Raw genomic sequence first — 57,671 nt, forward strand, 5'->3', positions numbered from 1 at the left:
CTCCATCCTCCGCGAACTGCAGTACCTACTCGCGACCTGGCTCGGATTCTGCCCTCTCTGCCACCAACTCGTCCCAACCTAACAAAGCACTACTAGTACTACAACAGCGCTTCGTTGTGTTGCCTCTGTCTTCGTTGGTAGTGGGCTTGTTTGGCGCGGGCTTGGTAGCGGCGGCGCAGCTGTGACCAGGCGGCGATGCGGTCGAAGGACCGGGTGACGCCGATGATCAGGTGTGCCAGGAGACGGCGGATCTCGCCTGGGCTGAGGGGGACCAGGTCGCGGCTGCTTTTGGGTCGCCTGCCGCGGTCACGGCGAGGTAGGCGTGGGCGAGCATGGCCAGGGTGATGTGCCGGTACCAGGGCGGGTAACGGCGGACCTGGTAGTGGTCGAGGCCGGTTTCGGTCTTGGCCTGTTGAAAGCACTCTTCGATCGCCCAGCGGGTGCCTGCGATGCGGACGAGGGTGGTGATGCTGGTGCCGGTGGGGCCAGCGCACAGGTAGAACGCCAGTTCTGTGGGGTCGGTGATGCCGCGTCGGATCAGGACCCATCGACTGCTGCCGGTGTCGTTGAAGTCGGGCAGGCCGGCCATGGCCCAGTCGTACAGCCGTGGCCCTTTGGCTCCGGCCCCGGCCGAGAGCCGTTTCCACGCTTCGTCGGGGGCTTATCCGGCCAGGGTGTCGACGCGGGCGGTGCCGACACCCAGCCCGACCTGCTGATTGCGGGGAACGGCCACCACGTAGCCGACGCGGCGCTGCTCGCAGAACGTGCGGAACTTCGAGTCCTGGCCGTAGGCCTCGTCCGCCGTGATCCACCGGGCCGGGAGTCCGGCGTCCAAGGCCCTGGCCAGCATGGCCTGCGCCAACTGCGGCTTCGTCGCGAACCCCACTGCCGTCGGGACGCCGGCCTGATCGCAGCGCTGACGATCGGTGGTCCAGGACTTCGGCAGATACAACTCCCGATCGACCAATGCCCGCCCGATCGGGCTCGCGTAGGCCAGGAACACGCCGAGCTGACAGTTCTCCACCCGCCCGGCCGTGCCGGAGTACTGCCGCTGCACCCCTGCCGAGCGCACCCCCTTCTTGACGAAGCCCGTCTCGTCCACGATCAGCACTCCATCGGTGTGTCCGAGATGCTCGGCAACGTAGGCGCGCAGGTCATCACGCACCTCGTCCGGGTCCCAGCATGCCTTGTTCAGCAGTCGCTGCATCCGGTCCGGTGTTACATCACCTGCAGCTTCGGCCAACTGCCAGCCGTTCTTGCGCTCCACCGGCGCCAGCAACCCCGTCAAGTACGCTCGCGCCTGCCGCCGAGGCTCTGCCCGACCGAACCGGCCAGCCACCCGCGCGAACAAGGCATCCAGACCAGCAACCCACACATCAAGATCAGCACGAGTGACCACATCAGACACCGCAACAACCTACACAACGAAGCGCTGTTGTAGTACTAGCAGTCATCCCCGGCCTGTTCCTGCTCGGCATGGCCGTCACCCGTTACGGAGTTCCGGACACGTTGGAGCGGCGGGGCCGGCAGCTCGCGGTCGCGTTCGCGGTGACGGTGCCGGTCGCGGTGCTGGCGGCGGTGGTGCAGTACCGGGCCGGGGTCGGGCCGACCGCCCACTACCGGTCGCTGCCGGCGGGCCTCGTCTTCGCCTTCCTGTTCGTGACCGGGTTCCTGCTGCTGCGTACGCCGCTGCGGGCCCCGCTCGACCGGGTCTTCGCGCCGATGGGCCGGATGGCCCTGACCAACTACGTCCTCGCGTCGGTGCTGATCGTCGCCGGTGACGCACTGCTCGACGTGGGAGCCCACACCCGGTACGGCACGGTGGTGCTGCTCGGCGTGGCGATCGCGGTGGCGCAGGCGGCGCTCAGTCCACTGTGGCTGAACCGCTTCCGGTACGGTCCGCTGGAATGGGTGTGGCGCTGCCTGACCTGGTGGAGCCGGGTGCCGATCCGCCGGGTGCCGGACCGGCACCCGCGCGGTGCGGAGCCGGCACCCGCGCGCCCCGAGCCGGCCGGAACGCCGTGACGGTCAGGCCGGTGCGAGCCGCCGCAGCGCGCGGCGGGAGACGGTCAGGAAGAGCACCGCGACGACCAGCATCGCGGCCGCCTCGACGGCGTGCACGGTCACCAGCGTGGGCCGGTCCGGGGTGACGGCCGCGAAGGTCATCTGGTCCACCAGGGTCACCACGCGCAGTCCGAGCACGGCCACGGCGAGCACCGCGAGGGCGAGAGCCCGGTGCGGCGCGGCCGGCCGGCGGACAACATGGACGACGGCCGCGACGAACACGCCGGCGCACCACAGCCCGGGCCAGTCGACCAGCGCCTCGCGGCCGCCGGTCGGCCAGCCCAGCAGCACGGCGAGGGCCGCGACCGCGCCGACGGGCAGCGCGACGAGCCACGGCCGGGACCGGACCGGGGCCGCGCCGCCGTGGAACGCGGCCAGTGCCAGCACCGGGAGCGCGTCGAAGAGCAGCCAGTACGACCGGGACAGGGCGAAGGCGCCGCCGTCGGCGGACACGTCCACCACCGTGCCGATCAGCACCGGGGCGAGCGCGACCAGCGCCAGCACCCGGGCGGCGCGGTGTTGCCCGTGCACCAGTGCCAGGTAGGCCGGGATCCACAGCAGGCCGGTGAGTCCCCGCAGGGCCTGCCAGCGGCCGGCGTACGCGTCCGGCACGGCGTCGGCGGGGAGCCCGGGCAGCCGGTAGGCGGTCCACACGACGAGGGCGGCACCGACCAGCGCGCCGACGGCGTGCGCGAGCAGGCCGACGAGCGCGACCCGACGGACGGCCTCGCCGAGGGTGAAGGAGCGGGGCGCGGCATCCGCCCCGCCGAGTCGCAGCCGCAGCGCGAGCGCCGCGACGCTGGCGATCTCGGCGCCGCCGGGCCGGCCCAGCTCAACGCCCTCGGGATCGCCGGGGTCGCTCGCGTACGCGCCTTCCATGAAGGTCGCGACCATGTCCTCCTCCCATTTCCGCCGGTAGGAGGCGGGCAGCAGGCACAGCAGCCGCCGGTAGCGCTCTTCGAGCAGGCTGGTCATGCCGCACCGCCCGCGCCCGCCGGCCGGTGTGCCCGGAGCCGGCGGGTGGCGGTACGCGCGTTCGCCGCCTGCCGGGCGGCTTCGGCGGCCAGCGCGTCGCGCCCCTGCTCGGTGATCCGGTAGTAGCGCCGCAGCCGCCCCTGGTGGGGCTCTTCGCGGTCCAGCTCGACGAGCCCGTCGTCGACGAGCCGCCCGAGTACGCCGTAGAGGGTGCCGACCCGCAGGTCGACCCGCCGGTCGGAGAGGTCAGCGACCTCGCTCACGATGCCGTAACCGTGTCGTGGTTCGCCGACCAGCGCCGTGAGGATGAAGAACGCCTGCTCCGTCATCGCCTTGTCTGCCACGAGCCACAATATAATGGCAGACAGGATATCTTGGGAAGCCGGATCAGGGCCCGCGTCCGTCCGCCGTGCCCGCCCGGCCGGGCGCGCGGCGGATGCGGGAAGCCGGCCTCACCCCGGGAGCGACCGAATCGGGCGGCAATATCTCGTGTGGCGCGATACCTGAACCGGCACCCTCAGGCGTTGACAGTTACGAATGTAATCCGCACGCTGCAATTCCTATGTGATTCAACCAAGGAAGGCAGCCGAAGCCGACATCACCGCCACCGGCAGCAGCGGCGGCGGCGGTGCCACCGACGGCATCCCCGGCTGCGGCTGGTGCACCGGCTCGATCCGCAACGGCTTCCAGGTCCACTGCCGCTGACCACCGCACCGCGCGGCCCGCGCTCCCGACAGGACCACACGATCCGCACCCACCGCAGTTCCCATCCGATCCGACCGAAGGGAGTCGACCAATGTCGACCCTGGCGCCAGAACGCGCAGACGAGATCATCAAAAGCTGGCTGACCGGAACCGAACTGGTCGACGGCTGGGACAACCCCGCCGGACCACTGTTCCTCGGCGGGATCTACGCCGAAGCCGACATCACCGCCACCGGCGGCGGCGGGACCGGTAGCATCTCCGTCACCGGCTGCGCCTGGTGCAGCGGATCGATCTGCAACGGCAGGCGGATCCTCTGCGCCTGACCGGCGATCGAAGTCTCGCCGCGGGCCCGTCCCGGGCCCGTGGCGGGGAAGAACCGCGCCGCGCCCGAACCGACGAACAGGCCGGCAATATCTCGTGTGGCGCGATACCGAAGCTGACAGTCGGCCATGTTGACAGCGGCGAATGTAATCCACACGCTGCAATTGCAGCAATTCACCTCGTCACCCCGACTGAAGGGAGTCGACCAATGTCGACCTTGGCGCCGGAGCGCGCAGACGAGATCATCAAAAGCTGGCTGACCGGAACCGATCCCGTCGACGGCTGGGACAACCCGGCCGGACCACTGTTTCTCGGTGGGAAGTACGCCGAAGCCGACATCACCGCCACCGGCAGCGGCGGCGGCGCCACCGACGGCATCACCGGCTGCGGCTGGTGCACCGGCTCGATCTGCAACGGCTTCCAGGTCCACTGCCGCTGACCACCGCACCGCGCAGCCTGTCGCTCCCGACAGGACCACACGATCCGCACCCACTGCAATTCCCATCTGATCCGACCGGAGGGAGTCGACCAATGTCGACCTTGGCGCCGGAACGCGCGGACGAGATCATCAAAAGCTGGCTGACCGGAACCGAACTGGTCGACGGCTGGCACAGCCCCGCCGGACCCTTGTTCCTCGGCGGCAGGTACGTCGAGTCCGACATCACCGCCACCACCACCGCCGGCACCGTCAGCGGCGTCATCGACGGCATCACCTGGTGACCTGCTCGCTCCGCAACGGCATCCAGATCCACTGCCACTGACGGCCAGTCCCGACGTCGGGCCCCGGTGGACCTGTGCCCTATCACCCGGGACCGACCGGACAGGTCTGCAATATCTCGTGTGGCGCAATGCCGAAACCGGCACCCCAAGATGTTGACATTGACGAATGCGATCTCCACGCTACAGCCGTAACAATTCCTCCATGACCCACCCGAAGGGAGTCGGCCAATGTCGACCTTGGCTCCAGAGCGCGCCGACGAGATCATCGAAAGCTGGCTGACGGGAACCGAACCGGTGGACGGGTGGGAAAACCCCGCCGGACCGCTGTTCCTCGGCGGAAAGTACGCCGAAGCCGACATCACCGCCACCGGCAGCGGCGGCAGCAACTCGGTCACCGGTTGCGGCTGGTGCAGTGGATCGATCTGCAACGGCATGCCGATCCACTGCTACTGATCCCGAAGATCCGACCAACACCGCGACCGGATCATTCGCCGCCCCGAAGCGACCCGCACCGCACCGGCGTCCGCCCCCGGCCGGCGACGGACGCCGCGTAACGGCACGTCGCCCGGCCGGGTCGACCGGATAGGCCGACAGTATGCCGTATGGCGCGATACCGAAACCAACACCCCAAGTCATTGACATTTGCAAATGTCACCAAGAGGCTACATTTGCAACATTCATTTCCCGATCAATGCGAAGGGAGTCGCCGGATGTCCACCTTGGCACCCGAACGGGCAGACGAGATCATCGAAAGCTGGCTGACCGGAACCGCACCGGTCGACGGCTGGGAGAACCCGGCCGGACCACTGTTCAACAGCGGCAAATACGCCGAATACGACATCACCGCCACCGGCGGTGGCGGCGGGATCACCACGCACACCGGATGCGGCCCGTGCACCGGGTCGTACCCGATCGAATGCTACTGACCCCGTGAAGGCAGCCCCGGCCCCCGGCCTCGACCGGGTCGTCGCCCGCCTCGTCGGTCCCGCACTGACCGGGCTCGCCGACGACCTGGCCGGCATCCGTGCGCTCGGAGCGCACGAGCGCGACATCCTGCACCAGGTCGTCGCCGGCGTGCTCCACGAGCGGGTGCTGGGCCGGGTCGGCCGGGCGCTGCTGCTCGAACTGCACGCCGCCCGGCTCACCGGACGGCTCACCGCCCCGGACCCGGCCGGCCGGTGGGACGAGTGGATCGAACTGGCCTGCGAACCGTCCTTCCGCGACGTCCTGGCCGGCCGCTACCCCACGCTCCTGCCCCGGCTGGGCACCCTGGTCGACGACCAGTGCCGGGCCGGGTTGACGCTCGCCCGGCGGTTCGTCGCCGACCGGGCTGCCATCGGGCGACTCACCGGCTCCGAGCCGGAACTGACCGACGCCGCCCTCGGCGCCGGCGACAGCCACAACGGCGGCCAGACGGTCGCCCTGATCGGGCTCCCGACCGCCCGGGTGGTCTACAAGCCCCGGTCGCTGGCGGTCGACGCGGTGCTGGCCGGCTTCCTGCGTGCGGTGCTGCCCGACGAACCCGACGGGACCCGGATCCGGGTGCCCGAGATCGTGCTCCGCGACGGTTACGGCTGGGCCGCCCACGTCGAACACCGGTACTGCGCCGACGACGGCGAGTTCCGAGCCTTCTACCGGGGCCTGGGCCACTGGCTGGCGGTGACCCGGCTGTTCGGCGCGAGCGACCTGCACGCGGAGAACCTGATCGCCGCCGGACCCGTGCCGGTCGTGGTGGACTGCGAGACCCTGTTCACGCCCCGGTCGCCGGCCCGGCCCTCCGGACACGGGCAGGCGATGGACCAGGCCATAGAACTGTTGCGCACCTCCGTCCTGCGTACCGGGCTGCTGCCCGGCCGGGGCGTCGCGCTGGGCTTCCGGGGCGCCGACATGTCGGCGGCCGGCGCCCTGCCCGACGAACAGCCCGAGGTCGAGGTGCCGGTCATCGTGGACGCCGGCACGGACCGGGCCCGGATCGGCACCGCCCGGATCAACCGGCCGCAGGCGTTGAACCACCCCGGCCCGGAGCCGAGACTGCGCGAGCACTGGCGCGCCGTCGTCGACGGGTTCGACGAACTGAACCACCGCCTCACCGACCTGGACCGCCATGGCCGGCTGGCCCCGCTGCTCAGCGGTTTCGCCGACTGTCCGATCAGGATCGTGGTACGGGACACCATCGTCTACGGCGAGTTGGGTGCCATGCTCTGGCACCCGTCGGCGCTGCACGACGAGCCGGCGGCCCGCCGTCGGGCCGCCGACCTGCTGGCCGGCCACGCCGCCAACAGTCCCGGCGCACCGGCCGCACCGGAGACGATCCAGGCGGAGATCGGCGACCTGCTCGTCGGCGACGTGCCGTTCTTCGGCGTGGTCGCCGGGGCGGGGCAGGTGACCGGACCGGGCGGGACCGCCACCGACGAGGTCGGCGACCTCGTCGGATCGGCCCTGGTCCGATGGCGCGACCTGGACGCCGCCCTGGACCGGGAGGTGATCGAGTGCGCGGTCGTCAGCGCCTACCGCGACGAGGTCGACGCCCCGGACGTCGCCCACCTGCGCCCGTCCGCGCCGGTGGGCAACGCGCTCGACCGGCGCCGCCGTACCCTGGCCGCGACGATCGTCCGGACGGTGATCGACCGGGCCATATCGGCACCGGACGGCACCGTGGCCTGGATATCGCCGACGCTCGGCCCGACCGGGATCGCGATCCAGCCGCTCGCCCTGGACATCTACGGCGGCCTGCCCGGAGTGGCCGTGTTGCTCGCCGCCCACCAGAGCGAGGTGGCCGGCGGCCGGGCCGAGCCGGTGGCCGGGAGCGCCGACCTGCTCGACCGGACCCTGCACACGCTGCGCACGATGGACGACCGGGTCGTCGCCGAGCGGCGGGAACACCCGACCGCCCGCCCCGACCCGGCCGGTGGCTACGTCGGCCACGGGTCGCGGATCTGGAGCTGGCTGCTGCTGGCCCGGTCCGGTGCCGTCGAGCCGGACGAGGCCCTGCGCCGGGCCGTCGACATCGCCGGTTACCTGCCCGAGTCGGTGGCCGCGGACGAGTTCGCCGACCTGCTGATCGGGATGGCCGGAGCCGTGGTGCCGCTGCTCCGGCTGGCCGAGGCGACCGGCGACGAGCGGTGGCGCGGCGAGGCGATCGGGATCGGCGACCGGCTGGTGACGTCGGCCCGGACCGGGGAGAACGGGGCCCGCTGGGCCGGGCCGCGCTCCCCCGACGGCATCGGCGGCTTCGCGCACGGCTCGGCCGGCATCGGCTGGGCACTCGCCCGGCTCGGCACCGCCACCGACGACGCCCGGTTCGGCAAGCTGGCCGAGGCCGCGTTCGCGTACCAGGAAGCGCTCTTCCTGCCCGGCGAGGGTGGCTGGCGCGACCCGCGCAAGCCGGCCGGTGTCGCCGCGAACTGGTGCTACGGCTGCGACGGCATGGGCGTGGTCGCCGCCGACCTCGGCACCGGCGACCCGTACTGGCACGGGATGCTCGAACGGGCGGCGGCGTCGGCCTGGTCCGCCGGCATGGGCGTCACGCACACCCTGTGCCACGGCGACCTCGGCAGCTGGGAGGTGCTGGATCACGCCATCGCCGCCGGGGTGGCGCCGGCCGGGGTGACCCGTCAGGTCGTGGACGGCTACGTGCTGAGCAGCCTGGAGCAGCACGGCCCACGCTGGGCGATGAACAACGGCATGTTCCGGCCCGGATTGCTGGCCGGTGCCGGCGGGATCGCCTACCAGTTGCTGCGGATGCACCCCGAGACCACCCTGCCGTCGCTGCTGCTGCCCGACCCCCCGCTCCCCCGGCCGGTGCGTTGAGCCGGCCGATCGCCCTGGACCGGCTGGCCGCCGGCCTGGACGGCACGCTCCTGCTCCCCGGTACGCCCGGGCACGACGCCGCCCGCCGGCCGGCGATCCGTGGCCTGGTCGAGAAGGTGCCCCGGGCGGTGCTGCGCTGCGCGTCGCGCCGGGACGTCGTACGGGCCGTCGCCTTCGCCCGCGACCACGGCATGCCGTTCGCGCTGCGCGGCGGCGGGCACAGTTTCGCCGACCGCAGCAGCACCGACGGCCTACTCGTCGACCTCGGCGGGATGGACACGGTCGAGGTGTCCGGCGACACCGTGACGGTCGGGCCGGGCACCCGGATCGGCGACCTCGCCGGCCAGCTCGCCGCCACCGGGCGGCTGGTGCCGGCCGGCTGGTGCCCGACCGTCGGGATCGTCGGCGCCGCCCTCGGCGGCGGCTTCGGCCCGTTCTCCCGCCGGTACGGCCTGACCTGCGACCACGTCGTCGCCGCCGACGTCGTCCTCGCCGACGGGCGTACGGTGCGCGCCGACGCCGACCGGCACCCGGACCTGTTCTGGGCGCTGCGCGGCGCCGGCGGCGGCCAGTTCGGTGCGGTGACCTCGCTGGTGCTGCGGACCCGCTCCGCCCCGGCCGCCACGATGTTCGCGCTGACCTGGACCTTCGAGCACGCGGCGACGCTGGTCGAGAACTGGCAGCGGTGGGCGCCGGTCGCCGACGACACGGTCAACGCCGAACTGGTCGTGGCCGCCGGCGGGCTGCCGGGGTTGGCGCCGCTCACGGTGCTGTTCGGCGTGGTGCTCGGCGGTCCGGAGCGGGCCGAAGCCGTACTGCGCCCGTTCGAGGACCGGATCGGGGCGGCCCCGCTCCGCCGTACGGTGACCGCCCTGACCGGCCGGGAGGCGACGGTCCACGACTGGTACGCCGGCATGCCGTACGCGGGGCCGCCACCGCTCGCGCCCGGCCAGCGGCCCGGCCGGCGGGTGGTGCGGTCGGAGTTCTTCGACACCCCGCTGCCCCGGACGGCGATCGAGCGCCTGCTCGACCGGCTCGCCGCCGACCGGGTGGCCGGCCAGTACCGGGAACTGGAGTTCGTGCCCTGGCGGGGCGCCTACCGGCGGGTGCCGGCGGACGCGACCGCGTTCCCGCACCGGGAGGCGCTGTTCCTGCTCGAACACAACGCCGACGTGGGTCCGGACGCCGACGACCCGGCCCGGCGGGCGGTGCACGACTGGGTCACCGGCTCGTGGTCCACGGTACGGCCGTGGGGTTCCGGCGGGGTCTACCCCAACTACCCCGACCCCGACCTGGCCGGCTGGGCGACGGCCTACCACGGCGGCAACCTCGGCCGTCTCGCCGAGGTGAAGGCGAGATACGACCCGACGGACCTGTTCCGGTCCGCCCAGTCCGTACCGCCGGCCGGCGGGCCACCGCCGGTCGAGACACCCCGGGAGGCCACGTGGCCGCGGTGATCCACAAGACGGGCCGCGACGACGACCACGCGAAACCCGCGGCCGGGTCGTCGCCGGACGGTCCGGCCGACGGCACGCCGCTGCCCGAACTGGCGGACCTGGCCTGGCTGCGGCAGACGACCAAGCTCGCCCACACCAGCTTCTGGGCGGTGGCCCGGCGGCTGCCGCACCTGCTGCGCGAAGCGCTCGCCCTGGCCTGGGCGACCAGCCGGCGGGACACGGTGGCGTCGATCGGCCTGAACGTCACCGCCGGCGTGATGACCACGTTCGGGCTGCTGGCCACCAGCAACGTGCTGCGGGAACTCTTCGCGTCCGGCCCCACCCCGGACCGGGTACGGGCGGCGGCACCCGCGCTGGTCTTGGCGGCGCTGGCGGTGATGGCCCGCGGCGGCATGACGATCGCCGCCGGCTGGGCCCAGGGCCGGCTGCGGCCGCAGATCAACTACGAGGTGGAGTCGCGGCTGTTCGCGGCCACCACCGCGGTCGAACTCGCGGCCTTCGACGACGCCGGATTCGCCGAGGAGATGGACCGGGCCCGCGACCGGGGAATGGCCGAGGCCGCCGCCGTCGTCGACGACTCGGTCAACCTGGTCACCGGTGTCGTCGGGGTGCTGGCCACCGCCGCCGCGGTGACGGTCATCCACCCGGTGCTGCTGCCGTGCCTGCTGCTCGCCGCCGTCCCCGGGGCGGTCACCGCGGTCCGGATCGCCCGCCGGACCTACCTGAACATGCTGGCCCGGATCACCCACCGCCGTCGCATGTGGATGCTCGCCACCCTGATGGCCAACCGGAACACCGCCGCCGAGGTCCGCGTCTACCAGATGCGCGACTTCCTGCTCGGCGAGTACCGGCGGATCATGGCGATCGAGAGCGCGGCGGAGATGCGCCTCGTACGGTCGCAGACCACCACCCGGCTGGGCGGCGCCGTCGTCTCCGGCGTCGCGCTGTTCGCCGTGTACGCCGTACTCGCCGGGCTCCTCCTCGGCGACGTGATCGCCCTCGCCGCCGCCGCGACCGCGCTGATCGCCCTGCAATCCGCGCTCGCCAGCCTGCGTACCGCCGTGGCCTCGACCAACTCGCTGTACGAGGACGCGCTCTACTACCAGGACTTCCGCGACTTCCTGGACCGGGCGCGGCGGCACACCCGCGCGACCGGCAGCCGGCCGGTCCCGCCCTTCGAGACCATCGAACTCGACGAGGTGAGCCTGAACTACCCGGCGACCGACACCCCCGCCGTCGACCGGGTCAGCCTGACCCTGCGCCGCGGCGAGGTGGTCGCGCTGGTCGGCGAGAACGGCTCCGGCAAGACCACCCTGGCGAAACTCGTCGCCGGGCTGTACCGGCCGAGCGGCGGTGTCATCCGCTGGGACGGCACCGACACCGCCCTGCTCGACCGGCACGGCCTCGGCTCGCAGGTCGCCGTCCTGAGCCAGGACTGGTGGAAGTTCCCGTTCACCGTCACCCAGAACATCACCGTCGGCCGGCACGACCGCCGCCCGGACCAGCCCGGGCCGACGGTCGAGGCGGCCGCCCGGGCGACGGCGGCACACGACATGATCGTCGACCTGCCGTACGGCTACGACACCCTGCTCGACCGCGAGTTCAAGAACGGTCAGGACCTGTCCGGCGGGCAGTGGCAGCGGCTGGTCGCCGCCCGCGGCCTCTACCGCGACGCCCGGCTGCTGATCTGCGACGAGCCGTCGGCCGCCCTCGACGCGCGCGCCGAGCACGCGCTCTTCCAGCACCTGCGCCGGCATCCGGAGCGGACGATCGTGTTGATCACCCACCGGCTGGCCAACGTCCGGCACGCCGACCGCATCTACGTGATGCGCCGCGGCCGGATCGTGCAGCAGGGCAGCCACGACGAACTGGTCGGACGCGACGGGCTCTACCGCGAACTGTTCGAGCTGCAGGCCAGCGGATACCTGCCGCAGGACGGTCCGGCGGCACCCGCCGAGCACCGGCCCTGACCGGGCCGGGTCGGGCCGGTCAGACCGTCTCCCCCGCCGGCAGGCCCTTCCCGGTCTCCGGTGCGGCCCGGCCGGTCTCCGGGGCGGTGTCGTCCGGGTCGGGCGGGGTGCTCTCCGGCGCGGTGTCGGCCGCCTCCGGCGACGGGTCGGCGAGCTGCTCCCGCACGTAGTTCCACAGCACCGCGATCAGCGCGGCGACCGGCACGGCGAGCAGGCTTCCGACGATGCCCGCCAGGCTGCCCCCGAGGGTCACCGCCAGCAGGACCACCGCCGCGTGCAGGCCGAGCCCACGGCTCTGCAGGATCGGCTGGAACACGTTCCCCTCGAGCTGCTGGACCACGATGATGATGGCCAGCACGATCAGCGCGTCCGTCGGACCGTTCGACACCAGCGTGACGAGCACCGCGACGAACCCGGCGAACAGGGCGCCGACGATCGGCACGAACGCCGAGACGAAGGTCAGCACCGCCAGCGGAAGCACCAGCGGCACGCCGAGGATCCACAGGCCGAGGCCGATGAACACGGCGTCCAGCAGCCCGACGATCGCCTGGGAACGTACGAACGCGCCCAGGGTGTCCCAGCTCCGGGCGGCCACCACCGGAACGTCGAGGGCGAGCCGGCCGGGCAGCTGCCGGGTCAGCCACGGCAGGAACCGTGGGCCGTCCTTGAGGAAGAAGAACATGAGGAAGATCGCCAGCACGGTGGTGACCACGCCGTTGACGACGGTGCCGACGCCGGTGAGGGTGACGGTGATGATGCTGCCGACGCTGTCCTGGACACTGGCGATGGCGGTGTCGAAAGCCTGGGTGACCTGGTCGTCGCCGATGTTAAGCGGCGGGCCGGCGGCCCACTCACGCACCTGCTGGATGCCGGCGACCACCCCGTCGACCAGTTCGGCGGACTGCGACGCCACCGGCACCACGATCAGCACCACGGTCCCGGCCGCGACCAGGAGGAAGAGCACCGTCACGGCCGACGCCGCCAGGGCGGGCCGCCAGCCGTGCCGGCGCAGGAAGCGGGCCAGGGGCCAGGTCAGCGTCGTGAGGAGCAGGGCGACGACGACCGGCCAGATCACCGACCACGCCCGGGCCATGATCCACAGGGTCACCCCCGTCATCAGGAGGACCAGCAACATCTGCAGCGAGATCCGTGCGGACGCGCGCAGCGCGGCCTGGGTCTTCGCGGAACTCAGCGGGGCGGACATGGGAACACCCTAAACAGGTGCGGGTAGCGGTCCCACCAGCCGGCGCCCCTCAGCCGGGCGTCGCGTCGGCCGCCACCCGGCGGATCAGCTCGGCACGCGAGCCGATGTCGAGTTTGCGGAACACCCGGCCGAGGTGGAACTCGATCGTCTTCGGGCTGAGGAACAGCGCGGCGGCGACCCCCTTGTTGGTGCGCCCCTCGGCCACCTGCTGGGCGATCTGGAGTTCCTGGGGGGTGAGCTGGTCGCCGGCCCCGGCCGTCGCCCGCCGGATCTTCTCGCCGGTGGCGCGCAGCTCGCGCCGGGCCCGTTCGGCCCACGGCCCGGCCTCCAGCCGGTCGAAGATCTCGTGGGCCCGCCGGAGCTGCTCCCGGGCCGCCAGCTTGCGGCCGCCGCGACGCAGCCGCTCGCCGAAGCTGAGTCGGGTCCGGGCCAGCGCGTACGCGTCCGGCAGCGTCTCGTGCAGCGCCAGCGCCCGCCGGAACTCCGCCTCGTAGCCGTCGTCGTCGGCGAGCAGACCGGCGCAGCGGGCCGACAGGGCGGCACCCCAGTGCGGGCTGGGCCGGGCGCTCGGCCTCGGCCTCGATGCCGGCGGCCGAGACGACGGTCATGCCGTCGGCGCGGGTGGCGGCGTATCTCAGCAGTTCGGTCTTGCCGATGCCCGCCTCGCCGCGCAGCACCAGGGCCCGGCTCCGCCCGCCACGGGCCTGGTCCAGCAGCGCGGTGATCCGTTCCCGCTCGTCCCGCCGTCCGATCAGCACCCGGCCAGTATCCGCGGCGGGCCGGTGCCGGGGACTTCCCCGAAGAGTCGGTGATGTGACCGTGGCCGCCGTCGCCGACCCGGACGAATGCGTCGGGACCGGCTTCGTCCGGGCACCGTGCCCACACCGTTATTGATCCACAACGGACGTTTACTGGCTCCACAGTGGATCTGGGCTATGCTCCTCGCGGCCGTCCCCCGGGCAGCACGACATGCCCGCACCCCCGCCGACGAAGGACCGATACGGATGTACGACGCGATAGTGATCGGTGCCCGCTGCTCGGGCGCCTCCACGGCGATGCTGCTCGCCCGGCAGGGACACCGCGTGCTGGTGGTCGACCGGTCGACGTTCCCCAGCGACGTCATCTCGACGCACTTCCTCTGGCCGCACGGGATGTCGTACCTGAACCGGTGGGGGGTCCTCGACCAGGTGCTCGCGGTCACCCCGGCGCAGACCACGATCAAGGTGGTCAACGACGGTATCCCGCTGACCGGCTCGGTGCCGGTGGAGCTGCTGCGGGAATACTTCCGGGACCTGCACGGCGACGACACGGGCGTGGTGCAGAGCTACGCCTCGATCCGGCGCCGGGTGCTCGACCAGATCCTCGTCGAGGCGGCCGCCAAGGCCGGCGCCGAGGTACGCACCGGCTTCGCCGTACGCGAGCTGATCCGCGACGGCGACCGGGTCGTCGGCATCCGGGGCCGTACGGCCGACGGCGAGACGGTCGAGGAACGGGCCCGGATCGTGATCGGCGCCGACGGGCGGAACTCGTTCGTGGCCCGCACCCTCGACCTGCCCAAGTACGACGAGCGTCCGAAGTGCACGTTCGCGTACTGGAGCTACTTCTCCGGCTTCGATCTCGGCCCGGCCCAGCTGCACCGGCGCGGCCGGCTCGCGAGCGCGGTGGTGCCGACGAACTTCGAGCAGAACATGGTCCTGGTGTGGGGGCCGAGCGAGTGGTCGCGGGAGTTCCGGCGCGACGTGGCCGGCAACTTCCAGCGGGCGCTGGACTTCGTCGCCCCCGAGGTCGGCGAGGTGGTCCGCACCGAGGGGACCCGGGAGGAGCGGATCTACGGCACGCTGGACCAGGCCGGCTTCCTGCGGCCGCTGCACGGGCCCGGCTGGGTGCTCGTCGGCGACGCCGAGTGCTTCAAGGACCAGTGCACCGCGATCGGGATGACGCACGCGTTCCGGGACGCGGAGCTGGTCGCCGCCGCCCTGGGCAGGTGGCTGCGGGGCGAGGTGCCGGTCGACGAGGCGATGGCGGGCTACGAGAGCCGCCGGCGCAGCCAGAACGCGGCCGCCTACTACGACTACGTGTGCACGCTGGCGGAGATGCGGCCGTACCGGCACGACGAGTTGCAACTGTTCGTCGCGCTGCGCGGCAACCAGCAGGAGACCGACCGGTTCATCGCCACGCACGGCGACGTCGCGCCGGTCTCGGAGTTCTTCCAGGCGTCGAACCTGTTCCTGCTCAACGACGCCGCCAAGGAGTCCTCGGCCGGCCACGCGATCTTCGACGACTTCGCCGCGACGTCGCGGTCGTACCAGCAGAACCTCTTCGCCTGACCCCGGGAGACGTACCGTGACCACGCAACTGCACCAACGAGAAGACGGCGAGCTGATCGAGATCATCCTCGGGGCGGCCCGGCGCGGCGACGTCTCGGCCATGGCCGACACCGCCGCCGAGGTGTCCGAGATGACCCGCAACTGGGCGGGTCACATCCCCTGGGACGAGTTCCCGCTCCTCGACGGCGCCGACGACGAACTGGCCCGGGTCATCGCCGACCTGGAGGAGATGTGGGAGCCGGCGCACCTGCGCAACCCCGTCGACCCCGACGAGGAGTACGCGCTGGACAAGAACGCGTACGACTTCTACCGGCCGGCCGGGCGGAACCTGCTGACCCGTACCGAGGACTTCTACGGCTGGGTGGAGGCCCGCCGGCGGACCGAGACGTGGCAGTACTCGCGGGTGCTGGAGGCGGCGCCGAACAGCACCGCCCAGATCACCAACGACCTCGGCCGGCGCACCCGGGGGATCAACTTCAACTCGCAGGACTACCTGTCGTTCAACACCCACCCGGCGATCCGCGCCGCGGCGGAACAGGCGCTGCACGACTACGGGCCGCACAGTGCCGGCTCGCCGATGGTGCTCGGCAACACGCACATCTCCAACGAACTGGAGGCCGCCCTCGGTGACCTCGTCGGGCTGGAGCACGTGACGCTGTTCCCGACCGGCTGGGCGGCGGGCTTCGGCGCGGTCGTCGGCCTGGTGCGCCAGGAGGACCACATCCTGATCGACCGGCTGGCCCACTCCTGCCTGCAGCAGGGGGCCCGCGCCGCGACCCGCAACGTGGTGCGTTACGAGCACCTCAACGTCGAGGCGGTGCGCCGGCACCTGGTCGAGATCCGCGCCCGGGACACCCGCAACGGCATCCTCGTCGTCACCGACGGCCTGTTCTCGGTCGACGCCGACTGGCCGGACCTGGTCACGCTGCAACGGGTCTGCCGGGAGTACGACGCGACCCTGCTGGTCGACGTGGCGCACGACCTCGGCGCGATGGGTCCCGGCGGCACCGGCGTGCTCGGGCTGCAGAACCTGCTCGGCGAGGTCGACATCGTCATGGGGGCCTTCTCGAAGACGTTCTGCTCCAACGGCGGGTTCGTGGCGTCGAGGTCACCGGCCCTGAAGCAGTACATCAAGATGTTCGGCGGCTCGCACTTCTTCTCCAACGCCCTGTCGCCGGTGCAGACCGCCGTCGTGCTCGAGGCGACGAGGATCGTGCGGTCGCCGGAGGGGGACGCGCTGCGGGCCCAGCTCTTCACCGCCATCGACGCGCTGCGCGACGAGCTGACCACCCGCGGGCTGACCTGCATGGGCGAGCCGTCGCCGATCGTGCCGCTGCTGATCGGCAACGAGAAGCTGGCCCGCACCGCCAACCGGCTGCTGTTCGACCGGGGCGTACTGGCGTTCATGGTGGAGTTCCCGGTCACGCCGACCGGGTCGTCGCGCTTCCGGCTGCAGGTGCAGGCCAGCCACCGCCCGGAGGAGGCCCGCGAGGCGGCCCGGATCATCGAGGGTGCGATCGCGGACTCCCGGGCCTACCTGTCGAGCGCGTTCGGCAGCGCGCCGAGCTAGGCCCGCCGGCGCCCGCGGTGGTCAGGCAACCCCCGCGGGCGCCGGAACGACCTCCGTCCGCGTTGGTGGCGGCCGCTCCGGCACGTAATGTCGTCTCCTCGGCACCACCGCGGTGGCCCGGGACGACTGTGGGGCACCGGACCCACTCCTGGCGCGGGAGGGCCTGGAATGCAGCTGATCGGTCTGCTTGGCGGCATGAGCTGGCAATCGACCATGGAGTACTACCGGATCCTCAACGACCTGGTCCGGCAACGCCGCGGCGGCCTGCACTCCGCCCGCTGCCTCGTCTACTCGGTCGACTTCGCGGCCATCGAGGCGATGCAGGCCGAGGGGCGGTGGGACGACGCCGGCACCGTCCTGGCGTCGGCCGCCCGGGCGCTGGAGGACGGCGGCGCCGACTTCATCGTCCTGTGCACCAACACGATGCACCGGGTCGCCGACCAGATCCAGCGGTCGGTCACGATTCCGCTGCTGCACCTCGGGGACACCACCGCGGCGGCGGTGAAGGGGCGGCACATCCGGACGGTCGGGCTGCTCGGCACCCGGTTCACGATGGAGCAGGCGTTCTACCGGGACCGGCTGGCCGCGCACGGGCTCCGCGTCGTCGTGCCCTCGGCCGCCGACCAGAAGATCGTCAGCGACACCATCTACGACGAACTGTGCCTGGGCGTGGTCCGGCCCGAGTCCCGCGCCGCCTACCGGGAGATCATCGGGAAGCTCGTTGACGAGGGCGCCCAGGGTGTCATCTACGGATGCACCGAGATCGAACTGCTGGTCGACCAGAGCGACAGCGCCGTACCGGTGTTCCCGACCACGCGGCTGCACTGCGAGGCGGCGGTCGACCGCGCGACGGGACCGGGTCCGGTCCGGCGCCCCGAGCTGCCGTAGGGCGGACCGGTCAGGGCGGGCCGGCAGTGCTGCGCCGGGTGACCAGGATCGGCGCCACCCGCGACCCGACGGCCGGGCCGGCCGTCGGCCCGGCCTCGATCAGGTCGAGCAGGGCGGCCAGGCAGCGCCGGCCGACCTCGTCGAAATCCTGCCGTACGGTCGTCAGGGGCGGGAACATGTACTCGGCCTCGGGGATGTCGTCGAAGCCGACGACGCTGACGTCCTCGGGGACGCGCACGCCGCGCTCGTGCAGGCCGCGCAGCAGGCCGAGCGCGGTCTGGTCGTTGGCGCAGAAGACCGCGGTGGCGCCGGTGCCGTCGACGAGTCGGGCGGCCCGGTAGCCGCTGCGGGCGCTCCAGTCCCCGGCGACGACCGGCGGGACCGGGCGCCCGGCCTCCTCCAGCGCCGACCGCCAGCCGTCGGCGCGGTCGCGTGCCTCCAGCCAGTCGCCGGGCCCGCCGACGTGCCAGACGGTCTCGTGCCCGAGGTCGAGCAGGTGCCGTACGGCCAGCCGGGCGCCGGCGACCTGGTCGACGGAGATCGCCTGGATCTCCGACCCGACCGCAGACTCGACGGCCACCGCCGGCACGCCCCTGGGCAGGCTGTGCAGGGCGGCCGCGGCGGCGACCTGCGGGGCGATGACGACGACCCCGGCGACCGACTGCTCGGCCAGCACGTCCAGGGCGGTCACCACGCCGGCGTGGTCGAGCTGTTCGAGGGTGACGATGTTGACGCCGTACCCGGCGGCGCGGGCGGCCCGCTCGATCCCGAGCAGGGTCGCCGCCGGGCCGTAGAGCAGCGTGTCGAAACTGACCACGCCGAGGGTGCGGGGCCGGCGGCCGGCCAGCCCGCGGGCCAGCGGGTTCGGCCGGTAGTTCAGTTGCTCGACCGCGCGCAGGACCCGCTCGCGGGTTTCGGCGCGCACGTGCGGGTGTTCGTTGAGCACCCGGGAGACGGTCTGGTGGGACACGCCCGCCAGGCGCGCGACGTCGTGTATGACGACGGCCCGGCCGGGTGTCGACACCATCTGTTCTCCTCGGTTCGTCGTGCGATGGAAATCGGCCGTGGGTGGGCACGGTTCGCCCACCCACGGCCGGCGGTCAGCCGTACGCCTTCACCTCCAGCAGGCCGACCGATCCGGCTCCGCTCTCCAGCAGCACCCGCAGCCGGGTGGTGGACAGCGCCGGGAACGTCACCACGTTGTAGGCGTTGGCGGCGGTCGGGTAGCCGCTGGCGCCGGGTACGTCGGCGTACCCGCTGCCGGTCCAGTACTGCAACCGCCACGAGGCCGGCAGCCGTACGCCGCCGTTGTCGTCGAAGAAGTAGACCTGCGCCGACCGGAGCGTCTGCGCCGATCCCCAGGTCAGGTCGGCCCACTGCTGGCCCGTGTTGGGCCAGGTGCCCCAGCGCGGGTTGACGGTGTCGTTGGAGTTCGGTGGGTCGATGCCGTCGTTGAGGGCGGCGACGCTCTCCCACGGCGAGGTGTACGACGCCGACGGGGTCGCGGTGCCGGCGAGGTTGGCCGGGCCGGGGTCCGGGCCGCCACCGCCCCGGTTGAAGACCTTCACCTCGGTGAGTCCGGTCTTGTAGCCGGACGCGTGGGTGAACTGCACCCGCAGCCGGGTGGTGTTCACGGCGGTGAACCGTACCCGGTTGTGGTTGGCCTGCGGACTGCCGGGCGTCTTGACCTGGGCGGCGGCGTTGACGAAGGTGCTGCCGTTCCAGTACTGGACGTTGTACGACGTGGGCGCCCGGTAGCGGTTGGTGGCCCGGTCGTTGCGGAAGTGGAGCCACACGTCGTCGACGGTGCGGGACTGGCCGAACGACACCTCGTACCAGTCGGTGGTGTTCGGCGAGCCGTAGCTGCCCCAGATCGGTTCGTTGATCGGGAACCCGTCGACCGCCGCGCCGGTCGAGGTGCCCGAGGCGGTGTACGACGCGGAGACCGTGGCGCCCTGGGCCAGGTTCGGGGTCGTCGAGGTCAGGTCGGCGCCGGCCTTGGCGAACATGTCGACCATCCGGGCGCTGTTCTGGACCACGTTCTGCGGCGCCTGGAGGCCGGGTACGGCGGTGCTGTAGGTGGTGCCGCCGCCGGCCGGCAGGCTGACCGTGCCGGTCGCCGGGTTGTAGAGCACCCGGGTGATCCGGTCGACGGTGAAGGCGCGGGTGCCGTTGAGGTAGACCGAGTAGCCCTGCGGCACGCCGCTGTAGCGGGTGACGCCGTCGGCCGGGTCGTCCCAGACGATGCTCAGGTCCATGTTGCGGTAGCGCAGGTTGTTCACCGCGAAGTGCGACCAGTTGATGTTGATCGGGGACAGCTCGATCTGGGCGTCGGTGCGCGGCCGCAGGCCGGCGACGTCCTCGATGACGGTCCAGTTGCTGCTGCCCAGGATGTTGTGGTGGATCCAGGAGCGGTAGTCGATGTTGCGGGTGCCGGCGTTCCAGTTGGCCCAGAACTCGTTGGCGTCCGGCCACTGGGTGTTGCCGCCGACGTACTGCGCCCAGGCGTTCCAGTAGAGCAGCTTCTTGTAGTCCTCGGCCGACATCCACTGGTTGGGGTAGTTGCGCAGCACCGACGAGTAGAGCCGGAACTGCACGGTGGAGTTGATGGTGGAGAAGTTGTTGCTGCCGGGGAAGCCGGCCGCGGCGGCGGCGGCCTTGTCGCGCTGGTTGGCGGTGTAGAACGGGAACACCGGGTATTCGGCCGGGTCGGCGAACAGCCGCAGCGCCTCGCGGTACTGCGCGGTGTTCGGCATCAGCCCCACCGAGTACGGGTAGTAGTTGTTGATTTCCTTCCACGGCACGTGCGCGTTGGTGGCGACGTGCTTGTGCTCCAGCAGTTGCCGCGACGGGTTCCACAGCGTGTTGATGACGCCGTTGCGGATGCGGTCGGCCAGGGTCTGCATCTCGGCCGCCTTGGCGGTGTTGCCGAGCAGGGCGTACGCCTGCTGGGCGGCGACCGCCCCGCTCCAGACGTACGCGGTCTCGGCCCGGTCGAGCCGGCCGGCCCGCCAGTCGAAGGAGACCGCGTCGGCGTCGTTGCCGGTCAGGGCGCCCCAGTCGTACTCGATGACGCCGTTGTTGTTGGTGTCGTAGTAGGACAGTTGGCCCTTGGCGTCGCCCTCGGCGTAGCGGGCCAGGTTGCCGGCGATGGCCGGCTGGCCGCCGTGGATCTGGTAGCTGCGCCAGGCCGCCTCGGAGATGTACTGGGTGTAGGAGTTCGACCAGTTCTCCGGGTCGCCGGGGTTGTCCATGAACCGGCCGCCGCGCGAGGTCTGCCCGACCGACAGCCAGGGGCCGTACGAGTAGACCGGGTTGCGCAGGTATTTCAGGTCGTCGATGTGCATCGGCTGGGTCAGCGCGATGGCGTTGTTGTAGCCGGTGACGCCCTCGATCGACACCGGGAACTGGAAGTCCTGCCCGGGGATGTCGACGTCGAGGTAGTTGTAGCGCATCAGCCACCAGCGGTAGTAGATGTTCTTCTTGATGGCCGCGTCGGGCACGTCGATGTACGGGACGTTCTCCGCCCACCAGCGGTTGTAGTCGCGGACGTGGGTGGCGAACGCGGCGTCCGGGGCGTAGCCGCGGTAGGCGTTGTACTCGGTCAGCGACTGCGGGATCTCGTCGGTGACGAAGCCCATGACGACCTTGGTGGTGACGGTCTGGCCCGCGCCGACGGTGACCGACCGGTTGAGCCCGCCGCTGCTGACCGTGAACCCGTCGCCGGACAGCCGGGGCCGGATGGTGGTCAGGTTGTTCTTCACCTGCCGGCTGCCGGTCAGCTCGCTGCCGCTGCCGGTGGTGGCGTACGGCGAGGTGGCGCGCAGTTGCAGGGTGGTCGATCCGGTGCCGTTGTTGCGGATCGACAGGTTGGTGACGGCGACGTTGTTGTGGGTGATGAACTTGGTCATGTCGACCCGGACCGAGCCGCTGGTGTAGACGCCCTTCCAGTGGCTCGGCGACTGCCACCGCCCGCTGACCTGCTCGGCGAAGGTGCCGGGGGTGACGGTGACGGCGTACGCGTTCTGGCTGCTGATGTTGTCCCAGTAGGCGGTGTTGCCGCCGAAGCCGATGACGCCGGGGTTGTGGGTGTACATGTACAGGCCGCGGCCGCGGGTCATCAGCCACGTGCCGGCGGGGTCGTTGCCGGGCCGGGCGAGCAGCCGGTCCATCCAGAAGTCGGTGCCGGCGCTCTCGGCGTCGTAGATCGCCTGCATGGTGTTGCCGGTGTTGTAGCCGACCGGCGGGGCGGGGATCGCCGGGCCGGAGAAGGTGGGATAGCCGATTGTCTGGGCCGCCTGGGCGGCGGTCGCGGTGGGGACGGTCAGGGCGCCGGTGGTGAGTACGGCGGCCAGCGCCAGTGCCAACGGCCTCCGTACGGAGTCCACTGTGGATGGCATGGCGGCACCTCCAGGGGTGGGGGTGGGACGGGGTGGCATGCGGGTCGGGGCCGGCGGACGGGTGCGCCCGCCGGCCCCGGGCGGTCAGCTCTGGAAGGCCATCCACTCCAGGACGCCGGTGGACAACCCCGGCCTGGACGTGATCGACAACCGGAGCCGGGTGGTCGAGACGGTGTTGAAGGTGGTGACGTTGTACGTGTCGCCGGCGACGCCGCACGCCGACTGGCCGGGCACCGCGACGTACGAGCTGCCGTTCCAGTACTGCACCTGGCAGGAGGCGGGCAGGTCGATGCCCTGGTTGTCGTCGAACCAGTAGGCGGCGACCCGGTTGATCGAGCGGGCCGACGGCCAGGTGTACTCGATCCACTGGGTGCCCTGCTGCGGCCAGTTGCCGTACGCGAGGTTGCCGCGGTCCTGCGAGTTGGTCGGCACTCCCCCGTTGTTGATCGCGGCGAGGCTCTCCCAGGCCGAGACGTGCGAGGTGCTGGCGGTGGCGGACGGGGCCAGGTTGGTGCCGGACGGCGGCTGGCCGGGGCCGCCGGGGCCGGGGTTCGGCGGCGGGCCGGTCGTGGTCTGGACGACCTTCTGCATGGTGCCGTCGGCGTTGAAGTAGAGCCGGTCGACGGCGACCGAGCGGCGGAAGTTACCGCCGCCGGGGGCGTTCGCGTTGTGGTAGACCATGTACCACTGGCCGTTGAACTCCACCACACCGGCGTGGTTGGTGGTCGACGAGACCTGGTCGAGCACGACGCCGCGGTGGGTCCACGGGCCGAGCGGGTTGGTCGCGGTGGCATACCGCTGGCAGGCGTAGTTGGAGTTGGTCACGCAGCCGTTGGTGTCGTTGGCGGCGTAGATCATGTAGTAGAGGCCGTTGCGCTTGAACATCCACGGCGCTTCCCAGAAGTTGGTCAGCCCGGTCGGGGTGACCACCGCCCCGTCCAGCTCGATCATGTTGGACTTCAGCTTCGCGGCCCGGGGACCCCAGTAGCCGCCCCAGTAGATGTACGCCTGACCGTCGTCGTCGGTGAAGACGGTCGGGTCGATGTTGAGCCCGGACGAGTTCGGGGTGCTGTCGCTGATCAGCGGGCCGCCCTTGGCGTCGGTGAACGGGCCGAGCGGGCTGTCGCCGACCGCGACGCCGATGTTCATCCAGCCGGGGCCGTTGCCGTTGATCGAGGTGTACCAGTAGTAGCGGCCGTTGCGCTCCTCGACCTCGCTGGCCCAGGCGTCGGCGCCGGCCCACGGGAACGTGCCGATGTTGGCGCGGACGCCGCGGTCGGTCCAGTTGGCGGCGTCGGTCGAGGAGAAGACCCGCCACTCGCGCATCACGAAGTTGTTGACGCCGGTCGCGGCCTCGTCGCGGCCGGCGTAGATGTACATGGTGTTGCCGACGACCAGCGGCGCCGGGTCGGCGGTGTAGATGTTGGTGACGATCGGATTGGCGGCGTGGGCCGGCAGGACCGGCGCGGCGAGGGCCGCGACCAGGGCGGCGGTCAGGGCCGTGGCACCGGCCCGCCGGCGGGTACGTCTGGCGGTGGGGGAAGTGGGCATGCGCGGCACCTCTCGTGGGGCACGGACGCGGGAGGGTGGGGCACCCCACGGCCACCGGGCGTGGCCGTGGGGTGCCGGTCGGTGCGGGTCAGTAGCCGTAGCGGTTCTTCAGGTGCCGCCACCAGTCGCGCAGCATCCACCGGTCGAAGTCGGTGATCGAGCTGGCACTGCCGGCACGCATGAGGAACCCGCCTACTCCCGACGGGGTCCAGTCGTAGAAGTCGTCCAGACCGAAGGTGTGGCCGATCTCGTGGAGCAGGATCGTCATGTTCTCGGTGTTGAGGTTGTTCATGTAGTACTCGCGGCCCATCCGCTGGCCCCAGTCGCCGCCGGCCCCGCCGCCGAAGCCGTCGGTGAGCCACAGCGACTGGTCGTAGTGCCGGGAGGCCCCGCCCGGGCAGTTCGGGTACTGGCCGTTCTGGTTGAAGAACCGGCCGCAGGGCTCCGAGCACTGCGGGGCGTTCTCCCGGATGTTGTTGACGTAGATGTCGACCGAGTTGTCCGACCACTGCAACTGGGCGCGGTTGCGTACGGCCCAGCCGACGACGCGGATCGGTACGTCGTTGTACGGCCAGGCGTTGTGGCCGACCATGACGTCCATCCACTTCTTGTACTGGCGGGCGAGGGTGGCGTGGATCTGGTCGCGTTGCGCGGCGGTCACCGACGCCGACGAGTCCCAGCGGACGCAGAAGTTCAGGTAGCCACCGTTGGCCATGACCTGGTCCCAGCCGTAGTTGCGGAACCCGTACAGGTTGCCGTTGTTGTAGGTCTCCTCCTGGTGCCGCCAGACCTGGTCCAGGGGGGTCACCAGGTTGGCCGGCGGGTTCCACCCGCTGGACGGCGGCGGCGTCGTGGGGCCACCCGGCCCGTTGGCGTGCGCCTTGACCTCGAGCAGCCCGACCGATGCCGTACCGCTCTGCAGCACCACCCGCAGCTGCGTGGTGCTGACGGCGTTGAAGGTGACGAGGTTGTAGCGGTCCCGCAGGATCGGGTAGCCGCTGGCGCCGGCGACGTCGACGAAGCCGCTGCCGTTCCAGGACTGCACCCGCCAGGAGGCGGGGAGCCGGACGCCGCCGTTGTCGTCGAAGAAGTAGACCTCGGCGGCGCGGATGGTCTGCGGGCTGCTCCAGGTCAACTGGACCCACTGCTGGCCGGTGTTGGGCCAGGTGCCCCAGCGCGGGTTGACGGTGTCGTTGGAGTTCGGCGGGTCGATGCCGTCCCTGATCGCCGCAACGGACTCCCACGGCGAGGTGTAGGACGCGGTCGCGGTCGCGGTCCAGGCCAGGTTGTCACCGGGTACGGCGTGGGCGACGCCGGTCCCGACCACCCCCAGCCCCGCGGCCACGGTAGCGGCGAGCAGTCCGGCCAGGGCCGGTGCGAAAGTACTTCGCCATCGGCTTCTCACGGGATCCTCCTTCATGGATGAAGATCGATATATGGAACCCGGATCCGCCCTCTCATCCGTGGAGCCGCCTGGGAGGGTGAGCCGGGAGTGTTACCTCCTGAACGCGCCCGGAGACGACCCCCGGACGTGGCCGCCGCGACCGTCGGCCCGGGCCGACCCCGCTGGCGACGTCACGACCATGCGGCCACCTCACTTCGCTCGGTCACGGCACCCCCGCACACCTCTACGCAGTGAGCACCATCACTGCGGTTGACCGCCACAATGGCCTACGAAAACCTTTTCGGCAAGATGGCTCCTGTGTTACGCACAGGTCACGACAGGTTGATCTGCACGTTGACCACCAGGCATAGAATCTCTTCAGACTCCGAAAAGAAAACCGAAAGGATTTCGGTGGGCAGGAAACCTTCGCAGAACGTGACGCTGAGCGACGTGGCCCGGCTGGCCGGCGTCTCGGTCGCCACGGCGTCCAAGGCGCTGAACGCCCGGGCCCAGGTGGCGCCGGCCACCCGGCAGCGCGTCCTGCAAGCCGCCGCCGAACTGTCCTTCCAACCCAACGCCCTCGCCCGCGGGCTCATCTCCGGCCGCACCCGCACCATCGGCCTGCTCACCGACGAACTCGGCGGACGCTTCTCCATCCCGATCCTGCTCGGCGCCGAGAACGCCCTGGGCAACGAACAGATGTCGGTGCTGCTCTGCGACGCCCGCGGCGACGCCATCCGGCGCCAGCACTACATCCGTACACTGCTCGCCCGCCAGGTCGACGGGTTCATCGTCGTCGGCGACAGCAACGACCTGCGCCCGTCGCTCACCCCCGAGATCCCGGTCCCGGTCGTCTACGTCTACGGCGAGTCCACCGACCCGTCCGACCTGTCGTTGCTCGCCGACGACGAGGGCGGCGCCCGGCTCGCCATCGAACACCTCGTCGCCCTGCGCCGCCGCCGCATCGGCCACATCACCGGCCCGCAGAGCTACCGGGCCGCCCGCGACCGGGTCGTCGGAATGCGCAAGGTCCTCGCCGAACACGGGCTGCCGCTGGCCGGCGGTGAACCCCTCCACGGCGAATGGTCGCAACGGTGGGGCCGGCACGCCGCCCGTACCCTGCTCGCCACCGACCCCGACCTCGACGCGATCTTCTGCGGCAACGACCAGATCGCCGCCGGAGTCACCGAGACCCTGCACGACCTCGGCCGCCGGATTCCCGACGACGTCGCCGTCGTCGGCTACGACAACTGGGAGGTGCTCGCCGCCGACTGCCGGCCGCCGCTGACCACCGTCGACCTCAACCTCCAGCACCTCGGCGCCACCGCGGTCACCCACCTCTTCGCCGCCCTCGACGGCAGGCGCCCGTCCGGCGTGATCCGCCAGCCCTGCCGGCTGGTCGTCCGCGAGTCGACCGGGCCGGCCGCCCACCGCTGACAGGTCCTCCGGCCCTGGTCGCCCCGGCCGCAAGGGGTCAGCGTGGACACATGGAGAGTCGCGCGAAGGGCCGGCCGGAGGCCCGGTGCCCGATCCGGCCGGGCGAGCCGTGCACGCTGTGCCAGCTCGACGTCACCGGCCCGCAGGACTGCGGCCTGGTCTATCTGGTCATGCACGACGACGAGCTGCGCGAGGGCCTGCGCCGGATGTCCGTCCCCGACGCCGCCGACCGATGACCCGAGCACCGACGGCCGGCTTCGGTGATCGTCTGCTGTTCCGCCGTCAGCTCTCGGCGCGTCGAACGGGTACACAGCAGACGATCATGGTCGGCGGGGAGTGGCTCATGGACGGGCGGTAGCGGTGGCCCCGGCCAGGCGGGTCAGGGCGGCGGCGCGGACCTCGGCCGTTTCGATCGGGTCGTCGCGCAGGTGACACAGCCGTTCGCGGGTCGTGTCGGTGAGCGGCGCGTGCCGGGCGGCCAGCAGCCGTACGCCGGCTTCGCAGTCCCACAGCCCTTCCACGAGGCAGCGTGACGCTCCAGCCGGATCCAGCGCCACCCACGCCCTGAGATAGTCGGATCGCTCGAACGAGTGCGGGCTGAACCGGCACCTCGAGCGTGTTCTCGAACTCGTTGTCGTGGTCGGACTGCTCGGCCGGGGCGGTGAACAGCCGGTCGGCGATCGGTTCGGCCGGCATCTCCAGGTCGCGGACCAGCCGGGCCAGGTACACCGCCCAATCGTCCACCTGCCAGTCCCAGCGGTGGTCGCGTCGCAGGCAGTGGGTGATCAGGTCGGGTGCCGCCGGATCGGCCATGGCCCGCAGGGCGCCACGGCCGAGGCCCCGTTGCAGGGCGCCGGCGAGTGTCCGCCTACCGGCGTAGCGCCACGTGTCGGTGCTGTCGTCGGTGTCGTCGCTCATCGGCGGCAAGTGTGCGACGGGTCGCACCCGGCGCGCACCGGGTTTCCGGTCGGACCGGCCGGCAGGTATAAAGATCCTCGAACACGGTTTCCGTTTTCATTTTCGATTGGAGGTCACCCCGCCATGCCGCCGACACCCGCCGCGCCGACCGAGGTCGGCGGCACCCCCCTGCCCACCCAGCGCCGCCGGGCGGGCACCGCACGCCCCGGCCCGCCGCCCGGCCGTACGGCGCTCGGGGTGGCCGTCGCGGTGCTGGCCGTCGCCCTGCTGGTGTCCGTACTGCTGGCCATCGGGCTGGGACCGGCGAACGTCGCACCGGCCGACACCGCCCGCTACCTGTGGGCGGCGCTGACCGGCGGCCGGATCACCGCCGACGAGGTCGCCACCTACCAGATCGTGTGGCAGATCCGCACCCCGCGGGTGCTGCTCGCGGCCCTGGTCGGGGCCGGCCTCACCGCGGTCGGGGTGGCCGTGCAGGCAATGGTGCGCAACGCGCTGGCCGACCCGTTCGTGCTGGGCATCTCCTCCGGCGCGTCGGTCGGCGCCGTCGCGGTCACCGTCACCGGCGGGCTGGCGGTGTTCGGGATCTACGCGATGTCGGCCGGCGCGTTCCTCGGTGCGCTGCTCGCCTGCGTCCTGGTGTACGCCGCCGCACGCGGGCCGGGCGGCATCGCGCCGCTGCGGCTGGTGCTGACCGGGGTGGCGATGTCGTTCGGACTCCAGGCGGTGATGAGCGTCATCATCTACCTGGCCCCGAACAGCGAGTCGACCAGCACCGTCCTCTACTGGACGATGGGCAGCTTCGGCGCCGCGACCTGGGGCGCGCTGCCGCTGCTGGCGGTCCTGGTGCTGGGCTGCGTCGCCGTCCTGCGCCGGCACGCCCGGTCGCTGGACGTGCTGGCGCTCGGCGACGAGACCGCGGCGAGCCTCGGCGTGCACCCCGACCGGCTGCGCAACGGCCTGCTGCTGCTCACCTCGGTGGTCACTGGGGCGATGGTCGCGGTCAGCGGGGCGATCGGTTTCGTCGGCCTGGTCATGCCGCACGTCGTACGCATCGTCGCCGGCGCCGGCCACGCCCGGGTGCTGGCGGTCGCGCCGCTGGCCGGCGCGGTCTTCATGGTCTGGGTCGACCTGGTGTCGCGGACCCTCGTCGCCCCGCGCGAACTGCCGCTCGGGGTCATCACCGCGCTGGTCGGCGTACCGGTGTTCGTCACGTTGCTGCGCCGCCGCGGCTACCTGTTCGGGGGGCGTTGAGATGGACCTCGTCCTGTCCGGGCTGACCGTGACCGTCGACGGCCGGCACCTCGTCCACGACCTCTCCCTCGACGTCGCCGAGGGACGCGTCGTCGGCCTGGTCGGCCCGAACGGCAGCGGCAAGTCGACCGCGCTGCGCTGCGTCTACCGGGCGCTGCGGCCCAGCGGCGGCGTGGTCCGCGTCGGCGGCGAGGACCTGGCCGCGATGCCGATGCGGCGCAGCGCCCGCACCGTCGCCGCCCTCACCCAGGAGGGCGGCGCCGACCTCGACTTCACCGTCGAGGAGGTCGTCGCCCTCGGCCGAGCACCCTACCTGCGCGGCAACCAGGCGCTCGGCACCGCCGACCGGGAGCTGTGCGCGACGGCGATGGCGCGCCTCGACGTGGCGCACCTCGCCCGCCGCGGGGTGCTCACCCTGTCCGGCGGCGAGCGGCAGCGGGTCCTGGTCGCCCGCGCCCTGGTCCAGCAGCCCCGGGTCCTGGTCCTCGACGAACCGACCAACCACCTCGACGTACGGCACCAGATCGGGCTGCTGTCGCTGCTGCGCGGCTGCGGGCTGACCGTCCTCGTCGTCCTGCACGACCTGAACCTCGCCGCCGCGACCTGCGACCGGATCGGTGTGCTTTCGCAGGGCCGGCTGGTCGCCGCCGGCACCCCCGACGAGGTGCTGACCGTCGACCTGGTCCGCGACGTCTTCGGCGTGGACGCGACCGTCGTGCCGCATCCGCGCACCGGCACCCCGCAACTGCTGTACTCGCTCACCCCGCAAGGAGGAACCACCCCGTGACATCCAGGACAACCCGCTCCGGGCTCGCGCTCGGCGTACTCGTGACCCTGCTCGCCACCGGCTGCGGCGCCGAGGTCGCCGACAGCGCCGGGACGGCCGCGACGGTCACCGTGCCGCGCTGCGGCGAGGAGGTCGAATACCGTACGCCGCAGCGTGCGGTCGCGTACGAGGGCGGCAGCGCCGACAAGCTGTTCGCGCTCGGGCTGACCGACCGGGTGCACGGCTACGTGATGCCGCCGGCGAACCCGCCGGTGACCGAATCGCCGTGGGCGGCCGACTACGCCAGGGTCGAGATGCTCAGCGACGACCTTCTCAACAAGGAACTCGTCGTCGACGCGAGGGCCGACCTGGTGGTGGCCGGCTGGAACTCCGGCTTCAGCGACCAGCGCGGCATCACCCCGCGGATCCTCGACCAGCTCGGCATCCAGAGCTTCATGCACAGCGAGAGCTGCTTCAACTACCCGAACTTCCCGCAGCGGCTCAGCCCGTTCGAAGGGCTCTACAGCGACCTCGAACGCCTCGGCGCGATCTTCGGCGTACCGGAGCGGGCCGGCACCGTCGTCGCCGACCTGAAGGCGCGGGTCGCGGCGGTACAGGCGCGGGCGCCGCAGGGCGACCCGGTACCGGTGTTCCTCTACGACTCCGGCACCGACCAGCCGTTCACCGCCGGTGCCCAGGTCCCGCCGACCGACATCATCCGGATCGCCGGCGGTCGCAACATCTTCGCCGGCCTCGACGCCCGCTGGACCCAGGTCGGCTGGGAGGCGGTCACCAGCGCCCAGCCGAAGGTGATCATCATCCTGGACTACGGCGACCAGCCCGCCCAGGAGAAAATCGACTTCCTGCGGACGTCGCCGCTGACCCGTGAACTACCGGCGGTACGCGACAACCGGTTCTTCGTCCTCGACTACAACGAGGGAATCAGCGGTCCGCGGAATGTGGACGGTCTGGAGAAGTTCGCCGACTACCTGCGCACGCTGCCCTGACCTCCATCGTGGACACGGCGACGAGGGACGCCGTCCCCGGGGACATGCGGATGGCCGGGCAGCTCTGGCCGGTGCTGCTCGCCTCGGCGGTCGGGCTGCTGCCGTACACGGTCTTCAGCACCTTCCTGGTGCCGATCGCCGACGCCACCGGCGGTGGCGAGGCGGCCGTCGGTGGCCTGCGCGGCCTCGGCGGCCTCGCCGCCCTGGCCGTCGGTACGGCGTTCGCGCCGCTGATCGGCAGGCTGCCGGTGCACCTGTCGGCGGCCGGCGCCCTGCTGCTGCTCGCCGTCTCGTCGCTGCTCGGCGTGGTCGGCACGTACGCCACCATCGCCGCCTTCTGTGTCCTGGTCGGCGCCGCCACCGCCGTCCTCAACCCGGCGCTGACGACGGCCGCCGCCGACCGGTACGGCGACGGGCCGGCGGCGGCGCGGGCCGCGACCCTGGTCACCGCCACCCAGTCGATGACCGCGATGCTGGCCGCCCCGGTCATCGCGGTCCCGGCCCTGTGGTGGGGCTGGCGCGGCGACCTGGTCGCGACGGCGGTCGTCGCGGCGCTGCTGGCGGCGGCGTTCCTGTGGCACGGCCGGGGCCGGGCGGTCCCCGCCGCCCGGCTCGGCTACGTCGCCACGTTCCGGGCGCTGGCCGCGGTGCCCGGGGCGCGGGCGCTGCTGCTGGTGGCGTTGCTGCGGACCGCCGCGTTCATGGGCTACCTGGCCTATCTGGCCGCGTTCTACGACAGCCGGTTCGACCTGTCGCCGGGCTGGTTCGCGTTCGTGTGGACGCTCAGCGGCGCGTCGTTCTTCCTCGGCAACCTGATCACCGGCCGGTTCGCGAACGCCGGCGGGGACGGCCGGCCGAGGCGGCTGCTGCTGGCCGGGCTGGCGGTCGCCGTGGCCGCCATGTTCGGTGTCTTCCTCGCTCCGACGCTGCCGGTCGCCCTGGTCTGCACCGCCGCGCTCGGCGCCAGCCACGCGGTCGTCGCCGCCTGCGTGGTCAGCCTGCTGGTCCGCCGCTGCGGCGCGCAGCGCGGCCCGGCGCTGAGCCTGAACGCCGCCGGCATGAGTCTCGGCGTCTTCGTCGGGGCAACGGCCGGCGGAATCGGCCTGGGCGCGGGTGGCTACCCGGGGGCGGCGGTCGCGCTCGCCGGCCTCACCGCAGTCGCCCTGGTCGCCGCCGGGTACGGCGTACGTGTCGGTGGTGGACGGTACGGTTCCGTGCCGCGACGGCACCGATGGACGACGCCCACGACATCGCGGCGGCCCTACGCGGAACCACCCTCGACGGGCATCCGGTGGAAGCGGGCCTCGGCGGCACGTTCCTGGTCGACGACATCGATCCCGACCGCATCCTCGAATCCTGGCGGGCGGCCCGGGCGGCGCTGCCGGTCACCGGCCGGTGGCCAGTGATGATCATGCGGGACCAGCTGTACCACGAGCCGGACGCCCGGGAACTCGCCGACCTGGACCGGGCCGCCCGGACGCTGGACCCGTGGACCATCTACCGACGTCGGACACACGACGAGCCCGTCACCGTCGAGCGACTGGCCAGCCAGGTGAGCAGCCTGCTCGGCGCCGAGGCGGCCCGGGAGATCTTCGCGTCGAAGGTCCCGATGTGGACGCGGCGGACGGCCGACCGATGGATGTACGACAGGTTGCTGGCCGATCCGCCGCTTCTGGAACGGCGCCTGCGCGGCTACGAACACCTGATCGGAACCCGGTGCTGGCATCCGGTACGCGACCCGCAACTGGTGCTCCTGCCGACCACCACGCAGTGGCTGACGCCGGCCTGGAGCAGCTACTTCGGCTTCTACGGACGCCCGGACGGGCAGGGTGGACTGGCGGCGGCGATCCGGCAGTGGGAGCAGCGGTGGGGAGCGGCGTTGGTGGCGTCGTGGGGCACGATGCTGCAGTTCGTGGTCGCCCGCCAGCCGGCTCCCGGTGATCAGGCCTGGGAACTCGCCGGGCAACTGCTGGCCGTCGGCGACAACCTGCAGGTGAGCCAGTCGGTGCTGGCGATCGTGGTGTCCCGCAGCGACGCCTGGTTTCTTCACGACCGGCCGTGAGGACCCGGGTGCCTCTCGGCACCCGGGTCCGGTGTCACGACGGGCTTACCGCTGGGCCGCCCAGAGGATGGCGCGGCCGAGCTGCGGGTGCAGGCCCTTGGCGTGCAGTCGCCAGGTGGGGTCCGTACCGAAGAGCACGACGCCGTTGCCGGCGGCGGTCTCGGTGCGGACGATGCTGGCCTGGCCGGCCGCGGCGGCCGGTCCGTTGGTGCCGGCGGCGTTCGTGCCCCACCAGCCGGCGACCAGCGGGTCGGCGCCGTACGCCTGGTCGACGATGGCGCCCGCGCCGAGGTTGGTGAACCAGACCGGCTGGGCGACGAACGAGTGCGGCAGGGCGCCGGAGGTGACCGGTCCCCCGTTGTTGACCACGTTGACGACGCCGCTGGCCAGGCTCTGGCCGGCGGTGGCGGTGAGGGTCAGCAGCCCGGCGGCGTTGCTGAACGCCGCGCCGGCGGTGTCGATGCCGACCACGCCGCCGCCCCGGGCGAGGAACGCGTCGAGCGCCGCCCGGTTGTCCGCGGTCAGGGTCGCGACGTTGAGGGTGCCGCCGACGAACAGCACGTCGATGTCGGCGGTCAGCGTCGTGGCCAGGGTCGCGGCGGTCACCGGGCGGGCGTCGAAGCCGTTGTCGAGCAGCGTGTCCCGTACCTCGACCGAGCCGACGTAGCCGACGGCGACCTTGTCGAGCAGGGTTCCGCTCCAGCCGGCCGGGGCGGCCGCGAAGTTCACCCGGTGCCGGCGGATCTCGGCGTGGACGAGCCGGCGGTTGGTCGGGGTGTGCGGTACGACGACGGAGCCGTCGGCGAGCCGGTACACCGGTACGCCCTGGGCCAGCAGCGCGTTGACGGCGAGCAGGTCGGACGCGTCCTGGATGTCGAGGTGCAGGTCGGGGGTGCCGCCGGGCAGGGTGCCGGGGGCGCTGCCGTCGTACGTGCGCAGCAGCGGCACGTCGGGCAGTTCGTCCCACAGGGTGTCGACGGTGGCGCCCCAGGTCAGCCCCTGGCTCCAGGCGGCCGGGCCGGCGTAGAGGTCGGCGACCCGGTCGGTGAGGTCGATGCCCGGTTCGAGCAGGGAGTTGACCAGGCCACGCTTGGGCTGGTGCAGGTCGATGACGTACGTGCCGGCCGGGTAGGACTTGCCGCCGGCGGTGAAGCCGTCCTGGGCCCGCCAGACCCGGCCGCCGCTGCCGATGAGCAGGTCGACGAGGCGGGCGGCGGCCGGCTCGGAGCGCTGGCCGGCACCGGTCGGGATGACGTACGAGCGCGGGAACTCGGTGTTGTAGTTGTCCTCCGGGCCCCAGCCGGGCACGTAGCCGTCCGGGATGTCGCGCAGCGGTTCACCGGCCCAGCCGCGCCGGTAGACCTCGGCCTGGTCGTGGATGACCTGGGTGCGGTTCTCCTCGATGTAGCGCAGCGAGGTCTTGATCGCGACCTCGTGCACGTCGGTGTTGATGCCGGAGCGGCGGACCCGTTCGGCCGGGGTGAGGTTGCCGCGCGGGTTCAGCGGGGCCTCGATGGTGTACGGGATGCTGCTCTGCAGCAGCGCGAACGACGGCACGTAGATCGGCGGGAAGTCGTCCCAGACGCCGGGGGCGTCGTCGCGGAACGGGATGCGGGCCCGCTGCGTCTCGGCGTACCCGAGGTCGCGCAGGTCCTCCTCGATCGCCAGCGCGTTCGGCAGGGCGTGCTTGATGAACAGGTCGTACTCGTTGTTGACGTTGTGCGGCGGGGTGCTCGGGTGCAGCAGCGTCGGGGAGACGTAGCCGTGCAGGTCGAGCGTGATGATCGGCTTGGCGTCGACGGTCAGCTCGCGGATCAGGTTCGTCTCCGGCTGCGAGACGATGGTCAGGTCGCGGTTGAGGTCGTAGCCGGCGGCGTTGGCGCGGGTGCCGGCGATCCGGCCGTCCGGGTTGGCGGTGACGTTGAAGACCAGCCGGTTGCGCTTGAGCAGGTCGGCGACCGCCGGGTCGGTGCTGGTGGCGAACTCCTCGATGACCCGCAGCGCGGCGTCGGTGCCCTCCCACTCGTTGCCGTGGATGTTGGCGTTGACGAACAGCGGGGTCTTGTACTCGGCGAGCAGGCGGGCGTTCGTCCGCGCCTTGACCGGCTCGTCCTCCAGCCAGCGCTTCCACTGCTCCTGCTGCTGCGCCTGCGCCCTGGTCTCGGGCGCGGTGACGGTGACGACGTACAGGTCACGGCCGGCGACGGTCTTGCCGGCGACCCGGGCGGAGACCAGGTCGCTGTCGGCCTGGAGCGCGTTCAGCTTCGGCGCGATCTCGTCGTAGGGGACGACACCGATCGGGATGGACGCGTCGTTCGGGTCGTCCGGCCACACCGGCAGGACGTTCTGGCGCGGGTACGCCTCGACGTGGGCGAGCTGGACGGGCTGCGGCGGTACGGCCGGCAACGCGGTCGCGTTCGCCGGGCCGGTCCAGACCGCGGTCCCGAGCAACGAGGCGCCGACCGCGACCGCGGCCAGCCTCGTCAGATGTCTTGTGGACATGAAGGATTGGTCTCCTTGCGAAATGGGTGTGCGCGCAGGCAGACGCCACCGCAGGGCCGGAGACCTGCGGGGTCGGGATACGCCTCTGGGCGTACGGGAAAAGGGGAAGCCGGCGTCGAACGCTAGGGTCGACAGGCCGCGCTGGCAACGCGCAGGAGGTCGATGTGACCCCGCTTGGTGAGGAGAGCGCTTCGCACGAAGTGGATCTTTGATCAACGACGGCGCGCTGTCAATGCCCCGCCACCGCACGGTGACGGCCACCACCCGCCGGACAAGCCGCCGGCACCTGCGGAAACGGCACGAAACCGCAGGTCAGGGGCCGTCGGTGGAAGCGGTGCGGATGGCCGGCTCTCGATCCCAGATGTTGGATCGACCGACATGACCTCCGGCACTGGGCAGGTCAGGTCGGGTGTGGAAGGCTCCAGCCGGTGACCCTGCCATCGATCGGCTCGACCACGACCTCCCCGGGACGGCGCCGGAACGCCGGCCACACCACCGTCGGGGGGCCCGGTTGAGGTTCCGCGTCCTCGGCCAGCTCGAAGTCACCGTCGACGGGCAGGCGGTGCCGCTGGGATCGCCGAAGCAGCGGACCCTGCTCGCCGCGCTGCTGGTCGACCACGGCCGGCTGGTCACCGTCAACCGGCTGGTCGACGCACTGTGGGAAGACCGTCCACCCGCGACCTGCCGGGCCCAGATCCACGCCCACGTGTCGGCCCTGCGCCGGCTGCTCGCCGCCGGCGGTCAGCCGGACCTCGTCGACACGGTCGCCGACGGATACGTCCTGCGGATCCCGCCCGGCGGCAGCCTCGACCTGGACTCCTTCGACGAACACGCCGCACAGGCCCGGCGGCTGGCCGGGCAGGGCCGGCACACCGACGCGATCGTGGTGCTGCGGGCCGCGCTGGCGCTGTGGCGCGGTCCCGCCCTGGACGGGCTCACGGCGCGCTTCGCCCGGCAGGTGTCGGCCGGCCTGGACCGTCGCCGGCTGCACGCGGCGGAACTGCTCGCCGCCGCGCACCTCGCGACCGGACGCGAGGCCGAGATCGTGCCGGAACTGACCGCGCTCTGCGCCGCGTACCCGCTGCACGAGGGGCTGCGGGCCCAGCTGATGACCGCGCTGCACGCCACCGGCCGCACCGCCGAGGCGCTCGCCGCGTTCCGGGAGGGGCACCGGCTGGCAGCGACCGAGCTGGGCATCGAGCCCGGCGAGCGGCTACGGACGGTGCACGAGGCGATCCTGCGCGGGCTGCCCACGGCACCACGGAAGGTCCCGCCGGCCGCGCAACCCGATCCGCCGGCCGAACCCCCGGCCCCGGCGGGCGACGCCCCGGTGCCGCGCTTCCAGCTCCCCGGTGACGTGGCCGCCTTCGTCGGCCGCGCCGACGTGCGGGAGGCGGCACTGGACCGGCTCGCCACCGCGGGGTCCGGGCCGGTCACGCTGCTCGTCACCGGCCCGGCCGGGGTGGGCAAGACCGCCTTCGCCACGCACCTCGCGCACCGGTCCCGGCCGTCCTACCCCGATGGTCAGCTGTACGTCAGCCTGCGGCACGCCGACGCGACCCCGGTGTCCGTACGCGACGCGCTCGGCACCCTGTTGCGCGGGCTCGGGGTCGCCAGTTCCGTACTGCCGGCCGACGAACCGGCCCGGCTCGACCTCTACCGCACCCTGCTCGCCGACCGGCGGGTGCTGGTGCTGCTCGACGACGCGGTCAGCGCCGCCCAGGTACGGCCGCTGCTGCCGCCGGTCGCCGGCAGCGCGCTGCTGGTCACCAGCCGCAGCGCCGTCGCCGGGCTGACCGCCTACCGGGTGGTGCTGGCGCCGTTCACCGGCCCGGAGGCGCTGGAACTGCTCGCCGCGACGGTGGGCCGCGAGCGGGTCGCGGCCGAGCGGGCGGCCGCCGAACGGATCGTCCGCCGCTGCGGTCACCTGCCGCTGGCGGTGCAGATCGCCGGGGCCCGGCTGGCCGCCGGCCCGCACCGGCGGCTGGCCGACCTCGCCGACGCACTGCGCGACCAGCGCCGCCGCCTCGACGAGCTGGCCGTCTCCGACGTGGCGGTGCGGGCCACCCTCGCCTCCACCGACCAGGGCCTGTCCGCGCCCGCCCGGCGGGCGTACCACCTGCTCAGCATGGCGATGCCGGGCGACGACACGGCGAGCTGGGCGGTCGCCGCGCTGCTCGACGTCACACCGCGGCGGGCCGAACTCGTCGTCGACGAACTGGTCGACGTGCACCTGCTGATCCCGGTGGCCGGCACGGCCGGCCCGCGTTACCGGCTGCACGCCCTGGTCCGGCTGTACGGGCGCGAACAGGCCCGCCGGCACCGCGAGGAGCTGTCCGCGGCGAGCGCCCGGCTGCACGGCGGCTATCTCGGCCTGGCGCAGCGGGCCGTCGCCCGCACCGGCGGCGCGTTCTTCGCCCCCGCGCTGCGCGACGATCCGGTGTGGACGGTGCCGGACCCGGTCGCCCGCCGGGTACTGGCCGACCCCGTTGCCTGGTTCGAGACCGAACGCCAGGCCCTGGTGACGGTGGCCGGACGACTGGCCGGCGACGGCCTGCCGCGTCCGGCGGCGGCGCTGGCCACCTCCATCGCCGCGTTCTTCGAGAGCGGCAACCACTTCGACGACTGGCGGGCCACCCACGACAAGGTGCTCGCCGCCGCGCGCCGGGCCGGCGACCGCACCGCCACCATGGCGATGCTGCGCGACCTCGGCGAACTGCACACCATCCAGGACCGCTACCGGCGGGCGGACGCCTGCTACCAGGAGGCCCTGGGGTACGCCCGGGAACTGGGCGACCGCGGCTACGAGTCCGCCGCCCTCGCCGGTCTGGGACACCTGAACCGGCTGCTGGCCCGCTACGACGGCGCCGTGGCCGACCTGGCCCGGGCCCGCCGGATCAGCCACCGCACCGGCAACCGGGCCGGCGTCGCGTACGCCGAATACGGGCTCGGCCTGGTGCTGATGGAACGGCGGCAGTGGCGGCGCGCGGACCGACGCTTCCGGGAATGCCTGACGCAGAGCCGGGCGGCGAAGTGGCTCGGCGGTGAGGCCCGCGCCCTGCGCTGCCTCGGCCAGGTACGCCGCCACCAGGGCCGGTACGCCTCGGCGGTGCCGTACTTCGAACGGGCCCGCCGGATCGGGGTACGGCTCGGCGACCGGCTCGCCGAAAGCTACGCCGAACAGTGGCTCGGCGACCTGTCGATCCGGCTCGGCGAACCGGAACGCGGGGCGGCGATGCTACGCCGCTGCCTTTCGGTCTACCAGGCGCGCGGCCAGCGGTTCGGCGAGGCGGCGACGCTGCACAGCCTCGCCGCCGCCGCCCGCGCCCTGGGCGAACCCGGGCAGGCCAGCGGCCACCTGCACCAGGCGCTACGGATCTGGGAGCAGATCGACGCACCGTACTGGCTGGCGGAGACCCGGCGGGCGCTGGACGCGCTCGCCGACGAGCCTGACCCGGCCGGCTGACGGCACGCGCGGCGGTGCGCCTCCCCCGGTGCGGAGGGGAGGCGCACCGCCGGCGGCGTCAGTGGCAGCCGTACCCGGTGCCCCGGCCGTAGATCCCGATCGTCGTGGGGATCCAACACTTGTTCTCCTCGGCCGCCCGGCGCAACTGGTTCCGGGCGTTGAAGTAGGCGCCGCTCACCGCGGCACCACAGCCGGCGGCGAGGAAGACACCGGCCACCGGACCGCCCGCGAGGGCACACCCGCCAGCGGCCAGGCCGGTCGCCACGCCGTTGCCCCATTCGAGGTATTCGTTGTTGTCCTGCGACCAGTCGTTCCACTGCCTGGTGACGTGGCGGTCGACCTTGAGCCGGCAGAACACGACAGCAACGCACTTGTGGCGGCCGTCCCACAGCTCCCAGGAGCCGGGCAGGCGCAGCCTCGGCGGCTTCTTCGCGGCCGGCCGCTTCGGACCGTACTTCGTCCCCTTCGGGCTGCCGGCCTTCTTACCCCCGCCCTTGTACTTCGGGCCCTTGTACTTCGCGGGCTTGCCCTTGTACTTCGCGGGCTTCTTGGCGACGTACTTCTTCTTGGCGACCTTCTTGGTCGCCTTCTTCTTGTACACCTTCTTGACGGCCTTCTTGGCCACCTTCTTCTTGGCCTTGACGACCTTCTTCTTCGGATAGAGGCCGTCGGCGTCCTCGAAGGTGATCGGGTTGTTGTTGGCGTACGAGTAGCCGTGGAACTGCTGCGGGTCGTCCTCGAGGATCACCGGGTCCACCGACAGGAACCGGCCGGTCGACGGGTCGTACTCGCGGGCACCCAACCGCAGCAGGCCCACCGGGTCGTCGTCGACCCCGCCGACGAACGACCGCTGCCCCGGCCACCCGGTCGGCGTGCCACCCCGCAGTTCCCCGAACGGCAGGAACCGGCGCGGGACCAGGCCGCCGGTCGCGGCGTCGACCGCCAACTGGTCGGTGCCGAGGTGATCGGCGAGCTGCCAGTGCACGCCGCCGCCGCCACGGGTGGCGACCGTCTCGCCGTCCTGACTGTAGTAGCGGGTGGCGGTCACCGCGCCGGCGGTCAGGCGCAACTCCGTGCCGGGCAGGAACAGGGTGGCGCCGCCGTCCGGGTCGTGGCGCAGCAGCCGGGTACCGTCGGCGCCGTACACGAACCGGGTCGACGCGTCGCCCTCGGCGATCGCGGCGAGGTTGCCCTCGACGTCCCAGGTCAGCGTCTGGCCGCGCCCGGCGACGTTACGGCCGACGGTGTTGCCGGCCGCGTCGTAGCCGTACGAGTCGGTGCGGGCGCCCGGCCCCTGCACCGCCACCTCCCGCAGTGTGTGCGGCTGCGCCGCCCCCGCCGCCGGGTAGCGGTAGGTGTGCGTGCCGGTCCCGGCGGCGGCATGCCGGGTCTCGGTGAGCCGGTTGCCGACCTTGTCGTACGTGTACGCGTGCCAGTACGGCGCCGCCCCGCCCAGACCGGCCACCGACGGCGTCGCCGCACAGTCACCGGACCCCGGCGTCCACGCCCGGGTCAGCCGGCGCAACCGGTCGTAGGTGAAGCACTGCACGTCGGCGGTCAGCCCGCCCGGCGGGGTGTCACCGATGCGCAGGATGTTGCCGGACGGGTCATGGTCGTAGCGGGTGTCGGCGACCCGGACCGGGTTCAGTTCCCGCTCGGTGACGACCCGGACCAGCCGCTCGGTGCCGGTCTCGTAGCCGTAGTCGCGCAGCACCCGCGGCCCGGAGCCGGTCGAGTAGACCCGGCGCAGCAGCCGGTCCAGTTTGGAGTAGGTGCTCTCGGTGACGTAGCTGGTCGCGCCGGCCAGCGTCGTCGGCCGGCCGTGCGCGTCGTAGCCGTACCGGACCGTCTCGGCCGACAGCCCGCCACCGGCCGGCAGCGTCGACCGGGACAGGGTGCCGTCCACGTTGAACACGCTGGAGAACTCGTAGCTGCCGGCCAGCGCCCCGGCCGCCGCCGGCACGACGTACCGGGTGGCGGTCGGCCGGTCCTGCTGGTCGTACGCGGTCGTCGCCACCGTGTACGCCTGCCCGCCGACGTACCGGGTGGCGGTGCTGACCTGGCCCTTGACGACCGTGTCGTACGTGTATCCGGTCAGCTTCGCGCCGGTCGCCGACCCGGCGTGGGTGGCGGTCACCCGGTCCAGCGCGTCGTAGGCGGTGAAGACCGTCTGCCCACGCGCGTCGGTCTCGGTGACCGTCCGGTCCAGGTCGTCGTAGGTGGACGTCGTCGTCCCCTGATCCGGGTCCTCGACCCGCACCAGCCGGCCGCGCAGGTCGTAGTGGCGGCGCCAGGCGTTGCCGGCCGGGTCGGTGATCGACGCGATCTCGTCGTCCGGGGTGTACGTGTACCGCGTCGCGTCGTAGCCGCCGGTGGCGGTCGCGCCGTGGTACTGGCGCAGCTCGACGACGTTGTCCCGGGCGTCGACGATCTCGGTCGTCGGGGTGTCGCCGGCCGGCGGCGTGACGTGGGTGCGGTCACCGCCGTGGCCGGTCGTGGTCCGCCACCGCTCGACCCCGTGGACCAGGAAGATCTCCGCCGTCGGCCGCTCCGCGCCGTCGTACACGGTCACGTTCAGCGCCGGTACGGCGGCGTCGGCGACCAGGTGCACGGCCGTCGCCGGGGCACCGTCGGCCGGGTACGGGTCGGACTCCTTGACCACCAGACCACGCGAGTCGTGGTGGGTGTCGGTGACGATCCGCCCACCACCGGGCGCCTGCTCCTGGACCTGCCGCTCACGCAGCAGCCCGTCGTACAGCGTGTGCGTGGTCAGGTAGCCGGTGCCGGTGTTGTCGAGATGCCTCGCCGTCACCACCGTCGGCCCGTCGGCACGCACCTGGTACGCGTACTCGGTGTGCGGAGTCTGGGCCGACCTCGACCGGCCCGGCAGCCACACCCGCAGCAGCCGGCCCAGCGGATCCCAGGCCAGCTCGGTGCGGCGGCCGTTGCCGTCGACCTCGACCGTCACCGCACCCCACGCCGGGTCGTACTGCGTCGTCTCGGCGTGGCCGAGCGGATTCGTGACCGTCACCGACCGCACCGGCCCGCCCGTCGCCGGCGTGTACGCCGTCGTGGTCCGGTTGCCGAGCGCGTCGAACTCCTCGACGACCCGGCCGTTCGCGTCGTACGTCGCCCGCCGCACCGTCTGGTAGCTGTCCGCGGCGGCGAGCCGCTCCTCCCGGGTCACGTTCCCCCGCGTCGGGGCGGCACCGAACGCGAGCCCGTCGTAGTGGCTGCGCTCGTCGGAGACGACATCGGCCGGGCGGGCCGGCGTCGACGCGCACGCCTTCGCCACCGTCTCCACCCGGCTCGGGAAGTCGAGCAGCCAGGCCGAGGTGTTCTGCGCGTACGTGGTCCGGGTGCACCGGTCGTCGGCGGTCGTGGAAACGTCGCCCCGGTCGTCGACCTGGGTCACCAGGCCACGGCTGTCGTAGGTGTAACCGGTCTCGGTACGCCGGTGTCCGCCGCCCTCCACCGCGGTCCGCTCCACGGTCCGGCCCACCTCGGTCACGTACGCGTGCACGGTGCCCCACGACCGGACCCGGGTCGACGTCGGCCCGTGACTCCACGGATCGTGGACGCTGCCCTCCACCTCCGCGCCGTCCGGCCCGTTGCGGACGATCTCCTCGCGCAGGAAGCCGGCCAGGTACGGATGGTCGGTGACGGTCCCGCCCTGCGAATCGGTGACGGTGACGCTACGGGTGCCGCCGGCGGCGAGCCGGTCGCCGTGCATCCCCCGCAGATACAGCCGCTCGGTCTCCGACCGCTGCCCGCCGGGCGCACCCTCGATCGTGCGGACCCGGCCGTAACCGCGCCACTCCGACCAGGTCCGGTACTTCGCCGGCGACAGGCCGTCGTCGTCGGCGTAGTGCCACGCCGGGTCGCCGTCGTACTCGTAGTGGGTCTCCTCCGCCGGCACGCCCTCGACCCGCCCGTCGGCGACCACCGACTTGACGACGTACTTGTGGAACCAGTCCAGGGTCGGGTTCACCGAGCCCTCCGGCGTCCAGTACGCCGGAAAGCAGCGCCGGGTGTTGCTGTCCGGGCGCGGCAGGCTGGCCCGGGTGCAGTCCGGCGCCGAGTAGTTGACCGTCGTGACACCGCCGGACTCCGACGTGATGGCCCGCAGCCGCCACTTCACCATCGGCGAGATGCCCTCGTTGGCGTCCACCCGGTTCGGCAGCCCGACCCCGGAGAACTGGACCTCCGGCACGGCCGCGGTGCCGCCGGCCCGCCCGGTGTGGGTGATCCCGGAAAGCCACAGCCCGGCCGGCGACGCGTCGGTGCGCGGGAACTCCTGCCGCAACGCCCAGTGGTCGACGTCGCGGTGGGCGGTGCCGTCCAAAACCGCCGTCGTCACCGCCGTCAGCCGCTTACGACTCCAGAAACTCGGACCGGTCACCAGGCACGACGTCCCGGTGGCGCAGTTGAGGTCGACCGGCACGTCCGGCCAGTGCGCGGCGTTCGCCTTGACGAACTGGGCGTCCGAGCAGGTGATGGTGCCACTGGGCAGGCACCGCTCGGCGACGGTGAACCGCACCTGGGCCGGCGCCGCCGCGAACAGCGCGTCGGCGCGCAGCCCGTAGTCGATCCGGGCCAGGTGCCCGCCCCGGGTGTATTCGGTCAGCGCCGTCGTGCTGTTGTTGCGCCCGTACCGGTTGCTCTCCTTGACGTAGTGGTACGTCATCGCGTTGCCGTCCGGGTCGGTGACCAGGTCCAGGTTCCACCGCCACGCCTGCTGGCACCACGCGTTGGCGAACGTCGCGTTGTAGCACGGCTCGCCGCTGTTGTTGCCGTACACCGGCACCGTCCAGGCCGAGTTCGTCACCGGCCGCTGCGACGTCCAGCCGGTGAGCCGGTTCAGGCCGAACGTGTAGCGGGTCCCGTCGACCGTGGTGACCCGCCAGTACTCGCCGTCGTTGTCGCCGTTGACCGCCCCGGTCAGCTTCTCGATCCGCGAGCCGTCGTCGTTGCGCGGCCGCCACGTGCCGGTGGCGTCGTCGCGGACCAGTTCCGACGCGGTGCCGTTCAGGACCAGGAACGCGTTGTCGTGGCCCCAGCACAGGTCGCCACGCTTCGGGGTGCCGGCCGACCCGTCGTCGGCACACGCCTTGTAGCGCCGCTCGACGTACGACGTGCCGAGATCGAACCCCTCACCGACCCACGACGGCTGGTTGTTGGTCGCCGCGGTCCGCCCGTCGACCGCACCCGACGAGTAACCGAACCCGAGGTCCGGCTCCGGCCCGCCCGGGGCCGGCGGGACCCGCAGCGGATACTCCCAGGTGAAGCTGCCGGTCTGGTCACCGGCGTCCCAGTCGGCCGACGCGGTCAGCGGGGTCGCGCTCCAGTCCCCCGCCCCGGCGGCACCGCCCGCGGCGGTCGTACCCACGGCGGCCGGTGCGGCGGCCCGGGCGGCACCCGCCCGTGCGCCGTCGCCGGCCGGCGCGGGCGGCGGCGTCGTCGCGGCGACCCGGCCCGGCACCGGGGCGTCGTCGACCGGCGCCGGCACCGTCCACTCCGGACGGCTTTCGGTGGCCGGCGGGGCGGCCGCCGCCGGCACCGCCAGCAGGCTGGCCGCGACCGCCGCCGCGGTCACCGAGGCGAGCAGGGTCGCCGCCCGGATCCGGAGCCGGCCGGGCCGGTCGGGGGTCGAAATGGGCATCACGGCCTCCACGGTCTCTTCGACGGAAGCGGTCACTGGTGGCGGAGCTGGTCGACGTCGGCCTGGGTCAGCACGCCGGTGAACACCCGTACGTCGGTGACGTCACCCGGGAAGTACTCGCCGTACGCCCCGCGCAACTTGGAGCGGCCGACGTGCAGCGGGCCGGAGGCGTGCCAGGCGGTGGGGTGGGCGGCGGAACCGGCCAGCTCCCCGTCGACGTAGAGCCGGACCTGCCCGGCCGCCGCGTCGTAGACCCCGACCAGATGGAACCAGCGGTTCAGCACCTCCGCCGGCGGGGTCGCGGCCGGCGCCATCGCCCGCAGGTACGTCGGACCGTCCGAGTCCGCGCTGGTCATGTTGAACACCCAGCGCGACAACGAACTCGACCAGTACAGCGTCGTCGAGCAGGCCCGGCTCCCCTCCTGGCAGAGCACCACCGCCTGCCGGTCGGCGGTCAGCCGGACCCGCGCCGACAGCGAGAAGCTGCCGTCGGTGCGTACCACCGAGACGGCCGTCGAGGCGTAACCGGTGGTCCCGTTCAGCGCCAACGCCGTGCCCGACTCGCCCGTGTGGTCGGCGGTCCAGCCGGCGCCGCCGTACAGCGTCAGCGTCTTGTTGCGGCCGGAGACGTCCGCGACCGACGTGCCGGTGCCCTCGTCCATCGCCCAGTCGGCGGCCAGCGCCGCCGGCCCGTTGGCCAGCCCGGCCACCTCGTCGGCGTAGACCACCCGCTGCCAGACCCGCACGTCGTCGATCCCGCCCCGCCAGTGCTCCCGGTACGCGGCGTCGTACCAGAGCCGGCCGAACTGCAGCGGCCCGGTCGCCTGCCACGGCGTGGTGTACGCGGCCTGGCCGGCCAGCGCACCGTCGACGTACAACCGGATCTGCTGGGCGCCGCGGTCGTAGACCCCGACCAGATGCGTCCACCGGTTGACCCGCGCCGGCCGGTCGGAGACCGCCCGCACGATCGTCGGCGCGGTCACGTCGCTTCCGTGCCGGTTGAAGACCCAGCCGTGCCCGGTCGAGTAGTAGAGCTGGAAGCCGCCCGCGTATCCGCCCCGCTGGGTCAGCGCGGTGGCGTTCGCCGCCGTGCTGTCCAGCCGTACCCAGGCCGAGACGGTGAAGCTGGTGCCGGTGTCCAGGACCGGGCCGGACGTCGCCGCGAACCCGCCGCCGTCCAGCGACAGCGTCCGGTCCGCGACCGGGTCACCGTCCACCGTGTACGTGTCGGCGAGCCGGCCGGTCGTCCAGCCGGCGGTCCCGCCCAGCGTGGCCGGGTGGGTGCCACCGGCCGCCGTGGTGCCACCGCCCTCGTCGAAGGACCAGGCGGCGACCGGCGCGGCGGCGGGAGCCACGTAGAAGTCGTACGCGGTGACCGCGCCCGGCACGCCGGCCACGCTGACCGCCCGGACGTACAGGGTCCGCAGCCAGCTCTCCGCCGGCCCCGGGGTGACCAGGACGGTGGCGGTCGCACCGGCTCCGGTCGCGGCGACGCTGCCCTGCGGGTCCGGGTCGTCGACCGCGTACCGGTACGAGCCGACGTTCGTCGCACCGTTGGGGGCGAACGTGAAGGTGCCGGGCCGGCCGACCCCGCCGGCGAGCACCGGGTTCGTCGGATCGGCGGGCGGATAGTCGGTCGACGTCACCGTCGGTACGGCGCTCGGCGCGGTCGCGTCGACGACGATGTGGCAGAACCCGGACCAGGCGCTGTCCGCCAGCCCGTCCTCGGTCCGGACCCGCCACCGGTACGCCTTGCCGTTGGTCAGCGTCGGCGCGGTGGCCTGCACGGCGCCCGCCTGCCGGAACGTCGTGACGTGCTCCCACAGCAGCGTGTCGCCGTCGTACAGCTCGAACCGGCCCCGGACGTTCTGCAGCGCGCTGTCCGGGTCGACCAGCGTGGCCAGGAACGTCGGGGTGAGGCTGGCGACCCGCGGCGCGTCCGCGGCCGTGTTCACGCACGCGTACGCCGGGTGCGTCTTCAGCCCGGTCGGCACCGACGGCACGCTGTTGTACTCGACCTCCAGCACCGGGTTGTTCCGGAACCGCTTCCAGCCGTTGGTGTCGGACTCGCTCGCCGCCCGCAGGCCGAGCGTGACGGTGGCCGACTTCTTCTCCGCCGCCTCGCGGACCGCGCTGGTGGCGTCGAGGTCCACGCCGCCGGCCGGGCAGCTCGAACTCCAGCCCTTGGCGGCCGTGACCGCGTCCAGCTTGCGGGTCCAGGCCGGCTGGTTCTTCCAGGTGGTGGCGGTGCCGATCGCGCCGGTCAGCCAGAGCTGCACCTCGCGTTTGGTGCACGAGTACGCGTGCGTCTGGAAGGCGTTGAACGTCGCCTTCTCGATCGTCTTGCCGGCCAGCGCGGCGGTGTTCATCCGGAAGAACGCCCGGTAGGTGTCGACGGTCGGGTACGCGTACGGGTCGTTGTAGTAGCCGACCTTGGCGGTGCCGGAGTCGTTGAAGTACGACGTGGTCGAGAAGACCTTCGACACGTGGGTCCAGGCCGCCCGGGTGCCGGCGTACGACAGGTACGGGTCGATGTAGACCGGGTAGCGGGTGTCCGGGCCGGTGAGCAGGTCGCGGTCGGGGGTGATGGCCAGGGCGCCGCCGGTGACGCGGGCAGCCATCGTGGCGACCCGGGCGCCGGGGCCGGGCCGGGTGCCGCCCTCGGTGGCGTCGGCGGTCGGCGTGGTGTCAGCCGGCACGGTCGCCGGACCGCCGCGCTGTGCCGCACCGTCGGCCGCCCGCCCGGAGTCCCACATGGTCGGGGTCGGGCCGTGGAACACGACCGCGCCGCGCGCGTCGACGACCTGGACGTTGCCGCCCCGGTCGGTGCGTACGTCGAGGCCGTCGCCGCGTACGGCGAACCGCAGATCGGCCAGTTCGGGGGCGCGGGCCGCCTGCGGCGTACGGACCACCAGCACCTCGGAGAACCCGGTCACCGAGGCGGTGAGCCGCAGGTCGACGCCGGGCAGCACGTCGGGGTAGGTGGCGGTGGCGCCGACGAGGACGGGCTCGGGCAGCACACCGGGCCACTCCAGGGCGACGGATCCGCCGTCGCGGCGCAGGGTGACCATCGGCGCCCGCCCGCCGCCGGAGAACGACACGTCGACCGGGACCGCGACCGGCGCCACGGTGCCGTCGGCGCGTTCGCGCAGGGTGGTGTCGACGGGGACCCAGCCGTCCGCCCGCTTCACCCGGACCGGCTGGGCGTACTGGCGCATCAGCAGGGTGCCGGTCGGCAGGGCGTAGACCTCTTCGGTCTCGGTGCGCAGCCCGGTCACCTCGACCCGCTGCCCGGTGGCGGCGGCCGTACGCAGCGCCGCCCGCTCGGTCGCCGCGCCGCCGGGGGCGGCCGGCGTCCCCGTGCCGCCGGCTCCGCTCCCCCGGTCGGCCGGCGACGCGGCCGCCGGGGCCGGTGGCCCGAGCGTCACCGCCAGGGCCAGGACGAGTGTGCCGACGCCCACCCGACGCGGGAGCCGTCCCGCCACCCAGTCGAGACCTGCCACCGGGAACCTCCTTGATCGACCACCGCCGCAGCCATCGTGGAGTGGGCATCCATGGATCGGCTATGGATCGACCATGGGCCGAGGATGGTGACTGCTGGTTCATCGCCGTCACACGCCGTAGGGCGTCCTAGGAACCTGGTTTGGTGACCTGGCCGACGGGCACCCTGCGGTGGTGCTTGCCGCCGCGCCGGTCAGACGCGGTAGTCGGCGATCACCTCGGCGAGGGTGTCCCGGGTACGGCGCAGTTCGCGGATCTGCCCGTCGATGCGGGCCAGTTCCGCACGCAGCCGCGCCTCCAGCGCCGGCGTCCGGATGCTCTCGTCGGCGATGCAGGGCAGCACGTCGTGGATCGTCGCGCTGGACAGGCCGGCGGCCAGCAGGGACCGGATCAGCCGTACCCGTCCGACCGCGGCCTCGGGATAGTGCCGCTGCCCGCTGGCGCTGCGCCGGCTCGTGATCAGCCCCTGCTCCTCGTAGTAGCGCAGGGACCGGGCGCTGGCCCCGGTCGCCGTGGCGAGTTCGCCGATCCGCACCGCTCCCACCTCACACTTGCCCTTGACGTCAATGTCAGGTTCTAGTCTGCCGGCATGACGACCGTGACCGCGAAAGCACCCGCCCCGGACAACACCCTGCTCTTCGCCCCCACCACCGTCGCCGGTCTGCGGCTGCGCAGCCCGTTCGTGATGGCGCCGATGACCCGGCTGCGCTCCCCCGGCGGCGTCCCGACCGCCGAGGTGGCCGCCTACTACCGGCGCCGGGCGGCCGGCGGCGTCGGCCTCGTCGTCACCGAGGGGGTGTACGTCGGCCACCCCAGCGCCGGCCACGAGAGCGCGGTGCCCAGGCTGGTGCCGGAGTCGGCCACCGGCTGGCGGGCGGTCGTCGAGGCGGTTCACGCCGAACACGGCCTGATCTTCCCGCAGCTCTGGCACCTCGGCAGCGAACGGGAACCGGTGGACGGCCGGACGGCGTGGACCCCGTCCGGCGTACGCGAGAACGGAGCACCACGCGGGCGGGCGATGACCCTGTCGGACATCGACACCATCGTCTCGGCGTTCGCCGCGTCGGCCCGGCTGGCCCACCGGCTCGGCTTCGACGGCGTCGAGATCCACGCCGCCCACGGCTACCTGCTCGACGAATTCCTCTGGCCGGCGACGAACCGCCGCACCGACCGGTACGGCGGCCCGGCCCGCGACCGGGCCCGGTTCGTCGCCGAGACCGTCGCCGCGGTACGCGCCGCCACCGCACCCGACTTCCCGATCTCCGTACGGTTCTCCCAGTTCAAGGAACGCGACTACGCGGCCCGCATCACCGACACCCCGGCCGAACTCGGATCGATCCTCGCGCCGTTGGTGGCGGCCGGCGCCACGCTGCTGCACGCGTCCGGCCGCCGGTTCTGGGAACCGGCGTTCGCCGGCTCACCGCTGAACCTCGCCGGCTGGACCAAGCGCCTCACCGGCCTGCCGACGATCACCGTCGGCTCGGTCGGGCTGCGCCGGACCACCCTCGACCCCGCCGCCGACCACCCGGGCTCACTGGCCGCGCTCGCCGCACGGTACCGGTCCGGCGAGTTCGACCTCGTCGCGGTCGGCCGGGCCCTGCTGGCGAACCCGTCGTGGGTGCACGACGTGGCGCACGGCCGCCACGAGCGGGTCGTCGACTACCGCAAGGAGCAGGAGGACGTCTTCTTCTGACAGCTTCGGTGCGACGGCCAGCGATCTCCTCAGCCAGGTCCTAGCCGACCAGCACGGGGTCCGAAGTCGGTTGCCCCGCCGGATGGGCGGGATCGAACTCGAAGCAGTACAGGCCGGCAGTGCCACCGGCAAAGATCCGGTAGCCGACGCCGATACCCCAACAGCAGGTGACGACGGATCGCTCCGTACGCATGACGGCCACGCAGAAACCCGTACTGATGTCCCAGATCCGTACCGCGTTGTCATGGCCGCCGGTGGCGAGCCAGGAGCCGTCCGGAGCAACCGCCACCGCCGCAACCGGCCCGGAGTGGCCCCTCAGGACGGCGCGCTCGTGGCCGGTGACCGTGTCCCAGATCCGCACCGCGTTGTCATGGCCGCCGGTGGCGAGCCAGGAGCCGTCCGGAGCAACCGCCACCGCCGCAACCGGCCCGGAGTGGCCCGTCAGAACGGCGCGCTCGTGGCCGGAGTGGCGGGCCCAGATCCGCACCGTGCCGTCGTACCCGGTGGTGGCGAGCCAGGAGCCGTCCGGGCCGATCGTCGCCGCTGTCACCTCGGCGTCGTGGCCAGTCAGCCTGGCATGCGGACGGCCGGTACTCCTTTCCCAGATCCGCACCGAACCGTCGGTGCCACCGGTGGCGAACCAGGTGCCGTCCGGGGCGACCGCTACCGCCGACACCGGGTCGGGATGGCCGGTCGGGGTGGCTCTGTGATCTCCGGTGGGGTGCCAGACCTGCGTCGTTCCCGTGTCGCCACCGATGACGAGCCAGGTGCCGTCCGGCGCGACCGCCAACGCCTTCACCTCGCCGTCGTCGCCGGTCAAGGTGGCCAGCCGCAGCCCCGTGCTCGTGTCCCAGATCCGCACTCTCCTGTCGTACCCGGCAGTGACCAGCCAGCTGCCGTCCGGGCCCATCGCCAGCGCCGACACCGCCAGGTCGTGACCGGTCAGGGTGCCGGGCCGACGGCCGGCGGTAGGATCCCAGACCCGCACCGTCCCGTCGTCGCCGGCACTGGCGAGCCAGGTGCCGTCCGGCGCGACCGCCAACGCCGTCACCTCGCCGTCGTGGCCGGCCAGGGTAGCCCGGCGCAGACCCGTGGTCATGTCCCAGAGATGTACCGCCATGTCGCCGCCGGCGGTGGCGCACCAGGTGCCGTCCGGGGCGACCGCCATCACCCGTACGTCGAGATCGCGGCCAGCCAACCGGGCACGTTGACGGCCGGTGGCCAGGTCCCAGATCCATACCCCGTCGTCGCTGGCGGCGGCGAGCCAGGAGCCGTCCGGCGCGACCGTCATCAGCCGTACCGTGTGGGTGTGGCCGATCAGGGCGGCGCTTCGACGGCCGGTGGCCGGGTCCCAGATCTGCACCGTTCCGAACTCGGCGCCGGTGGCGAGCCAGGAGCCGTCCGGCGCTACCGCCATCACCCGCACCATGTCGAAATCTTCGGCCGAAACTTCCCGCGGGCGGGTACCCGCAAGATCCCAGATCGCGAACTTGCGGTAATGGGCGAGAGCAAGCCAGGAGCCGTCCGGCGCTAACGCCATCACCCGCACCCCGACGTCGTAGATCGAGGTGGTGCGGTGGTGGTGTCGGTGGATCCGCACCCGCCCGCCGACGGTGGCGGTGGCAAGGCAGTTGCCGTCAGAAGAAACGGCCATCACGTCCACCGGGGTGCCGCGGCCGGACACTCTTGTTTGTGCGCGGCCAGTGGCGGGGTCCCAGCTCCGCACCGTCCCGTCGTCGTCCGCGATGGCGAGGCAGTTGCCGTCGGAGGCAACGGCCACCCTCCCCACCGAGCCGGGACGGCCGGACAGGCTGGCGCGTAGCCGGCCCGTGGCCGGGTCATCCCAGGTCCACAACCCGTCATCGCTGCCGATGGTGAGCCAGGAGCCGTCCGGGGCGACCGCCAACGACCGCACCGCACCGGTATGGCCGGTGAGGGTCCGGCGGAGCCCCGGGTCGGGAAGGTCCGGCAGGGTCCAGGCGGTGGCCAGCGCGGGCAGCGTTCGCAGCGCGGCGAGTGACCTTGCCTGCGGCCCCCATTCGGGGTCGTGAGCGACTCGGGCGTAGAAGATGTCGGTCTGCGAGTGCGCCGGGTCGGGCACCGTCAGCAGGTGGGTGACCTGCCCGAGCAGCCGGCACAGCCGTTCCGCGCGAGGAGTGTCGACGAATGTGAGGTCGGCGAACGGGGCGAGAGGTCCGCTCTCCTCCAGTCGGGACTGCACCCAGCGGAGATCGGTGGCAAGCACCTCCGCGTGATCGCGCCGCCCGGTGGCGAGCAGGTGTTCCACAAGGTGCTCGCGTAGGTAACGAGCGCTGTGCGGCAGTTCCCACCACGCCACCACCGTGCCCTGACCCGATACCGCTGGCACCCGGGGAAGGTCGGCGGCGACGCCGTCGAGCAGCCTGCGGTGCAGGCGGGCGACCTCCGCCGGGCCGAGACGGTCGGCGAGGTAGTCCCGGATGACGTCGTGGAGGCCGATCGTCCCGTCGTCATCGGTGGAGAGCGTCAGCAGAGCCAGGTCGGCCAGGCGGGCGCACAACGCACGGCTCTCGGTCTCGTCCAGTCCGCTGGTAGCCCGCCACCCGGCGGCCACCAGCGAAATCGGAACCGTCTCGTCCTCGACAAAGATCGCCAGTTCGGCGAACCGGGCGTACTCGGCCGCGCTGAGCAGGCCGGTGCTCGCCTCGATCGTCGTGGCCACCGCCTTGTCCCGCTGGTCAGGATCGTTGACATCGAGCTGTCGGGTGGTCGCGCCGGTCAACTGGTCCACCTGCAGGGCGCCGTCGCGGCGTAGTCGCTGAAGCAGTTCGCGCGCCACCTCGTCCACATCGGTGTGCGACCGGGTCTGGTCGACCATAATCTTGTTGATCAGACGCAGCAGAAGCGGCCAACGTCCAGTCTCGACCAGAAGCCCTTCCAACACGGATGACGACGGCTCTGGCACCAGGCCGGCCACCAGCACCTGTCGGGCCTGAGTCCGCGACATCTGGTCGACCCGGACCGAAACCGCCTGCCCCGGCACCAGGGACGGCGACCGGGTCGTCACCAACCGCGCGGCCCTGCCCGCGACCGGGAACGCCGCAAGTTGGTCGTCGAACCAGACGTCATCGAGGATCAGCAGCCTGCGGGGTCCGTCGGCCAGGACCGCTGCCAGATGCTCCGCGGCCTGCCGTAGGTCGGTGAAGGGCTGCGCCCGCTCCGGGTCGATCCGGCGAACCAGGTCGTTGACCCGCTCCGTCAGAGCCCCACGACGTACGTCCCGCCCCAGCGTCACCCAGTAGACCCGGCTGCCGAACCGGCGCAACACCCGCCGATCCGAGCGCACCAACCGCGCCACCGTCGTCTTGCCGAACCCGCCCGCGCCATGCACTGCCGTGGTGATTCCCACCGTCGCCCCACCACTGCCCCGCAGCGCCTGGACGATCTCCGTCAACTCCGCCGGTCGGTCGACCATCCAGGACTCCGGCCGCAGCGCCACCGGAACCGAATCCACCAGTACACGCTCGTACCAGCGCTGCGCCCACCACCCGAACGACCCCGACGCCGCGACCGCGATCGTCGAACCCGCCAACCACCACAGAGGATGCTGCTCCATCGTCGGGAACCAGGGCACCTCGCCCCCGGTCGCCGCGCCTCCCGCGACGCCGGCCACGCTCGCCGCCAACGCTCCCACGATCCCGGACCCGACCATCACCACGAGCCGCAACGTTCGACGCAACACCCACCCCTTTGATAGCGCCGTCCGACGGACCCCGCCATCACCATCATGGCGATGTCCGCAACCCACCTGACCGCCCAGGCTCCACTATCCGCCCGGCACCGTCCGATGTGGCCGGCCTGGCATACCGCCGCGCGCCGAGGTCGAGGCGACCGCCCCCGGGCAACCGGGCAGGTGCGGCGCGAACTCGGCCGCCCGGATCTGACGGCGGTGGGCTGTTTCGCTCGGGAAGCGCCGGCGCGTCCCGCCTGTCCGGCCCGCGCCGACCTCGGTGCCCCCTCGGGCCGTACCGAGGTTTCCCGGTGCCGCTGCCGGGTAGCCGCGGACCAGACAGGGAAGGGCGGTGAGCGAGCGAATGGCTGGCCAAGAGTTCGCCGACGTGCGGGCGATCCTGGACGACCTGGACTTCCCGGCGACCAAGGAGCAGATCGTCGCGCACGGCGAGGCCCGGGACAGGGGCAGCGGTGAGGTCGTACGCCTGCTGCGGGCGCTTCCGCTCGGCACGTACGACAACATCTCGCAGATCCGCAGCTCCGTACCGCTCGATCCGGCCGCCGACGACGGGCTCGGTGCCGGCGACGAGATGCGGAAGGCGCGCTCCCCGCACGACCAGCGGGTCGCCCAGCACCTGCGCAGCCCGGACGCCTGACCCGCCCGTCCGCCCCGCTCTCGGCCGCGGGGCGGCCCGCACCCACGGGCGGAGTGTTGATCAAGGAGAAGGTGCGCCCGATTCGCACCTTTTGACGCTTAACTTGTCCTTGATCAACGGGGCTGGGCGGCGGGGCATCGGGACCGGGCGGGGTTACAGGCGTTTGTGCATCCGGATGGCGGTTGTCTCGTAGCCCATCTGCTCGTAGAGTGCCCGCGCGCCGAGGTTGAACCCGAAGACACTCAGGCCGATGGACAGCACTCCTAGGTCCCGGCAGACCTGCTCGACCGCCTCGATCATCGCGCGGCCGTAGCCCTTGCGGCGCAGTTCCGCACGCACCTCGAAGTCGTATCCGAAGGCGTGCAGGCCGTCCGACCTACGCTCCACGTGCAGCCACAGCATGCCGATCTCGTCGGGGCCGTCGTACGCGGCCCAGAGATGGTGGTCGGGGGTGCGCAGACCGGCGGGCAGCAGCCGCTCGTAGTCGTCGCGCGCCTTCTTCCGGGCCTCCGGCTCCGGCATGGCACCGGACGCGACGATGTGCTCCGCGTAGGTCACCTCGGCCCGCTGCCGGTAACGCAGGTACTGCTCGTCGGTCATGGGTTCCAGCCGCACCGTCACCACGTGCCGAACCCTAGGCCACCCGGTTGCCGTCGGCCACCCCGTGATCGCCGCCGATCAGGCGGGAGCGGGCGCGTGGGTGCTGTTCGGCTCCACAGCGATTCGGTACGCACATCGGATTCGCTGTGGGCTCGGACAGCGATACCCCCGGACACCTGGCGACGGGCGACCGTCATCCGACACGGGGCAGCGCGCCGGCCCGCGGCTGCCTAGGCTCGGCCGGTGACCCGATACCTGCTCGTGCCGGGGCGTGGCGCCCCGCGGCCGGAGCACTGGCAACAGCGGTGGGCCGACGCGCACCCCGAATACCGGTGGGCGCCCTACCCGCCGGGTCCGCCGTTCGACCTGGACGCCCGGGTGGCCGACCTGCACGAGGCGATCACCGCCGACGACGATCCGGCGATCCTGATCGCGCACAGCGCGGGCTGACTCGCCACGGTCGTCTGGGCCGCCCGGCACACCGGTCCGGTACGCGGCGCCCTGCTCGTCGCACCGCCCTACCTAAATCCGAACCGGACGTACGGCCCGGACGAGGTGCGGTGGGAGATCCCCCGCGAGCGGCTGCCCTTCCGGGCCGTCCTGGTGGCCAGCCGCACCGACCCGTACTCGACGTACGAGCAGTTCCGGCAGCAGGCCGACGACTGGGGCGCGGAACTGTTCGACGCGGGCGACGCCGGCCACGTCGAGACCGCGGACGGCTACGCGCCCTGGCCGGACGGTGAACGGCTGGTCGCCGCGCTCGGGACACCGCTCCCACCCCGGTCCCTTTAGGATCATGTCGTGAAGGTGGTCGTCGCGGGCGGGTCGGGTGCGCTGGGGCGTCGCCTGTGCGCGGACCTGGCCGCCCGGGGCCACGACATCGTGGTCCTGACGCGCACGCCGCGGCCGGGGCCGCACCGGCAGGTGGCGTGGGACGGTGCCACCGTCGGAGCCTGGGCCGGTGAACTGGCCGGCAGCGCGGTGGTCAACCTCGCCGGCGAACTCGTCGACCGCCGCCCCACCGCCGCCAACGTCGAACTGCTGACCCGGTCGCGGGTGGCCCCGACGCGGGCCCTGGCCGACGCCGCCGGCCGACTGGACCGGCCCGTGCCGGTGTGGATCCAGGCCAGCACGCTGGCGATCTACGGCGACGCCGGGGAACGGCTGCTGACCGAGGAGTCGCCCGAGGCCGACGGCCCGCCGCAGATGGCAGGTGTGGCGCGGGCCTGGGAGGCCGCCGCGGTCGACGTGCCCGCGCGGCGGCGGGTGGTGCTGCGGACCAGCATCGTGCTCGACCGGGACACCCCGGCCCTGAACCGGCTGACGGGGCTGGTGCGGTTCGGACTCGGCGGCCGGGTCGGCACCGGCCGGCAGTGGTTCAGCTGGATCCACGTCGACGACTGGCTGCACGTCGTGCGCCACAGCCTGGGTGACCCGGCCGGCCCCGACAGCGCGCCGGACGCGGCGGCGCCGGACGGGGTGCTGCTGGCGACCGCACCGAACCCGGTACGCAACAGCGAACTGATGGCCGCCCTGCGTCAGGTGCTACGCCGGCCGGCCGCCCCGCCCACGCCGGCCGTCGCCGTCAAGCTGGGCGCGGTGTTCCTGCGTACCGATCCGGCGCTGGCCCTCACCGGTCGCCGCGCGGTGCCGGCCCGGCTGACCGACGCCGGTTTCACGTTCCGGCACCCGCACCTCGCCGGCGCCCTGGCCGACCTGCTCGGCTGAGCCGAACTCGCCCACACACACCGGCCCGGGCAGCCGGTGCGGCCCGGGCGACGATGGTGGTTCAGGACCGGAACGGGCCCCGGACCTCGTACGTGATGCCGCCGCTGCCGGCGGACGCGCCGGACGTGCCGCGCTGCGACGAGAAGTAGAGCCGGGTGCCGTCCGGGGCGAACGCCGGGCCGGTGATCTCCGACTCGGACTGGCCGAGGATGCGCAGGAACGGGGCGACGACCCCGTCCGGCGTGATGACGTTGATCTCCATGTTGCCGCCGTCCTCGGCGACGTACAGGTCGCCGGACCCGGCGCCGGTGATGTTGTCGACGCCGGTCAGCGGCGCGGCCCCGCCGGGGATCCGGGCGGCGTCGTACGCGAGGTCGATCTCCTGGTGGACCGCGTCGTACGCCCACACCCGGTTGTCGCCCTTGGTGGTGAAGTAGCAGACGCCGTTGTCGTACCAGCAGCCCTCGCCGCCGTCGAAGTGCAGTGCGGCGCCGACCTGCCGGCGGGTCGGCGTCGGGAAGCCGTCCCGGTCCGGGATGTCCTGCCAGGTGACCGGGCCGCTCAGCGTGCCGGCCGGTCCGCACAGCACCTGTACCCGGCCGGTGCGCAGGTCGCCCCAGGTGTCCGGGACGAAGCGGTAGAAGCAGCCGTCCCCCTCGTCCTCGGTGAGGTAGACGACGCGGCGGTCGGGGTCGCAGGCGGCGGCCTCGTGCTTGAAGCGGCCCATCCGGGTGCGTTCCTCGGCCTGCCGGCCGCCGTCGGGCCAGGTCTCGAAGACCCGGCCGAGCGGTACCTCCTCGCAGGACAGCCAGGTCCCCCACGGGGTGGCGCCGCCGGCGCAGTTGACGTTGGTGCCGGACAGGATCCGGTACGCCGACGCGATCGTGCCGTCGGCGTTGAACCGTACGGCGCCGGCGCCGCCGGCAAGGGGGATCTCGGAGTTGGAGACGTAGATCCAGCCGTTGCCGGCCGGGAAGCAGGCGCCGCCGTCGGGTGCCCAGTGCCAGGTGTACGAGGTGCCGGCGACCCGTTGCCCGGAGCGGGCGATGACGCGGCTGGTGAACCCGGTCGGCAACTGGATTCCGTTGCCGTCGGCGGCGAGCAGGCCGCCGTACGGGCCGGGGCCGGGCTGGGCGGTCGCGGCGAACGCGTTCTGCCAGAGCGCGCCGGAGAAGGCGGCGGCGCCGGCGCCGACGACGGCGGTGCGCAGGATGGTGCGGCGTTCCATCGGGGCTCCTCGGGGTGAGTCGGTCCCCGACAACCTAGACCCGCAATCCATCGACTGATTCAAATGGAGAGTGAACGTTGTCCGCACTGCCGGCTGGGGCGCGGTAACGGGCGGAGTCCGGAAAAGCGTCGGGGG

Annotated in this window: 41 protein-coding genes and 3 pseudogenes; 25 read left to right on the plus strand and 19 right to left on the minus strand. The window is 72.5% G+C overall.

All coding sequences use genetic code 11. The annotated features are described in order from the left end of the window. Positions 1–226: 226 nt before the first annotated feature. A pseudogene (locus AB0I42_RS22660) lies at positions 227–1,399 on the minus strand (IS701 family transposase). Between the two features lie 77 nt (positions 1,400–1,476). On the opposite strand from AB0I42_RS22660, the gene AB0I42_RS22665 reads away from it, so the two are divergent. Further along, positions 1,477–2,025 carry a DUF418 domain-containing protein gene (locus tag AB0I42_RS22665; protein WP_357539703.1) on the plus strand — a complete coding sequence of 183 codons (549 nt, stop codon included), beginning with the start codon at positions 1,477–1,479 and terminating at the stop codon, positions 2,023–2,025. A gap of 3 nt (positions 2,026–2,028) precedes the next feature. Here AB0I42_RS22665 and AB0I42_RS22670 read toward each other — a convergent pair whose 3' ends face one another. Together AB0I42_RS22670 and AB0I42_RS22675 are read right to left on the minus strand one after the other, a co-directional pair. Beyond that, positions 2,029–3,039, minus strand: coding sequence for a hypothetical protein (locus tag AB0I42_RS22670; protein WP_357539705.1), 1,011 nt, complete (start codon positions 3,037–3,039; stop codon positions 2,029–2,031). Beyond that, a complete protein-coding gene (locus AB0I42_RS22675; RefSeq protein WP_212828896.1) occupies positions 3,036–3,368 on the minus strand; it encodes a PadR family transcriptional regulator in 333 nt (110 codons plus the stop codon). The genes AB0I42_RS22670 and AB0I42_RS22675 overlap by 4 nt, the downstream gene beginning before the upstream one ends. Positions 3,369–3,603: 235 nt before the next feature. Here AB0I42_RS22675 and AB0I42_RS22680 point away from each other — a divergent pair, with 235 nt between their 5' ends. From AB0I42_RS22680 to AB0I42_RS22720, 9 genes are all read left to right on the plus strand, one after another. Next, complete coding sequence (locus AB0I42_RS22680) at positions 3,604–3,744, plus strand: hypothetical protein (protein ID WP_357539707.1); 141 nt, start codon at positions 3,604–3,606, stop codon at positions 3,742–3,744. A 91-nt stretch (positions 3,745–3,835) separates the two neighbouring features. Continuing rightward, entirely contained in the window at positions 3,836–4,066 is a 231-nt protein-coding gene (locus tag AB0I42_RS22685) for a DUF6229 family protein (RefSeq protein ID WP_357539709.1), read from the plus strand. Then, the gene (locus AB0I42_RS22690; protein WP_357539711.1) at positions 4,021–4,503 is read left to right on the plus strand and encodes a DUF6229 family protein; all 483 of its coding nucleotides are present in this window, start codon (positions 4,021–4,023) and stop codon (positions 4,501–4,503) included. Before AB0I42_RS22685 ends, AB0I42_RS22690 begins: the two co-directional genes overlap by 46 nt. A gap of 92 nt (positions 4,504–4,595) precedes the next feature. Further along, positions 4,596–4,784, plus strand: coding sequence for a DUF6229 family protein (locus tag AB0I42_RS22695; protein WP_357539713.1), 189 nt, complete (start codon positions 4,596–4,598; stop codon positions 4,782–4,784). Positions 4,785–5,012: 228 nt separating this feature from the next. Then, positions 5,013–5,237, plus strand: a complete 225-nt coding sequence (locus tag AB0I42_RS22700; RefSeq protein WP_212819810.1) for a DUF6229 family protein — start codon at positions 5,013–5,015, stop codon at positions 5,235–5,237. Between the two features lie 257 nt (positions 5,238–5,494). Next, a complete protein-coding gene (locus AB0I42_RS22705) occupies positions 5,495–5,710 on the plus strand; it encodes a DUF6229 family protein (RefSeq protein ID WP_357519580.1) in 216 nt (71 codons plus the stop codon). 4 nt (positions 5,711–5,714) lie between these two features. Beyond that, entirely contained in the window at positions 5,715–8,594 is a 2,880-nt protein-coding gene (locus AB0I42_RS22710; RefSeq protein ID WP_357539715.1) for a type 2 lanthipeptide synthetase LanM family protein, read from the plus strand. Then, positions 8,591–10,051 carry an FAD-binding oxidoreductase gene (locus AB0I42_RS22715; protein WP_357539717.1) on the plus strand — a complete coding sequence of 487 codons (1,461 nt, stop codon included), beginning with the start codon at positions 8,591–8,593 and terminating at the stop codon, positions 10,049–10,051. The genes AB0I42_RS22710 and AB0I42_RS22715 overlap by 4 nt, the downstream gene beginning before the upstream one ends. Further along, on the plus strand, positions 10,039–12,021 hold the full coding sequence (locus AB0I42_RS22720) for an ABC transporter ATP-binding protein (RefSeq protein ID WP_357539719.1): 1,983 nt from the start codon (positions 10,039–10,041) through the stop codon (positions 12,019–12,021). The genes AB0I42_RS22715 and AB0I42_RS22720 overlap by 13 nt, the downstream gene beginning before the upstream one ends. A gap of 19 nt (positions 12,022–12,040) precedes the next feature. Here AB0I42_RS22720 and AB0I42_RS22725 read toward each other — a convergent pair whose 3' ends face one another. The 3 genes and pseudogenes from AB0I42_RS22725 to AB0I42_RS22735 all read right to left on the minus strand — a co-directional run. After that, a complete protein-coding gene (locus AB0I42_RS22725) occupies positions 12,041–13,225 on the minus strand; it encodes an AI-2E family transporter (protein ID WP_357539721.1) in 1,185 nt (394 codons plus the stop codon). A 49-nt stretch (positions 13,226–13,274) separates the two neighbouring features. After that, positions 13,275–13,760, minus strand: coding sequence for a helix-turn-helix transcriptional regulator (locus tag AB0I42_RS22730; protein WP_357539912.1), 486 nt, complete (start codon positions 13,758–13,760; stop codon positions 13,275–13,277). Further along, a pseudogene (locus AB0I42_RS22735) lies at positions 13,684–13,983 on the minus strand (ATP-binding protein); the annotation flags it as partial. The gene AB0I42_RS22730 and the pseudogene AB0I42_RS22735, both read right to left, overlap by 77 nt. A gap of 240 nt (positions 13,984–14,223) precedes the next feature. On the opposite strand from AB0I42_RS22735, the gene AB0I42_RS22740 reads away from it, so the two are divergent. The 3 genes from AB0I42_RS22740 (at position 14,224) to AB0I42_RS22750 (ending at position 18,010) form a co-directional block, all read left to right on the plus strand. Beyond that, the gene (locus AB0I42_RS22740) at positions 14,224–15,552 is read left to right on the plus strand and encodes an NAD(P)/FAD-dependent oxidoreductase (protein WP_357539914.1); all 1,329 of its coding nucleotides are present in this window, start codon (positions 14,224–14,226) and stop codon (positions 15,550–15,552) included. Between the two features lie 16 nt (positions 15,553–15,568). After that, positions 15,569–17,122, plus strand: coding sequence for an aminotransferase class I/II-fold pyridoxal phosphate-dependent enzyme (locus tag AB0I42_RS22745; RefSeq protein WP_357539723.1), 1,554 nt, complete (start codon positions 15,569–15,571; stop codon positions 17,120–17,122). Positions 17,123–17,290: 168 nt separating this feature from the next. Beyond that, positions 17,291–18,010 carry an aspartate/glutamate racemase family protein gene (locus AB0I42_RS22750; RefSeq protein ID WP_357539725.1) on the plus strand — a complete coding sequence of 240 codons (720 nt, stop codon included), beginning with the start codon at positions 17,291–17,293 and terminating at the stop codon, positions 18,008–18,010. A gap of 10 nt (positions 18,011–18,020) precedes the next feature. Here the strand turns inward: AB0I42_RS22750 and AB0I42_RS22755 are convergent, their stop codons facing one another. From AB0I42_RS22755 to AB0I42_RS22770, 4 genes are all read right to left on the minus strand, one after another. Next, positions 18,021–19,037 (minus strand): LacI family DNA-binding transcriptional regulator, encoded by a 1,017-nt coding sequence (locus AB0I42_RS22755; RefSeq protein ID WP_357539727.1) that lies wholly within the window; start codon positions 19,035–19,037, stop codon positions 18,021–18,023. A 73-nt stretch (positions 19,038–19,110) separates the two neighbouring features. Beyond that, the gene (locus tag AB0I42_RS22760; RefSeq protein ID WP_357539729.1) at positions 19,111–22,410 is read right to left on the minus strand and encodes a discoidin domain-containing protein; all 3,300 of its coding nucleotides are present in this window, start codon (positions 22,408–22,410) and stop codon (positions 19,111–19,113) included. Between the two features lie 84 nt (positions 22,411–22,494). Then, the gene (locus AB0I42_RS22765) at positions 22,495–23,961 is read right to left on the minus strand and encodes a glycoside hydrolase family 43 protein (RefSeq protein ID WP_357539731.1); all 1,467 of its coding nucleotides are present in this window, start codon (positions 23,959–23,961) and stop codon (positions 22,495–22,497) included. Between the two features lie 88 nt (positions 23,962–24,049). Next, positions 24,050–25,366: a cellulose-binding protein gene (locus AB0I42_RS22770; RefSeq protein ID WP_357539733.1), complete on the minus strand. Its 1,317-nt coding sequence runs from the start codon at positions 25,364–25,366 to the stop codon at positions 24,050–24,052. Positions 25,367–25,756: 390 nt separating this feature from the next. On the opposite strand from AB0I42_RS22770, the gene AB0I42_RS22775 reads away from it, so the two are divergent. Both AB0I42_RS22775 and AB0I42_RS22780 read left to right on the plus strand, forming a co-directional pair. Next, positions 25,757–26,782 carry a LacI family DNA-binding transcriptional regulator gene (locus AB0I42_RS22775; RefSeq protein WP_357539735.1) on the plus strand — a complete coding sequence of 342 codons (1,026 nt, stop codon included), beginning with the start codon at positions 25,757–25,759 and terminating at the stop codon, positions 26,780–26,782. A gap of 50 nt (positions 26,783–26,832) precedes the next feature. Further along, the gene (locus AB0I42_RS22780; RefSeq protein ID WP_357539737.1) at positions 26,833–27,018 is read left to right on the plus strand and encodes a DUF6767 domain-containing protein; all 186 of its coding nucleotides are present in this window, start codon (positions 26,833–26,835) and stop codon (positions 27,016–27,018) included. Between the two features lie 105 nt (positions 27,019–27,123). Here the strand turns inward: AB0I42_RS22780 and AB0I42_RS22785 are convergent, their stop codons facing one another. After that, positions 27,124–27,303 carry a hypothetical protein gene (locus AB0I42_RS22785; RefSeq protein WP_357539739.1) on the minus strand — a complete coding sequence of 60 codons (180 nt, stop codon included), beginning with the start codon at positions 27,301–27,303 and terminating at the stop codon, positions 27,124–27,126. A gap of 520 nt (positions 27,304–27,823) precedes the next feature. Between AB0I42_RS22785 and AB0I42_RS22790 the strand changes: the two genes are divergently transcribed. From AB0I42_RS22790 to AB0I42_RS22810, 5 genes are read left to right on the plus strand one after another with little or no spacing between them, the layout of a single operon-like run. After that, on the plus strand, positions 27,824–28,954 hold the full coding sequence (locus AB0I42_RS22790; protein WP_357539741.1) for an iron ABC transporter permease: 1,131 nt from the start codon (positions 27,824–27,826) through the stop codon (positions 28,952–28,954). A gap of 1 nt (position 28,955) precedes the next feature. Further along, the gene (locus AB0I42_RS22795; protein WP_357539743.1) at positions 28,956–29,741 is read left to right on the plus strand and encodes an ABC transporter ATP-binding protein; all 786 of its coding nucleotides are present in this window, start codon (positions 28,956–28,958) and stop codon (positions 29,739–29,741) included. After that, on the plus strand, positions 29,738–30,727 hold the full coding sequence (locus tag AB0I42_RS22800; RefSeq protein WP_357539745.1) for an ABC transporter substrate-binding protein: 990 nt from the start codon (positions 29,738–29,740) through the stop codon (positions 30,725–30,727). The genes AB0I42_RS22795 and AB0I42_RS22800 overlap by 4 nt, the downstream gene beginning before the upstream one ends. A gap of 50 nt (positions 30,728–30,777) precedes the next feature. Beyond that, complete coding sequence (locus tag AB0I42_RS22805) at positions 30,778–32,133, plus strand: MFS transporter (RefSeq protein WP_357539747.1); 1,356 nt, start codon at positions 30,778–30,780, stop codon at positions 32,131–32,133. A 5-nt stretch (positions 32,134–32,138) separates the two neighbouring features. Beyond that, positions 32,139–32,789: a DUF4253 domain-containing protein gene (locus AB0I42_RS22810; protein ID WP_357539749.1), complete on the plus strand. Its 651-nt coding sequence runs from the start codon at positions 32,139–32,141 to the stop codon at positions 32,787–32,789. A gap of 45 nt (positions 32,790–32,834) precedes the next feature. On the opposite strand, the gene AB0I42_RS22815 is transcribed toward AB0I42_RS22810, so the two are convergent. Together AB0I42_RS22815 and AB0I42_RS22820 are read right to left on the minus strand one after the other, a co-directional pair. After that, positions 32,835–35,291, minus strand: coding sequence for a M14 family zinc carboxypeptidase (locus AB0I42_RS22815; RefSeq protein WP_357539751.1), 2,457 nt, complete (start codon positions 35,289–35,291; stop codon positions 32,835–32,837). 122 nt (positions 35,292–35,413) lie between these two features. Beyond that, complete coding sequence (locus tag AB0I42_RS22820; protein ID WP_357518584.1) at positions 35,414–35,488, minus strand: putative leader peptide; 75 nt, start codon at positions 35,486–35,488, stop codon at positions 35,414–35,416. Between the two features lie 314 nt (positions 35,489–35,802). Between AB0I42_RS22820 and AB0I42_RS22825 the strand changes: the two genes are divergently transcribed. Then, entirely contained in the window at positions 35,803–38,757 is a 2,955-nt protein-coding gene (locus AB0I42_RS22825; protein WP_357539754.1) for a BTAD domain-containing putative transcriptional regulator, read from the plus strand. Between the two features lie 58 nt (positions 38,758–38,815). On the opposite strand, the gene AB0I42_RS22830 is transcribed toward AB0I42_RS22825, so the two are convergent. The 3 genes from AB0I42_RS22830 to AB0I42_RS22840 all read right to left on the minus strand — a co-directional run bounded on the left by AB0I42_RS22830 (position 38,816) and on the right by AB0I42_RS22840 (position 48,455). Continuing rightward, positions 38,816–44,419 (minus strand): RHS repeat-associated core domain-containing protein, encoded by a 5,604-nt coding sequence (locus tag AB0I42_RS22830; protein WP_357539756.1) that lies wholly within the window; start codon positions 44,417–44,419, stop codon positions 38,816–38,818. Positions 44,420–44,451: 32 nt separating this feature from the next. Beyond that, entirely contained in the window at positions 44,452–47,922 is a 3,471-nt protein-coding gene (locus tag AB0I42_RS22835; RefSeq protein WP_357539758.1) for a LamG-like jellyroll fold domain-containing protein, read from the minus strand. Between the two features lie 191 nt (positions 47,923–48,113). Continuing rightward, complete coding sequence (locus AB0I42_RS22840) at positions 48,114–48,455, minus strand: MerR family transcriptional regulator (RefSeq protein WP_357539760.1); 342 nt, start codon at positions 48,453–48,455, stop codon at positions 48,114–48,116. Between the two features lie 54 nt (positions 48,456–48,509). Between AB0I42_RS22840 and AB0I42_RS22845 the strand changes: the two genes are divergently transcribed. Continuing rightward, a complete protein-coding gene (locus tag AB0I42_RS22845) occupies positions 48,510–49,613 on the plus strand; it encodes a 12-oxophytodienoate reductase (RefSeq protein ID WP_357539762.1) in 1,104 nt (367 codons plus the stop codon). Between the two features lie 40 nt (positions 49,614–49,653). On the opposite strand, the gene AB0I42_RS22850 is transcribed toward AB0I42_RS22845, so the two are convergent. Next, positions 49,654–53,334 carry an NB-ARC domain-containing protein gene (locus AB0I42_RS22850; protein WP_357539764.1) on the minus strand — a complete coding sequence of 1,227 codons (3,681 nt, stop codon included), beginning with the start codon at positions 53,332–53,334 and terminating at the stop codon, positions 49,654–49,656. A 340-nt stretch (positions 53,335–53,674) separates the two neighbouring features. Between AB0I42_RS22850 and AB0I42_RS22855 the strand changes: the two genes are divergently transcribed. Continuing rightward, the gene (locus tag AB0I42_RS22855; protein ID WP_357539766.1) at positions 53,675–53,980 is read left to right on the plus strand and encodes a DUF2795 domain-containing protein; all 306 of its coding nucleotides are present in this window, start codon (positions 53,675–53,677) and stop codon (positions 53,978–53,980) included. A 153-nt stretch (positions 53,981–54,133) separates the two neighbouring features. Here AB0I42_RS22855 and AB0I42_RS22860 read toward each other — a convergent pair whose 3' ends face one another. Continuing rightward, a complete protein-coding gene (locus AB0I42_RS22860; RefSeq protein WP_357539768.1) occupies positions 54,134–54,604 on the minus strand; it encodes a GNAT family N-acetyltransferase in 471 nt (156 codons plus the stop codon). A 237-nt stretch (positions 54,605–54,841) separates the two neighbouring features. On the opposite strand from AB0I42_RS22860, the pseudogene AB0I42_RS22865 reads away from it, so the two are divergent. Together AB0I42_RS22865 and AB0I42_RS22870 are read left to right on the plus strand one after the other, a co-directional pair. Beyond that, positions 54,842–55,372: pseudogene (locus AB0I42_RS22865) on the plus strand (alpha/beta fold hydrolase). A 9-nt stretch (positions 55,373–55,381) separates the two neighbouring features. Next, a complete protein-coding gene (locus tag AB0I42_RS22870) occupies positions 55,382–56,308 on the plus strand; it encodes a DUF1731 domain-containing protein (RefSeq protein ID WP_357539770.1) in 927 nt (308 codons plus the stop codon). 61 nt (positions 56,309–56,369) lie between these two features. Here AB0I42_RS22870 and AB0I42_RS22875 read toward each other — a convergent pair whose 3' ends face one another. Next, positions 56,370–57,536 (minus strand): alkaline phosphatase PhoX, encoded by a 1,167-nt coding sequence (locus tag AB0I42_RS22875; RefSeq protein ID WP_357539772.1) that lies wholly within the window; start codon positions 57,534–57,536, stop codon positions 56,370–56,372. Positions 57,537–57,671: the final 135 nt, after the last annotated feature.

Origin of the sequence: Polymorphospora sp. NPDC050346 (assembly GCF_040655695.1) — a bacterium.
GTDB lineage: Bacteria > Actinomycetota > Actinomycetes > Mycobacteriales > Micromonosporaceae > Polymorphospora > Polymorphospora lycopeni.

Excerpts from the sequence above, each read along its gene's own strand:
- AB0I42_RS22875 (WP_357539772.1), bottom strand. The coding sequence starts at position 57,536 with ATGGAACGCCGCACCATCCTGCGCACCGCCGTCGTCGGCGCCGGCGCC.
- AB0I42_RS22795 (WP_357539743.1), top strand. The coding sequence starts at position 28,956 with ATGGACCTCGTCCTGTCCGGGCTGACCGTGACCGTCGACGGCCGGCAC.
- AB0I42_RS22760 (WP_357539729.1), bottom strand. The coding sequence starts at position 22,410 with ATGCCATCCACAGTGGACTCCGTACGGAGGCCGTTGGCACTGGCGCTG.
- AB0I42_RS22695 (WP_357539713.1), top strand. The coding sequence starts at position 4,596 with ATGTCGACCTTGGCGCCGGAACGCGCGGACGAGATCATCAAAAGCTGG.
- AB0I42_RS22815 (WP_357539751.1), bottom strand. The coding sequence starts at position 35,291 with ATGTCCACAAGACATCTGACGAGGCTGGCCGCGGTCGCGGTCGGCGCC.
- AB0I42_RS22780 (WP_357539737.1), top strand. The coding sequence starts at position 26,833 with ATGGAGAGTCGCGCGAAGGGCCGGCCGGAGGCCCGGTGCCCGATCCGG.
- AB0I42_RS22765 (WP_357539731.1), bottom strand. The coding sequence starts at position 23,961 with ATGCCCACTTCCCCCACCGCCAGACGTACCCGCCGGCGGGCCGGTGCC.
- AB0I42_RS22700 (WP_212819810.1), top strand. The coding sequence starts at position 5,013 with ATGTCGACCTTGGCTCCAGAGCGCGCCGACGAGATCATCGAAAGCTGG.
- AB0I42_RS22725 (WP_357539721.1), bottom strand. The coding sequence starts at position 13,225 with ATGTCCGCCCCGCTGAGTTCCGCGAAGACCCAGGCCGCGCTGCGCGCG.
- AB0I42_RS22830 (WP_357539756.1), bottom strand. The coding sequence starts at position 44,419 with ATGCCCATTTCGACCCCCGACCGGCCCGGCCGGCTCCGGATCCGGGCG.
- AB0I42_RS22750 (WP_357539725.1), top strand. The coding sequence starts at position 17,291 with ATGCAGCTGATCGGTCTGCTTGGCGGCATGAGCTGGCAATCGACCATG.
- AB0I42_RS22790 (WP_357539741.1), top strand. The coding sequence starts at position 27,824 with ATGCCGCCGACACCCGCCGCGCCGACCGAGGTCGGCGGCACCCCCCTG.
- AB0I42_RS22810 (WP_357539749.1), top strand. The coding sequence starts at position 32,139 with ATGCGGGACCAGCTGTACCACGAGCCGGACGCCCGGGAACTCGCCGAC.
- AB0I42_RS22665 (WP_357539703.1), top strand. The coding sequence starts at position 1,477 with ATGGCCGTCACCCGTTACGGAGTTCCGGACACGTTGGAGCGGCGGGGC.
- AB0I42_RS22685 (WP_357539709.1), top strand. The coding sequence starts at position 3,836 with ATGTCGACCCTGGCGCCAGAACGCGCAGACGAGATCATCAAAAGCTGG.
- AB0I42_RS22805 (WP_357539747.1), top strand. The coding sequence starts at position 30,778 with ATGGCCGGGCAGCTCTGGCCGGTGCTGCTCGCCTCGGCGGTCGGGCTG.
- AB0I42_RS22705 (WP_357519580.1), top strand. The coding sequence starts at position 5,495 with ATGTCCACCTTGGCACCCGAACGGGCAGACGAGATCATCGAAAGCTGG.
- AB0I42_RS22670 (WP_357539705.1), bottom strand. The coding sequence starts at position 3,039 with ATGACCAGCCTGCTCGAAGAGCGCTACCGGCGGCTGCTGTGCCTGCTG.
- AB0I42_RS22755 (WP_357539727.1), bottom strand. The coding sequence starts at position 19,037 with ATGGTGTCGACACCCGGCCGGGCCGTCGTCATACACGACGTCGCGCGC.
- AB0I42_RS22675 (WP_212828896.1), bottom strand. The coding sequence starts at position 3,368 with ATGACGGAGCAGGCGTTCTTCATCCTCACGGCGCTGGTCGGCGAACCA.
- AB0I42_RS22845 (WP_357539762.1), top strand. The coding sequence starts at position 48,510 with ATGACGACCGTGACCGCGAAAGCACCCGCCCCGGACAACACCCTGCTC.